Origin of the sequence: Streptomyces sp. 71268 (assembly GCF_029392895.1) — a bacterium.
Taxonomy (GTDB): domain Bacteria; phylum Actinomycetota; class Actinomycetes; order Streptomycetales; family Streptomycetaceae; genus Streptomyces.
Genome location: NZ_CP114200.1, coordinates 4,083,782 through 4,139,834, shown reverse-complemented (window position 1 = coordinate 4,139,834; position 56,053 = coordinate 4,083,782). Strand labels below are relative to the sequence as shown.

Genomic DNA, 56,053 nt, shown 5'->3' with positions numbered 1-56,053 from the left:
TGCGCCGGGCGACCTCGTCGCCGGAGGGCCCCGGGATGTCGCGGTCGAGGACGGCGATGTCGTAGCTGTTGATACCGAGCAGTTCCAGCGCGGTGTCGCCGTCGCCCGCGATGTCCGCGGCGATGGCTTCCAGGCGCAGGCCATCGCGGATGGCCTCTGCCATGTAGGGCTCGTCCTCGACGACCAGAACACGCATGTTCCTCAGGTTAGGAGCCGGCGCCTATCGTCGGCGTATCGAAAACCCGATACGCGCCGACAACGCGACGCTGCCTTGACTGGGCGCATGGCGTACAGCGAACCAGCACGAACAGCAGCGGCCGGGCCCCCGGCCGGCCCCTCGGCCGAGTCCCCGGCGCGGGCCTCGGCCTGGTCCCCGGCGCGGGCCTCGGTCCACCTGGCAGTCCAGTCCCCGGTCCAGCCCTCGATCCGGTCCGCGATCCGGTCCTCGGCGTCCTCGTCCTCCGTGGCCGGTGGGAGGCGGGCGTGCGGCTGACCGTCGGGCGGATCCTCGCCACCGAGCACTTCGCGTTCGTGCGGACCCAGCGATCGGTCAGCTTCCTGCAGACCCCGGCCTGGGGGCGCGTGAAGACCGAGTGGCGCAGCGAGTCCCTCGGCTGGTTCGACGGCGGGCGGCTGGTCGGCACGGCGCTCGTGCTGCACCGCCCGGTGCCGCGACTCGACCGCTACACGCTGGCCTACCTGCCCGAGGGCCCGGTCATCGACTGGAGCGGCGACCTCGCCCCGTGGCTCGACCCGCTGGCGCGGTACCTGAGGGCCCGCGGCGCGTTCGCGATCCGGCTCGGCCCGCCGGTGCGCACGGACACCTGGGGTGCCACCCAGGTGAAGGAGGGCATCGCCGACCCGGGCACCCGGCACCTCACCGACCTGCCCAGCCAGTACGTCGACCCGGTCGGCACCGGCGTGACCAGCGGGCTCCGGGAGGCCGGCTGGCGGCCGCAGGACCCGCGGGACGGGTTCGGGGTCGGGCATCCGCAGTTCCGGTACGAGATCCCGCTGGCCGGCAAGAGCGCGGACGAGGTGCTCCGGGGCATGAACCAGCAGTGGCGCCGCAACATCAAGAAGGCGGCCAAGGAGGGGGTCGAGGTCACGGTCGGCGCGGACCTGAGGGCTTTCCACGACCTCTACGTCCACACCGCGGAGCGCGACCGCTTCACGCCCCGGCCGTTGCGATACTTCGAGACCATGTTCGCGGCGCTGAACGCCGAGGACCCCGAGCGGATCAGGCTCTACCTGGCCCACCACCAGGGCGACCTGGTCGCCGCCAGCATCCTGGTCCGCGTGGGCGGCCACGCGTGGTACTCCTACGGCGCCTCCTCCACCGCCAAGCGCGAGGTGCGCGGTTCCAACGCCTGTCAGTGGGCGATGATCCGCGACTCGCTGGCGGCCGGCTGCGACGTCTACGACCTGCGCGGCATCACCCCCACCCTGGACGCCGACGACCCGCACGTGGGCCTGATCCAGTTCAAGGTCGGCACCGGCGGTCAGGCGGTGCGGTACGTCGGCGAGTGGGACCTGCCACTGCGGCCCGCGGTCTACCGGGCCTTCGACTTCTACATGCGGCGGCGCGGACGCTGAGCCCGTACCGTTTCCCGTTTCTCGCTTCCCGTTTCTCGCCTGCCGCATTTCGCCTTCCGCTTCTCGCTACGGCGCGCCGCGTCGGCCCGACCGGTACGGGGGTGTCGGTGCGGAGGCCCGGGCCGACGCGGCCCGGCCCCGGCCCGGGCCCGGCCGCCGGTGTCCGCGCCGGCCGGTCGCGTGGTCAGGCGAGCGCGGCGGCGACCAGGTCGAGGCGGGCGCCGCGCGACGCCTTGACGAGGACGACGTCGCCGGCGGCGAGCTGGCCGCGCAGCCAGCGGACGGTCGCGTCGTTGTCGGCCAGTGGCACCGCCCGTTCGCCCGCGCCGTCGGCGACCGGCCGGGCGGCTTCGCCGACGGCGACCACGATGTCGGCCCGGGTGGCGGCGTACGCGCCGATGGCGTGGTGCTCGGCCTCGCTGGCGTCGCCGAGTTCGAGCATCTCGCCGAGTACGGCGATGCGGCGCTTGCCCTCGATCGCCGCCAGCGCGTCCAGGCCGGCGCGGGTCGAGTCGGGGTTGGCGTTGTAGGAGTCGTTGAGCAGTCTCGCGCCGCCGGCGAGGTCGCGCAGTTCCATCCGCCACCGCGACAGCGAGGCGGTGGCGAGCGCCGTCGCGGCCATGGTGAGCGGGACACCGGCGGCCAGCGCCGCCGCCGTGGCGGCCGCCGCGTTGAGCGCCTGGTGGGCGCCGGGGACCGACAGCGTGACGGGGGCGGAGGTGGCGGAGGTCCGCAGCGTGAACGTGGGCCGGCCGAGGTGGTCGAGGGTCGGGTCGAGGGCCCGTACGGTGGCGTGGGCGGTCCGCCCGAAGGTCAGCACCGGCCCTTCGGTGAGCGAGCGCATGGCGAGCACCCGGGGGTCGTCGGCGTTGAGTACGGCTATGCCACCGGGCGCCAGCCCCCGCACCAGTTCGCCCTTGGTCCGCGCGATGGCCGCGCGCGACCCGAACTCGCCGATGTGGGCCTGGCCGACGTTGAGGACGACGGCGATGTCGGGCGCGACCAGGGCGGTGAGTTCGGCGATGTCGCCGACGTTGCGGGCGCCCATCTCCAGGACCAGGAACCGGGTGGTCTCGTCGGCGCGCAGCATGGTCAGCGGCACCCCGAGCCCGTTGTTGAGCGTGCCGATCGTGGCGGTCGTCGGGCCGGCGCCGGCGAGGACGGCGGCCAACAGGTCCTTGGTGCCGGTCTTGCCCTGGGACCCGGTCAGCGCGAGCACGGTCAGGCCGTCGCGCAGCCGGCCCACGACGTGGACGGCGAGCGCCTGGAGCGCGGCCCGCGCGTCCTCCACGACGACGGTGGGCAGCGACGTGGCTCGGGAGCCGAGCACCGCCACCGCGCCGGCCCGGGCGGCCTGTTCCGCGTAGTCGTGGCCGTCGACGTGGTCGCCGGCGAACGCGACGAAGAGGCCGCCCGGCTGGGCCTGTCGGCCGTCGAGCACGGCCGGCGCGGTCACGGTCACGGAGCGCTCGCCCGCGACCGTCCCGCCGACGATCTCGGCGATCGCGCCGAGGCTGAGCGGGATCATGACCGCACGGCGCGCGGGCCGCGGCGCGGGGTCAGTCCGGTGGGGCACCCGCCGGAGCGGATGGTGGCTGTTTCGTTGAACGGCATGCCGCCAGTCAAGGCGGTCGGGCGTATCGCCGGCATATCGAAAAGCCCATACGTTCCGGCAACGCCACCCCGCGTTGACTGGGCGCATGACCAACAGCGAACCGGTCCACATCGCGATTTTCGGATGCGGCCCAGACGAGGCCGCTCTGTTCCGAGAACTGGCCCCTCGTTTCGGTGTGGCGACGACCATAACCGAAGCGCCGGTGACCGAGGCCAACAGCGAACTGGCGAAAGGCGGCCGCTGCGTCAGCGTCGGCCACAAGGCACCCGTGTCCCGGGCCACGTTGCGGGCGCTCGGCCAGGCCGGCGTGGCGTACATCTCCACGCGGAGTATCGGCTACAACCACATCGACGTGGAATACGCGGCCGGCCTCGGCATCTCGGTCGGAAACGTCAGCTATTCGCCGGACAGCGTGGCCGACTACACGCTGATGCTGATGTTGATGGCGGTACGGGACGCGAAATCCGTTATCCGTCGGACGGACGCGCACGATTACCGGGCGAGCGAAACGCGCGGGCGCGAGCTGCGCGACCTCACCGTCGGAGTGATCGGAACGGGCCGCATCGGCGCGGCGGTCGTGGACCGGTTGCGGGGTTTCGGCTGCCGAGTCCTGGCCCACGACAACCACCCGCGGACCGACGCCCGTTACGTACCGCTCGACGAACTGCTGGAGCGGAGCGACGTGGTCTCGCTGCACACACCGCTCACCGCGCAGACGCACCATCTGCTGAACCCGCGGCGCATGGCGCGGATGAAACGCGGCGCGCTGATCGTCAACACGGGACGCGGTTCCCTCATCGATACCGAAGCCCTACTGGAAGCTCTGGAGAACGGCGAGTTGGGCGGCGCGGCGCTGGACGTCCTCGAAGGGGAGGAGGGCGTTTTCTACGCCGACTGCCGAGACAAGCCCATCGCGAGCAAGGCACTGGTGCGCCTGCAGGAGCTGCCGAACGCGCTCATCAGCCCGCACATCGCGTACTACACCGACCACGCGTTGCGCGACACCGTCGAGAACTCCCTCACCAACTGTCTGCAATTCGAAAGCGAGAACCGGCATGGCTAGGTTGAAGGTCGGAATTCTGTTCGGGGGGCGTTCCGAGGAGCACCCGATCTCCGTCAAGTCCGCGCGCGAGGTCGCCCGAAGCCTCGATGTCGAGAAGTACGAACCGTTCTACGTCGGGATCACGGAGAGCGGCGCGTGGCGGCTCTGTGACGGGCCCGGCGCGGACTGGGAGCGCGACACCTGCCGCCCGGTCGTCCTGGCATCGGACAGCGGTGTGCACGGACTGCTCGTCCTTGAGCAGGGGCGGTACGAAACGATCAGGCTGGACGTCGTGTTGCCCGTACTGCACGGCACGCTCGGCGAGGACGGCGCGATACAGGGCCTGCTGGAACTGTCCGGCATCCCCTACGTCGGCTGCGACGTCCCGAGTTCCGCGCTGTGCATGGACAAGTCCCTCACCTATCTCGTCGCCGCGAGCGCCGGAATCGCCACGCCGAGGTTCTGGACGGTCGCCGCGCACGAGGAATTCGACGCCACCCGGCTCAGTTACCCGGTCTTCGTGAAGCCCGCCCGCTCGGGGTCGTCTTTCGGCGTCACCAAGGTGACCGAGGAGGCGGAACTGCGGAGTGCGGTGGAGATCGCGCGGCGGTATGACGCGAAGGTGCTGATCGAGGAGGCCGTCGTCGGCAGCGAGATCGGATGCGCCCTTCTGGGGAACGGGCCGGACGTGGTCACGGGTGAGGTGGACCGCATCGCCCTCTCGCACGGCTTTTTCCGCATCCACCAGGAGGACGCGCCGGAGACCGGTTCCGACAACTCGAAGGCGATCGTGCCCGCCGACATTCCGGAAGAGGCACGAGAACTCGCCCAGGAGACGGCCAAGGCCGTATACCGCGCCCTTGGCTGCGGCGGACTGGCGCGAGTGGACATGTTCCTCAAGGAGGACGGTCAGGTGGTCCTCAACGAGGTCAACACCTTTCCCGGGCTGACCTCGTACAGTCGCTATCCGCGCATGATGGCGGCGGCCGGCCTCTCGATGTCCGAGGTGATCGACCGGACGGTGTCGCTGGCCTTGGCGGGAGAAAGCCGATGATGGACGGCTTCGTCTTCGTGGACGAACTCATACCCGGAATACGCTGGGACGCCAAGTACGCCACCTGGGACAACTTCACCGGAAAACCGGTGGACGGATACCTGACCAACCGCATCGTCGGTACGAGGGCCCTGTGCGCGGCCCTGGAACGTGCTCAGGAGAAGGCCAACTCCCTCGGCTTCGGTCTGGTGCTCTGGGACGGTTACCGACCGCAGCGCGCCGTCGACTGCTTTCTGCGCTGGTCGCGGCAGCCGGAGGACGGCCGGACGAAATCGCGGCACTACCCGAACATCGAACGGGCCGAGATGTTCGAGAAGGGGTACGTGGCCACCAAGTCGGGTCACAGCCGAGGCAGCACCGTCGATCTCACGCTGTACGACCTGACCTCCGGCGAGCTTGCCTCCATGGGGGGCGGCCACGACCTGATGGATTCCCGCTCCCACCACGGCGCGGCGGGAATCACGCGAACCGAAGCGCGAAACCGGGAGCACCTGCGTTCCGTCATGGAGGCTTGCGGATTCGCCGCGTACGCGTGCGAGTGGTGGCATTACACGCTGCGGGAAGAGCCCTATCCCGACACGTATTTCGACTTCCCCGTCGAGTAGACGGTTCGGGGCGTGGAACCGGCACCCGTGGCCGGGCCCGCCCGGGTACTCCGTAGCACCCGTAAATGAGCAGGACGGTCGGCGGGGGGCCGGGACATCATGCCTGGCGTGGACCTGACGAAGAAGGCGACGAGCCGGACCCGTACGCGCTGGGGCGTGCTCGCCCAGCGGGACTTCCGGCTGCTGTGGGTGGGCGAGACCGCGAGCGGGTTGGGCAACGGCATCACCGTGGTGGCCCTGCCGCTGATCGCGGTCGAGGTGTTGGACGCCAGCTCCACCGCCGTCGGCCTACTCGCCGCCGCGGTGTGGCTGCCCTGGCTGGTGGTGGGGCTGCCGGTGGGCGCGTGGGTGGACAGGACGCGCAAGCGTCCGCTGATGCTCGCGTGCGACCTGGTCTCCGCCGCGGCGCTGCTGAGCATTCCCGTGGCGGCGTGGTGCGGCGGGCTCACGTACGGGCACCTGGTCGGCGTCGCGCTGGTGTGTGGCACGGCGGCGGTGTGCTTCAACCCGGCCTACCACGCGTACATACGCACCGTGCTCGACGGGCGGGACCTGCTCGAAGGAAACGCCAAGCTCCAGGGCAGCGAGGCGGCGACCCGGGTGGTCGGTCCCGGCGCGGCGGGACTGCTCGCGCAGGCGTGTGGCGCGGTGGCCGCGCTCGTGGCCGACGCGGTGACGTTCCTGGTCTCCGCGTTCTGTCTGCGGCGGATCCGGGTGGTCGAGCCGGACCACGCCCCCACGGGGGACCGTATACTCCTGCGGCGGCAGATCGGCGAGGGGCTCCGGTTCGTGGGGCGGGACCGCTACCTGCGGTCGATGGTCGCGTGGGGCGCCGTGATCAACATGGCGCTGATGGGCTACCAGGCGGTGCAGGTCGTGTTCCTGGTCCGCACCGTCGGGCTGAACCCGGCCATGGTCGGCCTGTTGCTGACCGGCGGCAGCGCCGGCGGCATCGTGGGGGCGCTGGTGGCGACGCGGGCCACCCGGCGGTTCGGCACCGCGCGCGGCCTGCTGCTCCTCCAGGCCGTCACCGCGCCGTTCGTGTTGCTGCTGCCGATGACGACGGCCGGGCCAGGGCTGGCGCTCTTCGCGGCGGGGTCGTTCACCGTCGGGGTCGGCATCTCCGTGGCCAACGTCGTGGTCGGCAGCTTCCGGCAGAGCTACTGCCCGCCCCACCTGCTCGGCCGGGTCGTGGCGACGGCCATGGTGATCAACCACAGCACGATCCCGCTCGGGTCGCTCCTCGGCGGTGTGCTGGGGGACGTCGTCGGCTACCGCGCCACCATGTGGATCATGACGGGCATCGTGGCCCCGTCCTGGCTCATCCTTGCCATGAGCCCGATCCGCCGCCAGCGCGACCTGCCCCGCGAGCAGGCGGGGCCGGGCGCGCGACCGCCGGTGGAGTCGGGCGCGCGGGTGGAGTCGGGTGCGCCGGCGGAGGCGGAGACCTCGCGATCGTGACGCGGACGCGCGCCGGCGGGCGCCCGGGGTGGGCGCCCGCCGGCGCGTCGGTGGTTCGCGCGGGTTCGCGCGTCAGGACTTGTCGCGCTTCGCGGCGTCCGCCGCCGCCTGCTTGGCCTCGACCTCCGGGTCGAGCCCGTCCCGCTCGGCGCGCTCGGCCGGCGTCAGAGGCTCGCGGTCGCCGACCTCCGTCGCGGCCGGCGGCTCCACCAGCCAGTCCGGGTTGGCCTGCTTGTCCCACCACTTCCACGCGGCGTACGCCCCACCGGTCAGCAGCCCCAGCACGACGAACCGCTTGGCGAACCTGCCCCGGCGCGCGCGCCGGCGCTGCTTCTTCTGCAACCGCTCCACGTCGGCCGCGGTGATCTGGCCACGGAGCGCGGCCAGTGCCGCGCCGCCGCGCGCCGCGGCCTCCTCGCGTACCGGGTCCGCGGCGGCACGGGCACTGGCCAGCGCGCTCTCCACGCGGGGGCTGGTGTACTCCGCGGCCTGTCGCGCGGCCTTGCGGGTGCGCGCCGCGGCGCGGTGCGCGGCGCGGTCCACCGTGGGCGGTACGGCGCCGCGCGCGTGCTCGATGCGCGGGGCGAGGCGGCTGTGGTACTGGTCGCTGGCCGTCGCCCGGGCCTGGTGCGCGGCCTGCGACACCTTCGGGGCGAGCTTGGCGCGGGCCTCGTACGCGTAGTGCACGGCCGCTTCCTTGGCCTGGCTGGCGTGTGGCCCCACCACCTCCACCGCGTGGCGGACGCTCTCCTTGGCCGGGCCGGTCGCGTCTCGCACGCTGTCCTTGCGGGTCACGGAATTTCCTCCTCCTCGGTGGCGTATCCGGGGTCCGTCAGACGCCCCTCGACGCTTAGGTCGCCTTTCCACCCATTTGCAGATCATGCCTGTTCGTTGATCGCCGGGCACCTGCGGTCGGGCATCCGGGTCATAGGGGCCTCGCGCGTACAAGGCTACGGAAAGGGGCGCCGCGCGCTGTTTCCGGCGGCTACTCGTCTCCCCGGCGTCCATGCGAGGATCGGGAGACGTCCAGTGAGAACTATGGAAGGTAGATCGTGGCTGAGCAGCTCTACGCCACCCTGAAGACCAACAATGGGGACATCGAGGTCCGGTTGCTGCCGAACCACGCGCCCAAGACGGTCAAGAACTTCGTCGAGCTCGCCGAGGGAACGCGCGAGTGGATCGACCCGACGACCGGCCAGGCGTCCACGAAGAAGCTGTACGACGGCACGGTCTTTCACCGGGTGATCAGCGGCTTCATGCTCCAGGGCGGCGACCCCCTGGGTAACGGCACCGGCGGTCCGGGGTACAAGTTCGGGGACGAGTTCCACCCCGACCTGTCCTTCAACAAGCCGTACCTGCTGGCCATGGCGAACGCCGGCCCGGGCACCAACGGCTCGCAGTTCTTCATCACGGTCGCGCCCACCACGTGGCTCACCGGCAAGCACACCATCTTCGGTGAGGTGAGCAGCGACGCCAGCAAGAAGGTCGTGGACGCCATCGCGAACACGGAGACCAACCCGCGCACCGACCGCCCGGTCAACGACGTGGTCATCGAGTCCGTGGTGATCGAGACCCGCGAGGGCTGAGCACCGCGTCACTTCGCCGCACCATCCGCCGCGCCGCCCCGGCCCCGCCGGGGCGGCGCGGCGTGGGCGGTACCACCGCGCGCCCGTCCGGCCGGGCGCCGACCGACACCGGGCGCGGGGGCGAGGAACCATCCCGCCCCGCCCATCCGTACACCACACAGGTGAGTGGGGCGGCGGTCGTACACTGCCCGGCGCACGGGCACCGGGGGAGAGGTAAGGGGAGACCATGGAGGACCAGGCGGTCTGCTGCTACCGGCACCCGGAGCGGGAGACGGGGGTCAGTTGCACCCGCTGTGACCGGCCGATCTGCCCCGAGTGCATGGTCAGTGCCTCGGTCGGCTTCCACTGCCCGGAGTGCGCGGGCGGGGCCCACGCCAGCGGCGGTGGCGGGGCGTCCGGCAGCGGCCTGCGGCGGCCGGCGAGCACCTCGCCCCGGACGATCGCGGGCGGCTCGCTCACGAGCGACCCCCGGTTGATCACCAAGATCCTGCTGGCGATCAACGTGCTGGTCTGGGTCGTCGTGCTGTCCAACGGCAACCAGATGATCAACGACTGGGCGATGGTCGGCGAGTGGCCGCCGTCCGACTCCGGCTTCGCGCCGGTCCAGGGCGTCGCCGAGGGCGAGTGGTACCGCCTGCTGACCGCGACGTTCCTGCACGAGGAGGCGCTCCACATCGCCTTCAACATGCTCTCGCTCTGGTGGCTCGGCGCCCCGCTGGAGGCGGCGCTGGGCCGGGTCCGCTTCCTGGCGCTCTACCTGCTGTCCGCGCTCGGCGGCAGCGCGCTCAGCTACCTGCTGGCCGACGCCTCGCAGGCGTCGCTCGGCGCCTCCGGCGCGATCTTCGGCCTGCTCGGCGCCACGGCCGTGCTGATGCGCCGGCTCAACTACGACATGCGCCCGGTCGTCATCCTGCTGGCGCTCAACCTGGTCTTCACCTTCGCCTGGAGCGACATCGCCTGGCAGGCGCACATCGGCGGCCTGATCGTGGGTACCGCGGTGGCCTACGGCATGGTGCACGCCCCGCGCGAGCGCCGCGACCTGGTGCAGGCCGGGACCTGTGTGGCGGTGTTCCTGGTCATCCTGGGCACGGTGCTGCTGCGCACAGCGCAGCTCACGGGCTGAGCCCTACGCGGGCGGGTACGCGCGGGCGCGCGGAAACCCCTTAGTGGCTGGTCCACGGCGGTTGTCCACAGCGCGCCGCGTCTCCTGTGGGAACGTCTGTCCAGACGCGTACGGAGGGGCGTTTCCGCAGGCAGGAGGGGTGTGTGGGGGAAGTGAGCGGGGTTGTGGGCGGTCACACCGGCGTCAACATCGCGCAGGTTATCCACAGATCGTCGTAAGTTTTCCCCACTGTGGATCGCTCTGTGGATAACTCAGGTCAGAGCTCGTCTCAGCGCGTGTCCGGCCCGAGCCCGAGCACGGCGCCCGTACCGTGCCCGTACCGCGTCCACGGCGAGCGCCGGGGGCGACCGACCCTGCCACACGGGCCCCGGGGTCCGCCACCCCGCGCGCCGTAAGCGCCGCTGGCGACGACGGGAAACGGCCGGCGCCTCCCCCACGGGCGAGCGACGCCCGCCGCGCTCACCCCGGCGCGCCCTGCCACGAGGCGCGGTGGCGCTCTCGCGTGACCAGCGGTTCCGCGCCCCGGGGCGGCGTCACGCGGCGTGCGGCGCCGGCGCCCCGGCGGCGGACGGCGTCAGGCGGCGCTCCGGCTACGGGCGTGCGGGGGCGTCAGGCAGCGAGTGGCGTCACGCGGCGTGCGGCGCACGCGACGAACCGGGCCACGGCGTCACGCGGCGTGCGGCTACTTCCACTGCGTCGAGACGACGAACCCCGCCGCGATGAAGCCGAATCCGACGACGATGTTCCAGTTGCCGATCGGGTCGATGGGCAGGGTGCCGTCGGTCACGTAGAAGACCACGATCCAGGCCAGACCGATCAGGAACATGGCCAGCATGAGCGGCGCGACCCAGCTCCGCCCGCTGTTCAGGTTTATGGTCGTCGCCTGCTTCGCCGAAGGCGGCGTGAAGTCGTCCTTCTTGCGGATACGTGACTTCGGCACGAGGAACTCTCCTGTCGATGCGCTGCGTGACCGCGCGGAAACCTAGTGGGACGGGGCGCCGGGAGCAGTGAGCGGGGAGCACTTCCTTTCTCCCGGGCGTCCGTTAGCGTAGTGCTTCCGCGGCGTCGAGAGAGATAAGGGTACGTTGAGTAATTCAGCCGACTCCCCTGGACCGGCCCCTCGGCGCTTCGCTTTTCGCCCGATCCGGTTGTTGACGATCGCCATCTTCGCCCTCGCCGGGCTTATTTTCTGGATCAGCTTCAACACCGCCCAGGGCACCAACATCCGCAGTGACGAGTCCATGCTGCGGCTGTCGGACCTCATCCAGGCCCGTAGCGACAAGAACGCCGCGCTGGACGAGAAGACCGCGAAGATGCGTTCCGACGTGGACGCGCTGCTGCACCGGGACGACGACCGCAGCGCCGCCGACGAGGAGCGGCTGCGCGCGCTGGAGAAGTCGGCCGGCACCCAGAAGCTGCGCGGCAGCGCGGTCACGGTCACCCTCACCGACGCCCCGCCGAACGCCACCCCCAGGGTCTCCGGCGTGCCCGACCCGCAACCCAACGACCTGGTCATCCACCAGCAGGACCTGCAGGCCGTCGTCAACGCGCTGTGGCAGGGCGGCGCCGAGGGCATCAGGGTCATGGACCAGCGGCTGATCTCCACCAGCGCCGTGCGCTGCGTCGGCAACACGCTGATCCTCCAGGGCCGCGTCTACTCCCCGCCGTACAAGATCACCGCCGTGGGCGAGGTCTCCGCGCTGCGCGACGCGCTCCGGGACTCCCCGGCGATCCAGAACTACCAGGAGTACGTGAAGGCGTACGGCCTCGGCTGGCAGGTCGACGAGCACGACTCGGTGACGCTGCCCGGCTACTCCGGCACGGTCGACCTCCACCACGCCCGCCCCGCCGACTAGCGGCGCCCGCCCGCGCCCACCGGGCGGCCCGCCCCCCGCGTGCCCCAGGCCGCCGGCGCGTCCGGTCCCGCGCGCGGCGCCCGGTCCCCGAAGACCGCCGGCGCCCCCGACAGCGGCCTGCCCCGGAACGACCCCGGCCGTGCCCCGACCCGCCCCGGCGGGCCCCCGCGCGCCGTCCGGAGCGTTTCCCACCTCTTGTCCGGCTGACCCACGGCCCCACCACCGCGCCCCTTACCCTGGTTCCGCAAGCGACTCATCCATCGGCTCGACGGCAAGTAGGGGCAGCATGTACGGCTGGATCTGGCGGCACCTGCCGGGCAACGCGTGGGTGCGGGCACTGATTTCGCTGCTGCTCGTGCTCGCCGTCGTCTACGTGCTCTTCCAGTACGTCTTTCCGTGGGCGGAGCCGCTGCTGCCGTTCAACGACGTGACGGTTGATGAGTGACCGCGGCGACGGCAGGAACCGATACGGCAGGAACGGCAGGCACCCGATGACCGCGCGCATTCTCGTCGTGGACAACTACGACAGCTTCGTCTTCAACCTCGTCCAGTACCTCTACCAACTCGGCGCCACCTGCGAGGTGCTGCGCAACGACGAGGTGGAGCCCGCGCACGCCGACGACGGCTTCGACGGGGTGCTGCTCTCCCCCGGCCCCGGCACGCCCGAGCAGGCGGGCGTCTGCGTGGACATGGTGCGACACTGCGCGCGGACCGGCGTGCCCGTGTTCGGCGTGTGCCTGGGCATGCAGTCGATGGCCGTCGCGTACGGCGGTGTCGTCGGGCGCGCCCCCGAACTGCTGCACGGCAAGACCTCCGCGGTCACTCACGACGGCGCCGGCGTCTTCAGCGGGCTGCCGTCCCCCTTCACCGCGACCCGTTACCACTCGCTCTCCGTCGAGAACGGCACCTTCCCCGCCGAGCTTGAGGCCACCGCCTGGACCGACGGCCCGGACCACGCCTCGGGCGAACCGGGCGGCGGCGCGGGCGCGGGCCGCATCGTGATGGGCCTGCGCCACCGGGAACTGCCCATCGAGGGCGTGCAGTTCCACCCGGAGTCGGTGCTCACCGAGTGGGGGCACCTCATGTTGGCGAACTGGCTGACCAGGTGCGGCGACGCGGGCGCGGTGGAGCGGGCGGTGGGGCTGGCGCCGGTGGTCGGCAAGGCCGGGGTGTGACCGCACTGCGCCCCGAACGCGCAGCCCCCGCCCCCCCGCACGGGCCCGCCCGCCAGCACGGCCGCTGCCGGGGCGACCGCGCCCACCGGCGCCGGAGCGACCGACACCCGAACGACCGACACCGCCGCCCCGGGCGCCCCGCCTTCGGGCCCCCCGGCTTCGGACAGCCTGGCCCGGGACACCGGCGCCCTGGACACCCCGGCCCGCCGGGACACCGCGGCCCCGGTCGGCGGGCGGCACGCCGCCGATCGGCCGTCCAACGAGGAGACGGTGGGCCTGCGCGTCCCGGGGATGGTGCGCCGAGGCGCACCGGGGCCCGGCCCCATGCCCCCGCTGGTGGACGCCGAGACGATGGCCCTGCGCCAGGTGGCGCCGCAGCCGCCCCGCGAGGAGCTGCCGCTCCCGCCCGAGCGGCCGCGACCGTCGACCGGCGACGCGCCCGGCGGCCGGGCCGCGCGGCGCAAGGCCGCCCGCAAGGCGGCTGGCCGCGCCGGCCGTCGCGCCCCCGCCCGCCGCGCACCCGGAGCCGCCCGCGCCGGGCCGCCGGCCGCCGCGAGCGCCGGCGCCGCGACCGGGACCGCGGCGCCCATGACCCGGCTGGCGGCCCGCCAGGCCGAGCGGGCGCGCAGACCCGGCGTGGCCACCAGGGTCAGCCGGGGGTTGGGCGAGCTGTTCATCACCATCGGGGTGCTGATGCTGCTGTTCGTGGCGTACCAGCTCTGGTGGACGAACATCATCGCGCAGCAGCAGGCGCGGGAAGAGCGCGAGAAGTTACAGAAGCAGTGGGCGCAGGACGACAAGCGGGCGCCCGGGGAGTTCGAGCCCGGCGAGGGGTTCGCGATCATGTACATCCCCAAGCTCGACGTGGTGGTCCCGGTGGCCGAGGGGATCGACAAGCGGGACGTGCTCGACCGAGGCATGGTCGGCCACTACGGCACCGGAAAACTCAGGACCGCCATGCCGTCGGACAAGCGGGGCAACTTCGCGGTCGCCGGCCACCGCAACACGCACGGCGAACCCTTCCGCTACATCAACCGGCTCCAGCCCGGCGACCCGATCGTCGTGGAGACCCAGGACGCGTACTACACGTACGAGATGGCCGCCATCCTCCCGGAGACCTCGCCGTCCAACATCGGGGTCATCGGCCCCGTACCGCCCGGTTCCGGCTTCACCGGACCGGGGCGCTATCTCACGATGACGACGTGCACGCCGGAATTCACCAGTAAGTATCGAATGATCGTATGGGGCAAGATGGTTGAGGAGCGCCCCCGCTCCCAGGGCAAACCGGACCCGCTGGTGAAGTGAGCGGACCCGGCGGACCGGGGCGGCGGCAACTCGACCGTGGTGCGAGGGCACCCGGTGGCGAACCAGGAACGAGGTACGACGCGGTGGTACGGACCGACGAGGACGGCCGGGGCGAACAGCCGGGCGGGCCGGGCGCCACGGCCGCCGCACCCCCGCGCGGCGGTCGCGCCCGGAGCCGGATCGCGACCGCCGTCGGCGTCTTCGGCGAACTGCTGATCACGGTGGGCGTGCTGCTCGCCCTGTTCGTCGTCTACTCCCTGTGGTGGACGAACGTGATCGCCGACCGGGAGGCGAAGAAGCAGTCCGACAAGGTGCGCGAGAACTGGGCCAAGGGCCCGGGCGCCCTCGACACCGGGGACGGCATCGGCTTCCTGCACGCCCCCGGTCTCAAGGAGGGCGAGATACTCGTCAAGAAGGGCACCGCCACCAAGACCCTCAACAACGGCGTCGCCGGCTACTACACCAAGCCGGTCAAGTCCGCGATGCCGTGGGACAAGAAGGGCAACTTCACGCTGGCGGCGCACCGCGACGGCCACGGCGCCAAGTTCCACAACATCGACAAGCTGGACGAGGGCGACGCCGTGGTCTTCGAGACCCGCGACGTCTGGTACGTCTACCGCGTCTACGCGAAGCTCCCGGAGACCTCCAAGTACAACGTGGACGTCCTCGCGCCGATCCCCAAGGAGTCCGGCAAGAAGAAGCCCGGGCGCTACCTCACCCTCTCGACCTGCACCCCCGTCTACACCTCCCGGCACCGCTACATCGTGTGGGCGGAACTGGAGCGCACCGAGAAGGTGGACGCGAACCGCACCGAGCCGGCGGAACTGCGCTGAGCCCACGGGCCCCGCCCCCGCGACCTCCGCCCTCCCGCTGGACCCCACCCCGCCGTAGGCCGCGCTCCCTCACGCGACCTCCCGTTCCCCACGCGCCGCCCGGAGCGCCCACGCGCCGCCCCAGGCCGCCCGCTCAGCGCCTCGCGGCCCCACCGGCGGCCCCGGGCGCGCCTCACCCCGCCCCGCGCCGGCCACGGCGCGCCTGCGCCCGCGAGCGCTCCCAACCGCCGGCCGTCCGCACCCGGCCTCCAGCCGTCCGCGTTCGCCGACCGGCCGTACGCGCCGCACCCGGGCCGGACGCGCGCGACTACCGGCCGTACGCGCCCGACGCCCGCCACACCGGGGGGCATACGGCGGACGGCCCGCCGTCCGCGCTCCTGAGCGCGGACGACGGGCCGTCCGTCAATGGCCGTGGCGGCCGGTGCCCGGGTGGTCCCGCCGGTTGCGGGGTCCGGGTCCGGCGCGGTGGCCGGGGGTCAGCCGAACCAGCCGCCGTTGCCCCCGTCGCCGCCGTTGCCTCCGTTGCCGTGCTCGCCGCCGTTGTTCCCGCCGCCCGGCGTGCCGCCGCTGATCGTGGTGAGGTTCACCGCGGTGTCCTTCGGGACCTGGCTGCCGGCGCCGGGCTGCGAGAGCAGCACGATGGCGTTGTCGTCCTGCGGGCCCCTGATCTCGCCGACCCGCAGGCCGAGGCCCTCCAGGGTGGCGCGGGCGTCGCCGAGCTTCTGCTGGGTGAGCACCGGCACCTGGACCGGGGCCTCGCTCTCGTCGCCGCCGTCGCCGCCTTCGTCACCGCCCTCGTCGCCCTCCTCGGGCGCCTTGGCGATGGTGAGGGTGACCACGGACTCGGGCACCACCGGGGTGCCGCCGGTCGGGGTCTGGCTGATGACCGTGCCGGCCGGCTTGTCCGGGCTCTCCTGCTCCTGGGTCTCGACCTTGAGGCCCTGGCCCGTCAGGAGCTGCTTGGCCTCGTCGGCGGACTTGCCCAGCACGTCCAGGACGGTGACCTGCTCCTTCTTCTTGGCCACCGTCAGCGTGACCTCGGTGCCCTTGCGGACCTTGGTGCCGCCGTCCGGGGTCTGGCTCAGGACCTTGCCGGCCTCCTGGTCGGACTCGGTCTGCTCGACGACGACCGTGAACTCCTTCTCCTCCAGGAGCTTCTTGGCGTTGTCGACCTGCTTCTCGGTGACGTCGGGCACCTCGACCTTGGTGACCGCGAGCCCCTTCGACATCACCAACTCGACGGTGCCGTTCCGCTTGACCTCGGCGTCCGGGCTGAAGGCGGGCGTCTGCTCACAGACCGTTCCCTTGGGCTGCTTGCAGAACTTCGCCTCGCCCTCCTCGATCTTGAAGTCGCCGTTCTCGGCCGTCTTCTGGGCCTCCGCGAGCGTCTTGCCGACCAGGTTGGGCACGTCGACCATGTCGTCGTTCTTGTCGCCCCCGAACAGCGCCTTGCCGATGAAGATCGCACCCACCAGCACCAGGATCGCCGCGATGACCAGCAGGATCGTCGAGGTGTGGCTCTTCTTCTCGCCGCGGTGCCGGTCCCCGCGCTCGTCGTAGCCGAAGCCGCCGTCGTCGTCGCGCGCGGGCGGCAGCATGGTCGTCTGCGCCGCGGCGTCCTGCGGCCGGAGCATGGCCGTGGGTTGGTCGTCCCCGTAGCCGACGGCGCCGAGCGCGGCCGTGGCCGCCACCGGCTGCCCGTCGAGGGCCGCCTCGATGTCGGCGCGCATCTCGTCGGCCGACTGGTAGCGGTAGTCCGGGTCCTTCACCAGCGCCCGCAGCACGATCGCGTCCATCTCGGGCGTGATCTCGGGGTCGTACGCGCTGGGCGGCTGCGGCTCCTCGCGCACGTGCTGGTAGGCGACGGCCACCGGCGAGTCGCCGACGAACGGGGGCCGCACCGTCAGCAGTTCGTACAGCAGGCAGCCGGTCGAGTAGAGGTCGCTGCGCGCGTCCACCTGCTCGCCCTTGGCCTGCTCGGGCGAGAGGTACTGGGCGGTACCGATGACGGCGGCGGTCTGCGTCATCGTCATGCCGGACTCGCCCATCGCGCGGGCGATGCCGAAGTCCATCACCTTGACCTGGCCGGTGCGCGTCAACATGACGTTGGCCGGCTTGATGTCGCGGTGGACGATCTGGTTGCGGTGCGAGTACTCCAGGGCCTGCAGGATGCCGACGGTCATCTCCATCGACCGCTCGGGCAGCAACTTCCGCCCGGAGTGGAGCAGTTCGCGAAGGGTCGAGCCGTCGACGTACTCCATCACGATGTAGGGGATCGAGACGCCGTCGACGTAGTCCTCGCCGGTGTCGTACACCGCGACGATCGCGGGATGGTTGAGCGAGGCGGCCGACTGGGCCTCACGGCGGAACCGGGCCTGGAACGACGGGTCGCGCGCGAGGTCGACCCGTAGCGTCTTCACAGCGACGGTGCGGCCCAGGCGCGTGTCATGGGCGAGGTAGACCTCCGCCATGCCACCGCGGCCGAGCACCGAGCCCAGCTCGTACCGGCCGCCGAGGCGACGCGGCTCTTCCATAGCTTCTCCAGCCCTCTCCGTCATTCCCGACCGCACCGGTGTGGGGGCCCGGCGGTGTGCTGCTCGGCATACCGTACCCGCCGTGTATCACGGGTCCTGGCCGCCACCGTGACCTGATATCCGACCGGTATCGCGCCGTGCGGAGATCTGGATCATCAGGGTGGCCTGGGTCACTTCTCGCTGTCGAGCACGGCCTTCATGACGGACCTGGCGATCGGCGCCGCCAGCCCACCACCGGAGATGTCACCGCGGGACGCCTGCGAGTCCTCGACCACCACCGCGACCGCCACCGGAGACCCGTCCTCGCCCGTGGCGTAGGAGATGAACCAGGCGTACGGCTTCTCGCTGTTGGCCACACCACGCTGGGCGGTGCCGGTCTTGCCACCGACGGTGACGCCGGGGATGCGGGCGCTGGTTCCCGTGCCCTTCTCGACGACGTTCTCCATCATGTCCTGGAGCTTGTTCGCGGTCTCCGACGACATGGGCCGCGACATCTCGTCGGGCTCGGTCTGCTCGACCACGTTGAGGTTGGGCGCCCGCAGCTTGTCGACCATGTACGGCTTCATCATCTTGCCGTCGTTGGCGATCGCCGCGGTGACCATGGCCATCTGGAGCGGCGTCGCCCGGTTGCTCGCCTGGCCGATGCCGGCCATCGCGTTCTGCGGCCGGTTGTCCTCGGGGTAGACGCTCGCGGCGGTACGCACCGGGGTGTCGACGGTCTCGTTGAACCCGAACTTCTCGGCCTGCTCGATCATCTTCTCGTTGCCGAGGTCATCGCTGATCTTGCCGAAGACCGTGTTGCACGAGACCTGGAGGGCCAGCTTGAGGCTGGCGTTCTCGCAGGGGATGTTCCCCTCGTTCGGCAGCGGCCGGCCGGTGGTCAGCGGCAGCTTCCACGGCAGCGGCGAGTTGGTCTTCTCGTCGACGCTGTCGTACAGGCCGTTCTCCAGCGCGGCGGCGGCCGTGACGACCTTGAACGTGGAGCCGGGCGGGTACGTCTGGCGCAGCGCCCGGTTGAGCATCGGGACGTCCTTGTTGTTCTTCTCGTCCAGCCGCTTCCACTCCTCCTCGTCCTTCTTCGAGCCGCCCGCGATGTTGGACGGGTCGTAGCTCGGCGTGGAGGCCAGGGCGAGGATCTTGCCGGTGCGCGGGTCGAGCGCGGCCACGGCGCCCTTCTTGGAGCCGAGCCCCTGGAAGGCGGCCTTCTGGGCCTTGGCGTTCAGGGTGGTGATGACGTCGCCACCCTTCTTGCTCTTGCCCGTGATCATGTCGAGGGTGCGGTTGAAGAACAGCCGGTCGTCGTCGCCGGTGAGGATGCCGTCGTGCAGGTTCTCCAACTGCGTGGCGCCGTAGACCTGCGAGGCGTAACCGGTGACCGGCGCCCACATCGCGCCGTCGGTGTACGTGCGCTTGTACTTGAAGTCGGTCCCGTTGGTCTCCTTGGAACCGGTGATGGCCTTGCCGTCCACGATGATGTTGCCGCGCGGCTGGCTGTAGCGGGCGATCTCCACACGGCGGTTGTGCTTGTGGTCGGCCAGCTCGTCGGCCTGCACGAACTGGATCCAGTTGTCGCGCACCAGCAGGGCCAGCACCAGGAGCCCGCAGAAGATCGCGATCCGGCGCAGGGGCTTGTTCACGGTCGGACCACCTGGGTCATCTCGGCGTCGGGTGAGGGAGCGGGGGCGGGGGCCGGACGGCGCGCGGTGTCACTGATCTTGATCAGGATGGCGACCAGCGCCCAGTTGGCCATCACGGACGAACCACCCGCCGCCAGGAACGGCATGGTCATACCGGTCAGCGGGATCAGCCCCATCACGCCGCCGGCGACGACGAAGACCTGGATGCCGAAGGCCGCGGAAAGGCCGATGGCCAGCAGCTTTCCGAACGGGTCACGGGCGGCCAGCGCCGTGCGCACGCCGCGCTCCACGATCAACCCGTACAGCAGCAGGATCGCCATCGTGCCGGCCAGCCCCAGCTCCTCGCCGACGGTGGCGAGGATGAAGTCGGAGTTGGCGGCGAAGCCGATCAGGTCGGAGTTGCCCTGCCCGAGCCCGGTGCCCATCACGCCGCCGGAGCCGAACGCCATGAGCGCCTGCGCGATCTGCTCGGTGCCCTGACCGGTGTCGTAGACCGCGAACGGGTCGAGCCAGGCGTCCACGCGCTGCTGCACGTGCGGCTCGAAGGTCGCCACGCCCACCGCGCCGATCGCCGACATCAGCAGGCCGAACACGATCCAGCTCGTGCGCTCGGTCGCCACGTACAGCATGACGACGAACATGCCGAAGAACAGCAGCGAGGTGCCGAGGTCGGTCTCGAAGACCAGGATCAGGATGCTCATCGCCCACACGACGAGGATCGGCCCCAGGTCACGCCCGCGCGGTAGGTAAAGGCCCATGAAGCGGCGGCTGGCCAGCGCCAGCGCGTCCCGCTTGACCATCAGGTAGCCGGCGAAGAACACCGCGATCACGATCTTCGCGAACTCGGCCGGCTGGATGGAGAAACCGGCCACGGTCACCCAGATCCGGGCACCGAACTTGGCCGGAAAGAACACCGGCATGACCAGTAGGACCAGCGCCCCGGCCATCGAGATGTACGTGTAGCGCTGCAGGATGCGGTGGTCCTTGAGCAGCATCAGCACGGCGATGAAGAACGCCACGCCCATCGCCGAGTACATGAGCTGGTTCGGCGCCGACGCCTGGTAGGCAAAGCCCTGCGCCTCGGCCGTCCTGGCCAGCCGCTCCGACTGGTCCAGGCGCCAGATCAACACCAGGCCGAGCCCGTTGAGCAACGTCGCCAGCGGCAACAGCAACGGGTCGGCGTACGGCGCGAACTTGCGCACCACGATGTGGCCCACGCTGGCCAGCAGCCCGAGGCCCAGGCCGTAGCTGAGCATGCCCGACGGCATCTCGTCGCTGAGCGCGAGGCCCACGTTGGCGTACGCGAACACCGGGATGATCACCGCGAAGGCGAGCATCGCGAGCTCGGTGTTGCGACGGCTCGGCGGACCGGCCGTACTGATCGTGGTCGTGCTGGTGGTACTGCTGCTCATCGCTGGCGGCCCCCTACCGCTTCACTGCTGGGTGCCGCCGCACTCGTCGGCCAGTTCGCGCTCCGTCGGGGACAGCGAGGGCGTTGGCGTCGGGGTGGGGGACGGAGTGGTCTTGTCGGTACGGGGCTGCGCGCCTGGCTTGCCGGCCTGGCCGTCGGTCTGGCCCTCTCCCTTGCCGAGGTCCCGCTGCTGGTCCTCGGCCTTCTTGCGCTCTTCCTCAGCGCGCTTCTGCTGGTCGAGCTTCTGGCAGGTGCCGGCGAGCAGGCCCAGCTGCTTCGCCTTCTTGCGGGCCTGCCCGAGGTCGCTCATCGCGATGGTGTCCTCGACCCGACCGCGCTGGTCCACCGGCAGGTACCTGAGTTGGATGTCCGCGAAGTCCTGGTGGACCTTGTTCAGGCTGATCCAGGCCAGGTCCTGGCTGATGCCCTGGTAGATCGCCACGTGGTCGCCGTTGGCGCCCACGTAGTACTGGTTCTGGGTCCACCGGTAGCCGCCGTACAGCCCGCCGCCGACCACCGCGAGCGCCAGCGCGATGTACGCCGAGCGCTTGATCCACTTGCCGCGGCCGCCCTTGGTGAGCGCCTCGCCGTCCGGGTAGCCGCCGAAGGCGCCGTCGTTGGGCCGGCCGATGGACGGCTCGCCGCTGCCGGGCGGGCCGAAGCCACCCGCGTCCTCGCCGCTCGCCTGCGGCGGCACGGGCTTCCTGCCCAGCTCGGCGGCGCGCCCCGCGGGGGTCTGCGCGGCGTTGCCGTCACCGAGCTGGACCTGGTTCTCGGCCACCGCGCCGACGATCACCGGGGTGTCGTTGAGCTGCGCGGTCATCGCGTCGCCGCCGTCCACGTCCAGGACGTCCGCGACGATGCACGTGATGTTGTCCGGGCCACCGCCGCGCAGCGCGAGCTGGATCAGCTCCTGCACGGTCTCGTGCGGCCCCTGGTAACTGGCCAGCGTCTCCTCGAGGGTCTGGTGACTGACCACGCCGGACAGCCCGTCCGAGCAGATCAGGTACCGGTCCCCGGCCCGCACCTCGCGGATCGACAGGTCGGGCTCGACGTGGTCACCACTGCCCAGGGCCCGCATCAGCAGCGACCGCTGCGGATGCGTGGTGGCCTCCTCCTCGGTGATCCGGCCCTCGTCCACCAGCCGCTGCACCCAGGTGTGGTCCTGGGTGATCTGGGTCAGGGCGCCGTCGCGCAACAGGTACGCGCGCGAGTCCCCGACGTGCACGAGGCCGAGCCGCTGACCGGTCCACAGCAGTGCGGTGAGCGTGGTGCCCATGCCCTCCAGCTGCGGGTCCTCCTCGACCATGACGCGCAGTTGGTCGTTGGCGCGCTGCAGGGCACTGCCCAGCGAGGTGAGGATGTCGGAGCCGGGCACGTCGTCGTCGAGCTGGACGAGGGTGGAGATCACTTCCGAACTGGCGACCTCACCGGCCGCCTGCCCGCCCATGCCGTCGGCGATGGCCAGCAGCCTGGGGCCGGCGTAGCCGGAGTCCTCGTTGCCCTCCCGGATCATGCCCTTGTGCGATCCGGCGGCGAAACGCAGCGACAGACTCATGCGCACCTCGCCCGTCGGCTCCGGGTACATCCGCACGGTGCCCACCCTCCGGTCGTCATGTTCCTACTACTTCCGCAGCTCGATGACGGTCTTGCCGATGCGGATCGGCGCACCGAGCGGAATCGGCGTCGGCGTGGTGAGCCGGGTCCGGTCGAGATACGTACCGTTCGTGGACCCGAGATCCTCGACGATCCACTGCCCGTCACGGTCTGGATAGATCCTGGCATGCCTGCTGGAGGCGTAGTCGTCGTCCAGGACAATCGTCGAGTCGTGGGCCCGACCGAGCGAGATCGTCTGGCCCTGGAGGGCGACGGTGGTACCGGTGAGGGTGCCCTCGGACACCACCAGCTTGGTGGGGGCGCCGCGCCGCTGCCGCCCGCCCCCCCGGCCGCCGGACTGCTGTTGCTGCCGCTGCTGTGGTGGGCCCGCCTGCTGCCGCTGCGCCCGGTCGCTGCCGCGCCGCGACCCGCGCTGGGTCACCCGCGTACCGAACAGATCGCTGCGGATGACCTGTACGGCCACGATGACGAACAGCCACAGTACGGCGAGGAAACCCAACCGCATGACCGTGAGGGTCAGCTCTGACATTGCCCCCGCTTCACCCTTCGGCTTGCCGATAAACGATGGTGGTGCTGCCCACGACGACGCGGGAGCCGTCGCGGAGCGTAGCGCGCGTGGTGTGCTGTCCGTCTACCACGATGCCGTTGGTCGATCCCAGATCCTGGACCGTCGAGGGCGTGCCGACCCGGATCTCGCAATGCCGGCGCGAGACGCCCGGATCGTCGATCCGCACGTCAGCGTCCGTGCTCCGACCCAGCACCAGAGTGGGCCGGGAAATCTGATGGCGGGTGCCGTTGATCTCGATCCACCGCCGCGTCTGCGCTCCCTGGTGCGGACCGGCGCCCGGCTGGCCCGCCCGCGGCGCGGGACGCGCGCCGGGCGGCGGGGCACTGGGCATCGGCGGCGGACCACCGGGCGCGTGCCCCCCGCGGGGCGGCACCGCCCGCAATCCCGGTCCCTGCCCGCCCTGCCCGGGCGGCGGTCCCTGCGGGGCGCCGTGCGGCGGCCCCGCGGCCGGTCCCGGCTGCGGGCTCTGACTCTGACTCGCGGCGAGTGTGCGGCTGCGCACCCGGTACAGACCGGTGTCGAGGTCGTCGGCCTTCTCCAGGTGCACCTTGATGGCGCCCATGAAGGTGTAGCGCTGCTGCTGGGCGTAGTCGCGGACCATGCCGGACAACTCGTCACCGAGCTGCCCCGAGTACGGGCTGAGCCGCTCGAAGTCCGGCGCGCTCAGCTCGACGATGAAGTCATTGGGGACGACGGTGCGGTCACGGTTCCAGATGGTGGCGTTGTTGTCGCACTCACGCTGGAGCGCCCCCGCGATCTCGACCGGCTGGACCTCGGACTTGAACACCTTGGCGAAGGTGCCGTTCACGAGACCTTCGAGACGCTGCTCGAAGCGCTTCAGTACTCCCACGGGGCACCTCCTTCCTTAGTCTTCCTCGGTCGTGTCGTCTTGATACTGCTTACTGATCGTATCCACGCGTCGGGAAATCGGCTGGTTCCCCTTCCTGGCCCGGTGCGAGGAGTGTCACCCCTCACAGCGGAGTGTCCCCCTTCACCGGGATCGTAGATGTGCCCCAGAGCTAGTGTCCCGCAACCGAGCGGGTCCCCGGGTCGCCTGGGGGTCTCTCGGCCGATGGGGTGCCGATAACGGATGTGAGGGCACCCCGGCCAGCGTGCTAATCTTCTCGATGTCGGAAGGCGCCCCCACCGAAAGCGGATGGCTCCTCACCGGTCGATTTCGATCGGAGAGGCACATCACTTAAGGTGAGCAAGTCCCACGACGACACCCATGCGCGGGTGGCGGAATAGGCAGACGCGCTGGATTCAGGTTCCAGTGCCCGAAAGGGCGTGGGGGTTCAACTCCCCCCTCGCGCACAGAGAAGAACCCCCGCTCCGGAGAAATCCGGGGCGGGGGTTCTTTCGTGGTGTCGTCGTTTCGGCGTGCGGGTGCGGTGTCCGCGTTCGGTGTGCGGGTGCGGGTGCGTGCGTGCGTGTGTGGGGCGGCGGCCGGGTGTGTGCGTGTGCGGGGCGAGGGCCGGGCGCGTGGTGCGGGGCGGCGGCGTGTGGGCGAACGCCCGTCGCCGCCGCCCCGCGCGTGCTCCAGTCCGCGTCGGGGCAGGTCCCGCGGTGGGTCAGGCTCCGAAGCGCGCGGCCAGGGCCTTGGCCTTGGCGGTGGCGTCCTCGTGGGCCTTGGCGCGCGAGGCGTCGGACAGTTCGACGAGGTCCGCCATGGCCGGCGTGGTGCGGGCGAGAGTCAGCTCGGGGACGATGAAGTCGACGTCGAGGCCGAGCATGCCGTTCAGGGCCTTCTCCAGGTAGTTCTGGACGAACTCGAAGGATTCCCTCGGAGTACCGGGCGCGTACGAGCCGCCGCGGCTGGCCACCACGGTGACCGGGGTGCCCTTCGCCGACGGGGCCTCGCCCGCCGTACGGCCCACGATGATCACCTGGTCCAGCCACGTCTTGAGGGTGGAGGGGATCGTGAAGTTGTACATGGGGGCGCCGATGAGCACCGCGTCCGCCCGCTCCAGCTCCTCGGCGAGCTCGACGCGCAGGGCGAAGGCGGCCTGCTGCTCGGGGGTGTGCCCGGAGGGGTCGGAGAAGCCGGCGGTCGCGGATATCTCGTCGATGTGGGGCAGCGGGTCGGCGGCCAGGTCCCGGTAGAGGACCGTGCCGTTCGGGTGCTGCTCCTCCCATGTCTTGCGGAAGGACGCCGTCACGGCGCGCGAGGTGGAGGCGTCCAGCGAGTAGAGCGACGAGTCGAGGTGCAGCAGGGTGGGCATGGCGTGCCTCCGTGATCCGTACGTCTTGGGGCGTGACAAGGGCGTGACTAGGGGTGTGGCCGGCGCTGCCGGCGTCACACGGCGCGGCCTGCGGCCGAACTTCCGTGCGTACCTATTGATAACACAGTAGCTTACTTTTTTATAGCTCCGAAGGGTTGAGCGGTACCCTGAGGTCATGACGGACGCGACCGAACACAGCTGCAGGCAGGCCGATGCCGGCGTGACGCGCGTCTTCGGGCTGTTCGGTAAGCGCTGGACCGGCCTGATCGTGGCCACGCTGATGAACGGCGGCGGCAACTTCGCCGAGCTGCGCCGGGCCATCCCCGGGATCAGCGAGCGCATGCTGTCCGACCGGCTCTCGGAGCTGGCCGCCGTCGGACTGGTCTCCCGCGAGGTTGACCCCGGCCCGCCGCTGCGGGTCTTCTACCGCCTCACCGAGGGCGGCGAGGCCATGGAGCCCGCGCTCAAGGCGCTCGGCGCCTGGGCTGAGACGTACCTGCCGGACGGCGGCCAGTGCCCCGACCGCTTCCGCACGTGAGCGTGGCGCGGATGTGAGCGTTCGCGCGGACGTGTGCGCGCTGCGCGTGTGTGCGTGATGGGGACGTGTGCGTGGTGCGCGTGTGTGCGGGGTGCGCATGTGTAGGTGGTGCGGACATGAGCGTGGTGCACGCGTGTGCGCGGTGCGGGCGTGGGCGTGGCGCGGGCGTGGGTAGGCGGATCGCGGTGCGGGCGTGGGCGGGGCGCGTACGCGTGTGGGCGGGTTGTCAGTCGAGGGGGTCGCTCGTCGCGTTGTAGCGGCGCAGGTACGTCGCGAACTGTTCGAGGTCGGCGACGTCCCAGTCCGCGAGACGGCGCCGCATGAGGGCGCGGCGGCTGGCGGTCACGCCGCGGAGGACCTCGGTGCCCGACGCGGTGAGGTGCAGGACCTGCACCCGGTGGTCGGCGGGGTCCGTCCGGCGCTCGACGTATCCGAGCCGTTCCAGGGCGGCGATCTGGCGGCTGACGGTGGACTTGTCCAGGAGGTAGTGCGCCGCGAGGTCGGTGGCGCGGCAGCCGTCCGAGTCCTCCAGGTGCGCGAGCAGGGTGAAGGAGACCAACGACAGCTCGGGGTGAATGCGGGCGGCCACGGCGCGGGCCCGCCGGGCGAAGGTGGTCATTTCGCGCCGGATGGTCTCCACGGAGGCGTCTCGGTCCACCACGCTGCTCCTCGTCCTCCCGGTTGCGGCTTCCTTGCGACACGGCCCTACCCACAGTAGGGCGTACTGCCCGGCGTGACGTTCCCGCTGGTCAGGCCGTCCCTCTTGGGCTGGCGACCACCCGTACGTGGCACTGCCGAGTGCCACATCACGAGGTTATCCACAGGCCGTCACCGACCCCTCGTCCTGTCGGTACCGTTCCCTCACACGCACCGATTCGGGTGCGCGACGGGGTTGGGGAGGTCGAAACGGTGACTGCCGAGAGCGGTTCCGACGCGGTCGTGACGGACGTGGACGTGACGGACGCGGTCGTGTCCGATGCGGTCGTGTCTGGGGCGGATGGGTCTGACGTGGTGGTGGCCGGCGCGGATGTGGCCGGCGTGGTGGTGGCCGGCGCGGCCGTGGTGGAGCGTGTGGCGTGCGGGGAGCGGGTGCCGCACCTGCCGGGCTTCGCTCGGCGCGACGGGGCTGGCCTCGGCAAGCGCGAGGGGAAGGCGCTGCGGGAGCGGATGCCGCGCCACGCGCACGCCCGCTTCGAGCCGGACGGCCAGCGCCCCGACGCCGTCACCGCCGTGCGCGAGTCCAACGCCGGGCGGCTGGCGGAGCTGGTCCCCATCCGCGTCGGCCGCATGGTGGCCTCCCCGTTCGCCTTCCTGCGCGGTACGGCCGGCCTGATGGCCCACGACCTGGCCTGCGGGCCCACGACCGGCATCGGGGCGCAGTTGTGCGGCGACGCGCACGCGGCCAACTTCGGCCTGTACGGGGACGCCCGCGGGCGGCTGGTCATGGACCTCAACGACTTCGACGAGACCGCGTACGGGCCCTGGGAGTGGGACCTCAAGCGGCTCGCGGCCTCGCTGGTGCTCGCGGGGCGCGAGGCCGGCGCGGACGAGGAGGTGTGCCGCGCGGCAGCCCGGGACGCGGCGGGCGCCTACCGGCGCACCATGCGGTTGCTCGCCAAACTGCCGACCGCCGAGGCCTGGAACGCCATAGCCGACGAGGAACTCGTCTCCCACACGGACGCGAGGGACCTGCTCGGCACGTTGGAACGGGTCTCGGAGAAGGCCCGGCGCAACACCAGCGCGCGCTTCGCGGCCCGCTCGACCGAGGCCACCGCCGACGGCGGACGACGCTTCGTGGACGCCCCACCGGTCCTGCGCCGGGTGCCCGACGAGGAGGCCGCGGCGGTGACCCTGGCACTCGGGGACTACCTGCGCAGCCTGCCGGAGGACCGACTGCCGCTGCTGGCCCGGTACGCGGTGCACGACGTGGCCTTCCGCGTGGTCGGCACCGGCAGCGTCGGCACTCGCTCGTACGTGGTGCTGCTGCTCGACCACCGGGGCGAGCCGCTGGTGCTCCAGGTGAAGGAGGCCAGGCCCTCCGCGCTGCTCCCGCATGTGAGCAAGATCTCTTTGGACCAACGCTGGAGCGTGGCACCCGCGTCCGTGGCCGAGCGGCACGAGGGCAGGCGCGTGGTGCTCGGGCAGAAGCGGATACAGGTGGTCAGCGACCAGTTGCTGGGCTGGACGACGGTGGCCGGGCGGCCGTACCAGGTGCGGCAGTTCCGCAACCGCAAGGGAAGCGTGGACCCGGCGGCCCTGGCCGCGGACCAGTTCGACGACTACGGCCGGATGACGGGCGCGCTGCTGGCCCGGGCCCACTCGCACAGCGCGGACCCGCGCGTCATCGGCGGCTACTGCGGCAAGGGGGAGGAGCTGGACGAGGCGATGGCGCAGTTCGCGATCGCCTACGCGGACCGCACCGAGGCCGACCACGCGCACCTGGTCACCGCCGTGCGGGCCGGGCGAATAGCGGCCGAACTCGGCGTGTGAACCGGACGCGGCGGGGCTGGCGAGGTGGCCCGTAGGCTGGCTGCGTGACGAACCCCGAAGCGCAGACGAACGAGGAAGCGCGCCAGCAGCAGGCAGACTCCGCGCCGGGGGCCCCGCCACGCCCCGAGGAGCGGCTAGAGCGCGCGGTGCGGGCCGCCGAGCAGGCGTTGATCGAGTTCGAGATCGCGCTGGAGACCTTCCGGGTCGAGGTCGAGAACTTCTCCCGGCTGCACCACCAGCGTCTCGGCCCCATGTACACACGGCTGGACGAACTCGACGCCCTGATCGCGGAAGCGATCGCGGCGCGGTCGGGCGACGAGGAGGACCTGCGCCGGGCGCGGGAGGCACGTTCGTTGGTGCTGCCCATGCCGCAGGTGGAGGAGCTGTTCCAGGGGTGGATGGACTCCGACGGGATCTCACCGGAGGCCCAGTCGATGCTCACCGAACGCTCGGTCAAGCCGCCGCCCCGGGTCCGGCCCAGTGACGAGGCCCGCCGTATCTTCCGCGACCTGGTCCGCAAGGCCCACCCCGACCTGGCACGCGAGAACGCCGAGCGGGAGCGCCGGGAGGCGTTCCTCGTCCGGGTCAACGCCGCCTACGCGGACGGAAACGCCGAGGAACTACTCGCACTGGCCGAGGAGTGGGAGTCCGGCCCACCCCCCGAGCCGCAGTGGCCCAGCCGCAGCGAGGAGCTTTACGCCCGGCTCGAATGGCTCGCAGCACGGAAGGAACTTCTGGCGACCATGGCGGAGGAACTGGAGTCCAGCGCCATCGGCGCCATGATCAAGATGGCTCAGGACGACCCGGACGGCCTGCTCGAAGAGATCGCCGAGCAACTGCTCGCCCAGGTCGCGGAGCGCGAGGCCCAACTCGCGGCACTGCTCAACTGACGCGCGGCGTTCGGCCAGGTTGGCCGCTGGGTGGGTGTGGGCGGGCGGTTGGGGGCTGGGCGCTTGGTTGGCGAGCGGTGGTCGGGTGTGCGGGGCTGGGTGGGGTGTGTTGCGGGTGGGTGTGTGGGGGCGGGGTGGAGGAGGGGGAGGGGAGGGAGGGGGGTGGGGGAGCCCCCCGAAATCCGTAACCAAAGACGGCTGAGCCGACGACGCCAGCCACGTCACTCCAGGTCCGTCGGCTACTCAAGGCGTTTCCGCCCCCTCACGAACCTCAATCCCCCGCTCCACTACCAGCTCGCCCCATCACCACCCCCACCAACCCCCCCAAGCCTCGCCCGCAAAGCCCCGAGCCTCCCAAGTCCCCCGAGCCCGCCAAGCCCGCCAAGCCCCCCAGACCGCCCACCAAGGCCACCGGCCCAACGCCGCTCCCACGCACGAGCCCATGGGTCTTATGCCCGGCGGCGTCGGGCTTGGCCGCTGGCCGCAGCCCGGAGAGGCGATGGTTGTGCGAGGGGTGTGCCAGGGGCGAGAGGCAGATGGGTTCCTGGTCGGTTTGGGGTGGCGCGGGCCTGCAAGATTGAGTGGGGGAGACCGGATGAGCTCTGAGAAGACCGAGAGAAGAAGAGGTGCCCTGATGGCGTTTGCCCAGATGCCCGAGGTGGAGGCCGCCGCGGTACCGGCTGACGGTTTCCTGCTGGACGTCCGTGAGAACGACGAGTGGGCGGCGGGGCACGCCGAAGGCGCGCTGCACGTGCCCATGAGCGAGATCGTGGCCCGGTTCGGCGAACTGACCGAGGTGGTTGCCGATGGTCGCAGGGTGCACGTCGTGTGCCGCGTGGGCGGGCGGTCCGCGCAGGTGGCGCAGTACCTGATGGCGCAGGGCCTGGACGCGGTCAACGTCGGCGGCGGCATGCTGGCCTGGCAAGCGGCGGGGCGCCCGATGGTGAGCGAGGGTGGGCAGCCCGCGTCGGTGCTGTAACGCGTGAACCAGCCCACGACGGACGGCCGGGCGCTGTCGCCCGGCCGTCGTGGTGGCCGCCGCTGCTACGGACTCGGTGTTGCGAAAGCCATGGTGCTGCGAAAGCCATGGTGCTGGAACCGCTGCGGGTGGCCGGAAGCCAGCCGTAGCCGCAGGCCGACGGCCTCACCGACTGCCTCATCGGCGGGCCCCCGCCAACGGAGCCGTCGGCGGCGTGCTCAGCGGTCGAAGTCGAGTTCCACCTGTTCGCTGACCGGGTGCGACTGGCAGGCCAGCACGTACCCCGCGTCCAGTTCCTCCGCTTCGAGCGCGAAGTTACGGTCCATGTGGACCTCGCCGGAGACCAGGAAGGCCCGGCAGGTTCCGCAGACGCCGCCCTTGCACGCGTACGGCGCGTCGGCGCGATTGCGCAGCACCGTCTCCAGCAGGGACTCCGTCCCGCCCACGGGCCAGGTGCCCGACCGGCCGTCCAGGGTGGCGGTCACCGTGCTGTGAGCGGGGGCGACGCTGCTGGTGGTGGGCAGCGAGTCGTCTGCCACGTGGAAGATTTCCTGGTGCACCAGAGCACGCGGAACGCCCAGCTCGCTGAGGGCGGCGTCGGCGGCGCGTACGAGCCCGTAGGGCCCGCACAGGAACCAACCGTCCACGTCGGCCACCGATACCAGCGCGGGGAGTAGGCCCGTCAGCCGCTCGCGGTCGAGGCGGCCCGACGGCAGGCCGACCTGTTGCTCCTCGCGCGAAAGAGCGTGCACGAGCTGGAGGCGGTCCGGATAGCGGTCTTTGAGGTCGGCGACCTCTTCCAGGAACATCGTGGAGGCGGCTGAGCGGTCGCTGCGTATCAGGCAGAAGCGGGCGCTGGGGCGGCGGGCCAGCAGGGTCGCGACGATCGACAGCACGGGAGTGATGCCGCTGCCCCCGACGATGGCCGCGTAGTGTCCGCCGTCGATGACGTGGTCCGACTTCCGTCGCGGACCGCCCCTGTCGTCCGCGTCATGCGAGTCTTCCGCGCCGTCAGCATCGTCCGTGACTTCCGCGCGGTCCCTCCGGGGCGCGGGGCCGACGTCGAGGACGAATCGGCCGGCTGGCGCCATCACGTCCACCTCGTCACCGACGACGAGTTCCTTGAGCGCGTACGTGGAGAACTCACCGCCCTCGACGAGTCGCACGCCTACGCGCAGGCTCGTGGGGCCGCCCGCGTCGAGTGCCGGCGAGCAGATCGAGTAGGTGCGGCGTATCTCGGTGTTGCCGGTGAAGCGGCGCAGGGTGATGTGCTGCCCGGGCGTGTAGCGGTAGAGGCTTCGCAGGTCGGAAGGGACGGCGAAGGTGATCGCTACGGCGTCGTCGGTGAGCTGTTCGGTTGCCGTCACACGCAGCCGGTGGAAGGCGTTGTGGCGAGCCGCGCTCATGACAGCTCCTTGAAGTGGTCGAAGGGTTCGAGGCAGGACTCACAGCGGCGCAGTGCCTTGCAGGCGGTGGAGGAGAACCGGCTGAGCAGGCTGGTGCTCGTCGAGCCGCAGTGTGGGCAGCGGATGGCCAGGTCCACCGCCACCGGCCCGCTGGTGGCCGGCCCGGTGGCGCGCGGCGGGGCTATGCCGAACTCCCTGAGCTTGCGTCGACCGTCGGCGCTGATGGCGTCGGTGGTCCAGGGCGGCGAGAGGACCGTGCGGACCGTCACCTCTGGCACGCCGTGTTGGTGCAGCGCCTGCTCGATGTCGGCGGACATGGTCTCGATCGCCGGGCAGCCGGTGTACGTGGGCGTCAGCTCCACCTCGACCCGCCCGGGTCCGGTCACCCGCAGCCCGCGCAGTACGCCGAGTTCGGCGAGGCTGAGCACGGGCAGCTCGGGGTCGGGGACGGAACCGGCGACTTCGCGCAGTTCCCGCTCCAGCGGCGTCTCCCCTACGGGGCTGGCGGTCACCATGTCGCCCCCGGGTGGCTACGGTGCAGGTGCTGCATCTCGGCCAGCATGCGGCCGAAGGGCTCGGTGTGGACGCCCTGTCGCCCACCGCCGGCGGCCCACGCGCCGCTCTGCGGTCCGCTTGGCACCGTGAGCGTGGCCTGTCGGAGCACGGTGGTGATGCGGTCCGTCCAACGGGCCCGCAGCGTGGCCCAGTTCACCGTCAGACCCTCGATCGGCTCGAACGCCTCGCCGGTGTACCGCCACAGGGCGTTCAGGGCCTGCTGCATCCGCTGGTGGCTTTCGGCTGTTCCGTCGCCGAGGCGCAGCGTCCAGTGCTCCGCGTGGTCGCGGTGGTAGTCGACCTCCTTGACCGCTTTGGACGCGAGTTCGGCGATGGCCGTGTCGTCCTGTGCCAGCTCCTCGTACAGCAGTCGCTGGTAGCTGGAGAAGTAGAGTTGGCGGGCGATGGTGTGGGCGAAGTCGCCGCGCGGCTGCTCGACCAACTGGAGATTGCGGAAGGCGCGTTCCTCGCGCAGGTAGGCGAGTTCGTCCTCGTCGCCGACCAGGGAGAGCAGGACACGGGCCTGCCCGAGGAGGTCGAGGGCGATGTTGGCGAGGGCCAGCTCCTCTTCGAGGACGGGGGCGTGCCCGGCCCACTCCCCCAGCCGGTGCGAGAGGACCAGGGCGTCGTCCCCCAGGGCCAGCGCCGCGCTCGCGGGTGCGGGGTTCATAGGTGCCGTACTCCCTCGGGGATCTCGTAGAACGTCGGGTGGCGGTACGGCTTGTCGGCCGCGGGCTCGAAGTACGAGTCCTTCTCGTCCGGTGACGAGGCGGTGATCTCGGCGGAGGGCACCACCCACACGGAGACGCCTTCCGAGCGGCGGGTGTAGAGGTCACGGGCGTTGCGCAGGGCCATGGCGGCGTCCGGCGCGTGCAGGCTGCCGGCGTGCGTGTGGCTCAGGCCGCGCCTGCTGCGCACGAATACCTCCCACAGGGGCCAGTCCGCCGTGCTCATGCGATGTCCTCTTCCTGTGCGTCGCCCTGCTGTGGGTCGTGTGGGGCGCGGTAGCCGTGCCTGTTTCGCTCGGCCTGCTTGGTCGCGTAGGCGGTGGCGGCCTCGCGCACCCAGGCACCTTCCTCGTGCGCCGTGCGGCGTTGGTTGATGCGTTGTTCGTTGCACGGACCGTTGCCGCGCAGCACTTCGCGGAACTCGTCCCAGTCGATGGGGCCGAAGGCGTAGTGTCCGCGCTCCTCGTCCCAGGTCAGGTCCGGGTCGGGCAGGGTGAGGCCCAGGGAGTCGGCCTGCGGGACGCAGATGTCGACGAAGCGCTGTCGTAGCTCGTCGTTGGAGTGCCGCTTGATCCGCCAGGCCATGGACTGGGCGGAGTGCGCCGACTCGTCGTCCGGTGGGCCGAACATCATGAGGGAGGGCCACCACCAGCGGTTGACGGCGTCCTGGGCCATGGCGTGCTGGGCCTCGGTGCCCTTGCTGAGGGCGAGGAGCAGTTCGTACCCCTGGCGCTGGTGGAACGACTCCTCCTTGCAGATGCGGACCATGGCGCGGGCGTAGGGGCCGTAGGAGCAGCGGCAGAGCGGGACCTGGTTGGTGATGGCGGCGCCGTCGACGAGCCAGCCGATGGCGCCGACGTCGGCCCAGGTCAGCGTGGGGTAGTTGAAGATCGAGGAGTACTTCTGGCGGCCGGCGTGGAGGCGGTCGAGTAGTTCGTCGCGGCTGGTGCCCAGGGTTTCGGCGGCGCTGTAGAGATAGAGGCCGTGGCCGGCCTCGTCCTGCACCTTGGCCATCAGGATGGCTTTGCGGCGCAGGGAGGGGGCGCGGGTGATCCAGTTCGCCTCGGGTTGCATGCCGATGATCTCTGAGTGCGCGTGTTGAGCTATCTGCCGCACCAGTGAGGCGCGGTAGGCGTCTGGCATCCAGTCGCGCGGCTCGATGCGCTCCTCGGCGGCTACCGCCGCGTTGAACTGTGCCTCGTAAGCCGCATCGTCCTGGGTGCCGGCGTCCGGCGCCATCGTCGTCATCTCACGCTCCTCGCCACCCGACCCGCAGGTCGTCGAGACCTCGTCGGTCGGTGCGTCCGTGGGCCGGGGATCGGGCCCGCGTCAACCGACCGATCGTTCGGTTCAATGTTCTCCGGTGCCTCAATCGGTGTCAAGGCTGTGGATAACCGGGCTGTGGATAACTCGGAGGTGCTGTGCTGGATGAGGCACCGTAGGTACCGTCTCCGGGCGTACGTGGGAGCGGCGCTGCGCGCTGCCAGGATGGGAAACGGGGTGGGTATGCAACCGGACGAGCGAGCCGAACGGCCTGAGCAGGCCGGCGCGGGCGGCGAAGGGCCGGGTGCGTGCGGGGGAAGGGAGGCGCCGGCACCACGCGGTGCCGGCGATGCCGAGGCGGATGCGGCGGATGCGGCCGCGGCGGGTGCTTCTGATGCCCACCCGGAGACGGACGCGGACGGTGCGGCCTCGGCCTCTAACGCGGACGAGGCGCCGCAGCCCGCTCTCGGAGTCGACACCGATTCCGACGCTGCTCCCGACGCCGGCCTTCGCGATGAACCCCGTCTCGTACCGCGTCCGCGCCCGTTGCCCGAGACGCACGCCGGCTTCCGTGCGTCCGATGTGCGGACCGCCGTGGAAAGCGCGGCGCGGGGGCGTGTTTCGCTGCCGGGGCAGATCGTCCTGGGGGTGGCGATCGCGGTCGCCGTGGTGGCCGTCGCCGTGCACCTGGCGATGTCGTTCCTGCACGTAGCGCCGTCAAACACGGTCAGCAGAGAACACAGCGAGGCGATCGGCGATTACATCTACCCGGAGTTGGAGCAGAACTGGAAGCTTTTCGCACCCAATCCCCTCCAGCAGAACGTGGCCGTCTCCGCGCGCGCCGAGGTGCGCACGCCGGACGGTGGCACCGCCGTCACCTCGTGGACCAACCTGACGGCCGAGGACGGCGCGGCCATCCGGCACAATCCGTTGCCGAGCCACTCGCAGCAGAACCAACTACGCCGAGCCTGGGAGTTCTACGCCGGCTCGCACGACGCCAAGGAACAACCGATAGGCGTGCGCGGGCAGCTCTCCGAGCAGTACGTGCGCCGTATGGTGGCGCACCGGTTCGGCAGCGAACACGAGGGCGGGACCGTGGAGCGCGTACAGGTGCGGGCAGCCACCACGCCCGTCGCCCCGCCCTCCTGGAGCGAGGAGAAGATCGATCTGAAGACGGTCTACCGCGTGCTCCCCTGGTGGACCATCACCAGCGACGACCTGCCCGGACGTAAGGCCGCGGGCGACAAGGCGCTCAGCGAACGGCAGCCCCGGAGCGGCCAGACCAAGGAGGGCGACCGGTGAACCTCCGCATGCTGGGAGGTCGGCTGGAGCGGGCCGCGGCTCGCGGTCAAACCAAGATCACGGGGACGGTGCTGGGGCCGTACCAGAGCGCCGTCGTCAGGATCGGTTTCGCCTTCACCTGGCTGCTGTTCCTGCTGCGCGAATGGCCCCACCGACAGGTGATGTACGGGCCGGACAGCCCGTGGGCGCCCGAGATGGCCCGCCAACTCATCGACGGAACCGGCGCGTTCACCGTGCTGATGTGGTCGGACGGCCGAGTGTGGTTCGAGGCCGTGTACGCGATGGCCGTACTCTCCAGCGCGCTGTTGCTGCTGGGGTGGCGTACGCGCACCATGTCCGTGCTCTTCATGGTCGGCGTGCTCTCGCTGCAGAACCGCAACGTCTTCGTGGGTGACGGTGGCGACAACATCATCCACCTGATGGCGATCTATCTGGTGTTCACCCGATGCGGTCACGTGTGGTCGCTGGACGCGCGACGCGCGGCACGGGAGGCCCGGTACGCGGGTGTCCAGCCGTCCCCCGCGCGCAGCGCCGGCAGTGACACCGTGGCGGTGTCAGACGTGGCTGGCGTCGCGGTGACGGGCCGTGTGCCCGGTCCACGGGCGGCGGTTGAGGTGACGAGGGCGCCGGGGCGACTCGACCCGTCTCCCGGCACCGGCCTTCTGGGGAGCGACGGCACCGGTGTCGTGCTGTGGACGCTGCTCGGCACCGTGCTCGCCGTCGTCACCGCCCTGGGCGAGCTGAGCAGCGGCTGGGTGTGGATCTTCTGGGGGCTGTGGGCGATACACGCGGTGTGGTGGGCCGTCTGTCGGTACGCGCCGGGCGAGCCGCGCACGGTGATGGCCGCGCTGGGCAATCTCGTGCACAACGCCGCGCTCGTCGTGATCATGGGCCAGGTCTGCCTGATCTACGCGACCGCTGGCTGGTACAAGATCCAGGGCACTCGCTGGCAGGACGGCACCGCCGTGCACTACCCGCTCCACCTCGACTACTTCTCGCCCTGGCCCGGCCTGACCGACACGCTGGGCAGCAGCGGGACGCTGGTCATGCTGCTCAGCTACGGGACGGTCTTCGTTCAGGTCGCCTTCCCCTTCGCCCTCCTCAACCGTCGGGCCAAGAACGTCCTGCTCGCGGTGATGATGATGGAGCACATCGGCATAGCCATCGTGCTCGGGCTGCCGTTCCTCTCGCTGGCGATGATCGCGGCGGACGCGGTGTTCCTGCCGACGAACTTCCTGCGCTGGGTCGGCTCCACCCTGCGTCGTGCGCGGGGGCGACTGCCGCGGCGGGCGCCCGCCCCGCCCGGGCCAGACGTACGAGCGCCCGCGGACCGTACCCTCGTGGAGTGACCAGCCAGACCGCACCAAACGCCCCGGACCAGCCCGTTCCCCCGACAGGCGGGGACGAGCCGCTCCAGTACGACGAGGGCTTCCAGCCTCAGGTCGGGGTCGGACCGCACCCCGAGCCGTGGCCCGTCGGCGAGCAGTACGACCCGCGACTGCTCGCCGAGGGAGACCGCCGCAACGTCGTGGACGGCTACCGCTACTGGACGCACGACGCGATCGTCGCCGACCTGGACACCCGGCGGCACGACTTCCACGTCGCCGTGGAGAACTGGAGCCACGACTTCAACATCGGCTCCGTGGTGCGCACGGCCAACGCCTTCCTCGCCAAGGAGATCCACATCGTCGGCAACCGCCGCTGGAACCGGCGCGGAGCGATGGTCACCGACCGCTACCAGCACATACGGCACCATCCAGACACCGCCGACCTGACCGCGTGGGCCGAGCGGGCGGAACTCCCGATCATCGGGATCGACAACCTGCCCGGCGCGGTCGCACTGGAACGCGTCGAGCTGCCACGCCGCTGCGTGCTGCTGTTCGGACAGGAGGGCCCCGGGCTCACCCGGGAGGCGCGGGAGCAGGCGAGCATGGTGTGCTCGATCGCGCAGTTCGGCTCCACGCGGTCCATCAACGCGGGCGCGGCAGCGGCCATCGCCATGCACTCCTGGGTACGGGTGCACGCCACCATCACGGACTGACCGTACGAGCCGGCCCCTGGCAGTACGCGAGCGCCCACCGCGCGCCTGCCCCGCGCCGTGCGTCGGCCCCAGGCTCCCCGCAGGGCCTCACCCGTCTGCCTGCGGGGCCGCTGACCTGCGTACCAGCCCGGCGTACGGTGGTGAGGCCGTATCCCGGCGCGGCCCGTCGGGTGTTTCCCGTACGAGGTCAGACGCCGGCGGTGAGCTTGAGGCCGACGACGCCACCGATGATCGCCACCAAGGAGATCGCCTTCGGTGTGGTGATGCGCTCCTTGTACAGGATCGCGCCCAGGGTGACGGTGCCCAACGAGCCCAGGCCGGTCCAGATGGTGTAGCCGACGCCCACGTCCAGCGTCCTGAGGGACAGACTGAGGAAGTACACGCTGATGATGGTGGTGGTCACGGCGACGACGGAGGGCCACAGCCGGGTGAAGCCCTTGGAGGCGTTGGTGCTCAGCGCGAAGGCCACTTCGAAGACGGCGGCGATCAACAGATAGATCCAGGCCATGGTGGTCGGCTCCTTGCCGTTCAGTGGGCGGCCGACGCGCCGGCGGGGCCCACGCCCTCGGCCGCGCTCGCCGGGGTCGGGGTCCGTGGTTCGGCGTCGGGTGAGGCGGAGCCCCCGGTGAGTTTGAGGCCGATCACGCCGCCGACGATGGCCAGGAAGGAGATCACCTTGCCCAGGCCGAGCCCCTCGTCGTAGATCACCGCGCCCAGGCTGAGAGCGCCGAGCGAGCCGAGGCCGGTCCAGATGGTGTAGCCGACGCCGACGTCCAGCGTCTTCAGGGCCAGGCTCAGGAAGAACACGCCGCCCGTCGCGGCGGCGACGGTGAGCAGCGAGGGCCAGAGCCTGGTGAAGCCCTCGGTGGCGTTGGTGCTGAGAGCGAAGATCACTTCGAGGGCGGCGGCGATGAGCAGGTAGATCCAGGCCACGGTGGTGCTCCCTGGGCATGGGCGGGGTGGTTCGGGCAGTTCGTTACGGAGCGAGCGCTGAGCGCTCGGGCCGGCGGAGCGAGGAGAGTGAGGGCTCGGCGAGGCAGCGGCTGAGGTAAGTTGCATGTGCGTGCAAGTTCTTTCGGAAGTTCGTCCGTACGGGTAACCTCATGTCAAGCGGCTTGGCGCGCGGGAGGGTGCGATGGATGACGAGTTGCTGTGGGGTGGCGTCATCGCCCTGCACGCGCGCGTGGAGCAGAGACTTTCCGTGGCCCTGCAGCGGCAACACGGCCTTGGCCTCTCGGAGTACCGGGCCCTCGGACATCTGACGTTGGCCACCGCGAGTGGTCTGCGCATGCAGGATCTCGCGGCCAAGGTCGGGCTCAACCAGAGCTCGACGACCCGGCTCGCGGGACGCCTGATCACGGCCGGCTTCGCCTTCCGGGACCTGTGCCCGGACGACAAGCGAGGGGTCTACACCGTCATCACGGACGCCGGCCGTGCGCGGCACGCGGAGGCTCGCGGCACGTACGAGGAGACGCTGGCCGCCGCCCTCTCCGATGCCGCGTCCGATCCCGAACTCGGCTCGCTCGTCCGCACCTTGCGCACCGCGACGCCGCGACTGGCGCGGTCGGCCGGTGCGGAAGGCCTGGAAGCGGTGCCGCACGTCGCGGCGTCCTGAGCGCCCCCTCGTCCTCGACGTCTGACGCCTACGACCCGCCAGCGGCGAGTGCGGAGTGGTGCGAGCCGGGCACGCGGGCAGCTCACGATGCCGTGGCTCTTCCGCGCCCCTGCCCCGGCGGGCGCCTGCGCCGACGGGCGTCGTCGGCGCAGGCGTTGGATGCGGTCACGCCTGGCGGCGTACCTCGATCGTCCGGAAGCGGTTGGCCACGAACGCGCCGTCGCACAGGGCCGCGTTGGCGGCCGGGTTTCCGCCCGAGCCGTGGAAGTCGGAGAACGCGGCGGTCTGGTTCACATAGACGCCGCCGGTGAGGTTCAGCGAGAGCTGGGCGCACTCTTCCAGACACGCCTCCTCGGCCAGCCGCTCCATCTCGGCCGACGTCGTGTACGCGCCGACCGTCATGGCGCCCTTCTGGCGAATCGTGTGCCGCAGCAATTCGACCGCCTCCGGCGTGGAGTCCACGGCCACGGCGAAGGAGACCGGGCCGAAGCACTCGGAGAGGTAGGCCGCGTCGGCATCCGGGCTGTCCCAGAACTTGCGGGCCCCGTCGGCCTTGACGATCGCCGGCGTGCGCACGGTGGCCCCCGGGAAGTCCGGGTGGGTGACCGCACGCGAGGCCAACGCCACCTCGCCCAGGGCCGCCGCTCCCTCCAGCCGCTCCTTCACCTGCGGATTGACGATGGCACCGAGCAGCGCGTTGGCACGGGCCTCGTCACCGAGCAGGCCGTCGACGGCCCCCGCCAGATCGCTGACAACCTCGTCATACGACTTGGGGCCCGCGTCCGTCTGGATGCCGTCGCGGGGGATCAGGATGTTCTGCGGAGTGGTGCACATCTGGCCGCTGTACAGGGACAGTGAGAACGCGAGGTTGCTCAGCATGCCCTTGTAGTCGTCCGTCGAGTCCACGACGACGGAGTTGACCCCAGCCTTCTCCGTGAACACCACGGCCTGTCGGGCGTTGGCCTCAAGCCAGTCGCCGAACGCCGTCGACCCGGTGTAGTCGATCAAGCGGATCTCCGGGCGCACGGCCAGCGTCTTGGCCAGCCCCTCGTCGGCACGCTCGGCGGCGAGCGCGACGAGGTTGGGGTCGAAGCCCGCCTCGGACAGCACCTCGCGCGCGACCCGCACGGTCAGCGCGAGCGGCAGCACCGCACGCGGATGCGGCTTGACCAGCACCGGATTGCCGGTAGCCAGCGAGGCGAACAGGCCCGGGTAGCCGTTCCACGTGGGGAAGGTGTTGCAGCCGATCACCAGGGCGATGCCTCGCGGGACGGCTGTGAACTCCTTGTTCAGCTGGAGCGGGTCCCGCTTGCCCTGCGGCTTCGACCAACTCGCCGCCGCCGGGACGCGCTCCTGCTCCCGATAGGCGTACGCCACCGCCTCAAGGCCGCGGTCCTGTGCGTGGGGCCCGCCGGCCTGCAGCGCCATCATGAACGCCTGGCCCGACGTGTGCATGACGGCGTGCGCGAACTCGTGGGTCCGGGCGTTGATCCTGGCCAGGATCTCCATGCACACCACGGCCCGGGTCTCCGCGCCGGCCTCGCGCCAGGCGGGCATCGCGGCCCGCATGGCCGGCAGCAGCACGTCGATGTCGGGATGCGGATACAGCACGCCCAGCTCGATGCCGTACGGAGACACCTCGTCGCCGACCCAGTCGTCCGTGCCGGGCTGGCTGAGCTCGAAGCGGGTGCCCCGCAGTTCGTCGAAGGCCGCCTGGCCCTCGCCGGCGCTCAGGCTGCTGCGCCCGGACTCGTCCGTGCCCCCGTACGCCTTGGGGTGCTCGGGGTGGGGCGACCAGTACCCACGTGTCTGTATGGCCTCCAGCGCCCTGTCGAGCGTGGGGCGGTGCTTCTCGATCAACTGGGCTGCGGAGAGCTCGGTGGCCATGGAGGACCAACTCCTCGTCGAGCTGGGCGGGACGGGGGCAACAGAGCTAGATTAACCGAACGATCGGTCGGGGCAAGGGGGTCCGAGGAACCTGTGGATAAACATCGAAAGACGCCCGGATTGGCCCTGTGGATAACCGACGCGAGGACCCATCTTCGGGGAGGATCAGCGACATGACCACCGCAGCCGGAGCCGCCGCTCACACCATCGAAGCCAGCCCCGGGCCCCATGCCGCGACAGGGCTCGGAGGCTTCGGGACCGCCCCTGAGCAGCGCGTTAGCCGCCCCGAGGCCAGCGGGCCCACCTCGGCCGGCAAGGCCGGCGCCGGGCCCGGTGCGGAGTCGACGCCCCGCGTCGACGGTGCCCCGGAGCGGGGGACCGAGGCCGGCTCCGAGCCCGTGGGCGGCTCGGGCGCTGAGCCACTGCGAGCCCCACTGCGTACGTCGGCCATGGCGCGCGACCGGGTCGTGGCTGTCGTCGGAGCCGGCACCATGGGCCAGGGCATCGCACAGGTCGCCCTGGTCGCCGGGCACCCGGTGCGGCTCTACGACGCGCTGCCGGGACGCGCGGCGCAGGCCGCCGACGCCATCGGGGCCCGCCTCGACCGGCTCGTCGCCAAGGGCAAGCTGTCCGCCGAGCGGCGCGAGGCCGCCCGGTCCAGGCTGCTGCCGGCCGGCGGGCTGGCCGAGCTGTCCGACGCGGCCCTGGTCATCGAGGCGGTGGTGGAGCAACCCTCCGTCAAGCAGGAGTTGTTCACCGAGCTGGAGCGAGTCGTCGCCGCCGACTGCCTGCTCGCCACCAACACCTCCTCGCTGTCCGTCACCGCCGTCGCCGGCCCCCTCCAGCGCCCAGGTCGCCTCCTCGGCCTGCACTTCTTCAACCCGGCGCCGCTGCTCCCGCTGGTCGAGGTGGTGCGCGGACACGCCACCGACGAGGCCGCCGCCGACCTCGCGTACGAGACCGTCGCCGAGTGGGGCAAGACCCCGGTGCGCTGCGCCGACACCCCCGGCTTCATCGTCAACCGGATCGCCCGCCCGTTCTACGCCGAGGCGTTGCGCTGCTACGAGGAACGGGCGGCCGACCCCGCCACCATCGACGCCGTGTTGCGCGAGTCGGGCGGCTTCCGCATGGGTCCCTTCGAGCTGACGGACCTGATCGGCCAGGACGTGAACGAGGCCGTCACCCGATCCGTGTGGGACGCCTTCTTCCAGGACCCCAAGTTCACGCCGTCACTCGCCCAGCGGCGGCTGGTTGAGTCCGGGCTGCACGGTCGCAAGACGGGGCGCGGTTGGTTCTCGTACGGCGACGGCTCGGCAGACAAGGCACCGAGCCGGCCCGCCCCGCACACGGCCGAGCCGCGGACGCCGCCCGAGGCGGTGGTCATCCACGGCGACCTGGGACCGGCGGCGGTGCTCCCCGAGCTCATATCCGACGCCGGCATCAAGGTCACCTACCAGGGCTGGGACGACGGGGGAGCGGGCTTCATCGAGCTACCGGGCGGCGCTCGGCTCGGTCTCACCGACGGTGCCGCCGCCTCGACCGCTCCGACCGCCGACACCCTCTGCTTCGACCTGGCCCTGGACTACCGCACCGCGACCCGGATCGCGCTGGCCGCGTCCGAGACCGCCCGGCCCGGCTCGGTCAAGGCCGCCGTGGGTCTGTTCCAGGCCCTGGGCAAGGACGTCAGCGTCATCGACGACATACCGGGCCTGATCGTGGCCCGCACGGTGGCGATGCTCGTGGACTTCGCGGCCGACGCGCTGGGCCGGCGCGTCGCCGAGGCGCACGACATCGACACGGCCATGCGAAAGGGGGTGAACTACCCGCGAGGCCCGCTGGAGTGGGGCGGCGAACTGGGCCCCGAGTGGGTGCGGCGCGTGCTGGAGAACCTGCACGCCGCCTACCCCACCGGGCGCTACGCTCCCTCGCCGCTCCTGGTCCGCCGTGCGGCGGCGCGCCGGGACCTGCTCTAATCGTGACCATGGCCAAGCGCGACACCTACACGCCCGAATCGCTGCTCGCGGTCGCCGTCGAGGTGTTCAACGAGCGCGGCTACGACGGCACCTCGATGGAGCACCTCTCGCAAGCGGCGGGCATTTCCAAGTCCTCGATCTACCACCACGTCAAGGGCAAGGAGGAGTTGCTGCGGCGGGCCATAAGCCGGGCGCTCGACGGGCTGTTCGGGATTCTCCGGGAGCCGGGCGCACTGGAGGGCGCGGCCATCGACCGGTTGCAGTACGTGGTCCGGCGCACGGCCGAGGTGCTGATGGCGGAGCTGCCGTACGTGACGCTGCTGTTGCGGGTGCGGGGCAACACGGACACCGAGCGGTGGGCCATGGAGCGGCGGCGCGAGTTCGACCACGAGGTGGCCGAGCTGCTCAAGACGGCGGCGGCCGATGGCGACCTGCGCCCGGACGTGGACGTGCGACTGGCCACCCGGCTGCTGTTCGGGATGATCAACTCCATCGTCGAGTGGTACCGGCCGGGCCGGGGCGGGGCGGCGACCAGTGACGAGGTGGCGGACGCGGTGGTGCGGACCGCGTTCGCCGGGCTGCGGGTGTGAGCCTCCGAGCGTAGGCCCGCGGGGCGGGGCGTGTCGCCGGCTCGGGGCCCAGGCGTGCCGCTGGCTCCGGCCGGGCGCGGCCGGGGTCGGGGTCGGGGTCGGGCCGGAGCGTGCCGCTGGGGCGGGTGGTGTGGGGCCTGCCGGTCGGGGTGTGGTTCGCGTCGTGAGGTCAGAGTTCCGTGTCCAGGCCGAGGTCGGTCTCCTCGAAGACCAGCAGGGTGCGGGTGCCCAGGACCTCCGGTATGGCCTGGATGCGGGTGAGGACCAGTTCGCGCAGGGCGCGGTTGTCGGGCGTGTGGACCAGCAGCAGGACGTCGAAGTCGCCGCTGACCAGGGCGATGTGCGCGGTTCCGGGTAGCTCTTGGAGCTTCTCGCGGACGGTGCGCCACGAGTTCTGCACGATCTTGAGGGTGATGTACGCGGAGGCGCCCTGGCCCGCTCGCTCCTGGTTGATGCGGGCGCTGAAGCCGCGTATGACGCCGTCGTCGATGAGCCGGTTGATGCGCGCGTAGGCGTTGGCTCGCGAGATGTGTACGCGTTCGGCCACGGAACGTACGGAGGCGCGACCGTCCGTTCGCAGCATCCGCAGAATGTCGCGGTCGATCGGGTCGAGTGGCCGTGCCGGTGGCAGCTCGCTCGGATTGGCCATCTGTTCGTCTGACATGCGGTCTCGCCTCCCCTCCATGGACGCCCTGCGTTTATCTCAGGCTGTGGATAACCGTTTGTCCACAGGCTAGGCCCGCATGTAGCCAAAATGCCGAGGCGACCGAACAATCGGTAGGGGAGGCGCGCCAACGCCGCGCACTCGGACGCAGCCCCATGAGGAGGTGCTCGACATGACGGTCCTTGAGCAGCCCGGCTCCTACCGGCCCACGCCGCCACCGGCCTGGCGGCCTCGTACCGACCCCGCGCCCTTGCTCCCCGACGCGGAGCCGTATCGGCTCCTGGGCACGGACGCCGTGGCCGATGCCGATCCGGGGTTGCTGTTGCGGCTCTACGCCGAGTTGGTGCGTGGCCGTCGGTACAACGCGCAGGCCACGGCGTTGACCCGGCAGGGCAGGCTGGCCGTCTACCCCTCCTCCACCGGGCAGGAGGCGTGCGAGATCGCCGCAGGCCTCGCCCTCGCCGACCAGGACTGGCTCTTCCCCAGCTACCGGGACACCCTCGCGGTCATCGCGCGCGGGGTCGACCCGGTGGAGGCGCTGACGCTGCTGCGCGGCGACTGGCACACCGGTTACGACCCGGGCGAACACCGGGTGGCGCCGCTGTGTACGCCGCTGGCCACTCAACTGCCGCACGCCGTGGGCCTGGCGCACGCGGCGCGCCTCAAGGGCGACGACGTGGTCGCCCTGGCCATGGTCGGCGACGGCGGCACCAGCGAGGGCGACTTCCACGAGGCGCTGAACTTCGCGGCCGTCTGGCAGGCGCCCGTCGTCTTCCTCGTGCAGAACAACGGCTTCGCGATCTCCGTGCCGCTGGCCAAGCAGACCGCGGCGCCGTCCCTCGCCCACAAGAGCGTGGGGTACGGCATTCCCGGCCGCCTCGTCGACGGCAACGACGCCGTCGCCATGCACGAGGTGCTGACCGGGGCCGTCGAGCGGGCGCGCGCCGGCGGCGGGCCCACCCTGATCGAGGCCGTGACCTACCGCGTGGAGGCGCACACCAACGCCGACGACGCCACCCGCTACCGCACGGACGCCGAGGTGGAGGCGTGGCGCGCGCACGATCCGATCGATCTCCTTGAGCGAGAACTGCGGTCGCGCGGCCTGCTGACCGACGACGTGACGACCGAAGCGCGCGACGCCGCCGAACGGATGGCCGCCAGGCTCCGCGAGCGCATGAACGCCGACGCCGCGCTCGACCCGATGGACATGTTCGCGCACGTGTACGCCGAGAAGACGAGCCAACTGCAGGAGCAGGCGGCCCAACTGCGTGCGGAGCTCGACGCCGAGCTCGACGCGGAGGAGGAACGATGACCACCGCGGCCATCCCCACCACCCGCAAGGCGGGGCGCAAGCCCGCGAGCATGGCGCAGGCGTTGACCAGTGCGCTGCGCGACGCCATGACCGACGACCCCACGGTGCACGTGATGGGCGAGGATGTCGGCAGCCTCGGCGGTGTCTTCCGGATCACCGACGGGCTGGCGAAGGAGTTCGGCGAGGAGCGTTGCACCGACACCCCGCTGGCCGAGGCCGGCATCCTGGGCACGGCGATCGGCATGGCGATGTACGGGCTGCGGCCGGTGGTGGAGATGCAGTTCGACGCCTTCGCCTACCCCGCGTTCGAGCAGTTGATCAGCCACGTGTCGCGGATGCGCAACCGCACCCGGGGTGCCATGCCGATGCCGCTGACCATCCGCATCCCGTACGGCGGCGGCATCGGTGGCGTGGAGCACCACAGCGACTCGTCCGAGGCGTACTACATGGCCACGCCAGGCCTGCACGTGGTGACACCGGCGACCGTCGCCGACGCGTACGGCCTGCTGCGCGCGTCCATCGCGTCCGATGACCCGGTGGTCTTCCTGGAGCCGAAGCGGCTGTACTGGTCGAAGGCCGACTGGTCGCCGGAGCAGCCGGAGCAGGTCGCTCCGATCGGCCGCGCGGTCGTGCGGCGCACGGGCCGCAGTGCCAGCCTGATCACCTACGGACCCTCGGTCCCGGTCTGCCTGGAGGCGGCCGAGGCGGCGCGCTCCGAAGGCTGGGACCTGGAGGTCGTTGACCTGCGCTCGCTGGTGCCGTTCGACGACGAGACGGTGTGCGCGTCGGTGCGCCGCACCGGGCGCGCGGTGGTGGTCCACGAGTCCACCGGGTTCGGCGGCCCCGGCGGGGAGATCGCCGCCCGGATCACCGAGCGGTGCTTCCACTACCTGGAGGCGCCGGTGCTGCGGGTAGCGGGGTTCGACCTCCCGTACCCGCCGCCGATGCTGGAGCGGCACCACCTGCCGGGCGTGGACCGGGTGTTGGACGCGGTGGCCCGCCTCCAGTGGGAGGCCGACTGGACGTCCGAGCCCGGTCGGGGCGGGGCCGAGCGGCTCGCGGGGGGTGCTCACTGATGGCGGTGGTGCGCGAGTTCGCCCTACCCGACCTGGGAGAAGGGCTGACCGAGGCGGAGATCGTGCGATGGCTGGTGGCCGTCGGCGACGTGGTGGCGGTCGACCAGCCGGTGGTGGAGGTCGAGACCGCGAAGGCCATGGTGGAGGTGCCCTGCCCGTACGGGGGCGTGGTCACCGCGCGGTTCGGCGAGGAGGGCTCGGAACTGCCGGTCGGAGCGGCCCTCCTGACGGTGGCGGTGGGTGACCCGTCCGAGGAGCCCGACCCGGGCACCGACGGCACGGGCCCGGGGGCGGCGGCCCCGGCCGGTTCCGGTCCCGCCGGCACCCGCACAGGCGACGGCGACGGTGGTGCGGACGCCCCGGCGCGAGGGGGCGCGGGCGACTCGGAGGGTTCGGGAAACGTACTGGTCGGGTACGGGACCGGAGCCCCGGCGGCACGCCGACGACGGCTGCGCGCCGCGCCGCTGGGCACCTCGGCGCGGCGCGAGCCCGAGGCGGTGGGAGCCGGCGCGGGCACGGTCGGCGCGCAGCGCGAGGGCGGGGCGGATACGGCGGTTGCCGCGACCGCGACGGCCGGGGCGGGCAGGGCCACCACGGTGAGTACGCGGGGATCGTCGGCGGTCGGCGGCGGTGCGGCCGACGGTACCGATGCCGGCACGCAGGCGTCCGGGCGACCGACGCCGGTGATCTCCCCGCTGGTGCGACGGCTGGCTCGGGAACACCGGCTGGACCTGGATGACGTGGTGGGCTCCGGGCGCGACGGGCTGATCCTGCGCTCGGACGTCGAGCGGGCGATAGCGCGGATGACCGAGGCGTCGAGCGACGCGGAGCGCTCGGAGCGACAGCGGGCGGACGCCGGCACGGCCCCGGCGGAGGCGGCGCGTGGAACCGTCGCGGGCCCGGAGCGGCAGGCATCGGCCCAGGTGGCCGGCGCGTCCGGGGCGCTGGCGCGCGGCGACGGGCTCGCCGGCGCTCGGGAGGTGGAGCGCATACCGCTGCGCGGGGTGCGCGGGGCCGTGGCCGAGAAGCTCTCCCGCAGCCGGCGGGAGATCCCCGAGGCGACCTGCTGGGTCGATGCCGACGCGACCGAACTCCTCGCGGCCCGCTCCGCGATGAACGCGGCCGGCGACCCCAAGGTCTCGCTGCTCGCCGTGTTGGCGCGGATCTGCACGGCCGCGCTCGCCCGGTACCCCGAGCTGAACTCAACGGTGGACACCGAGGCCCGCGAGATCGTCCGGCTCCCCGAGGTGCACCTGGGCTTCGCCGCCCAGACCGACCGTGGCCTCATGGTCCCTGTCGTACGCGACGCGCACCTGCGCGACGCGGTGGGCCTGACGGCGGAGTTCGCGCGGCTCACGGAGAGCGCGCGGGCGGGGCGGCTCACCCCGGCCGAGCTGACCGGCGGCACCTTCACGCTCAACAACTACGGGGTGTTCGGAGTGGACGGTTCCACTCCGATCATCAACCATCCCGAGGCGGCGATGCTCGGAGTGGGGCGCATAGCGGACCGGCCCTGGGTCCACCGAGGTGAGCTGGCGGTACGCCGCGTCGTCCAGCTCTCGCTGACCTTCGACCACCGGGTCTGCGACGGGGGCACCGCGGGCGGCTTCCTGCGCTACGTGGCCGACTGCGTCGAGCAACCGGCGGTGTTGCTGCGCACCGTGTAGCGGGTGAGTGGCGTGTGTGGGTGAGCGGGCGCGGGCCCCGGGCCGTGGGTTGGTGGTGTGGCGGGGTGGGTGGGCCCGTGGGTGAGTGGGGTGGGTTCGTGGTGGGGCTCGGGCGCGGCGGTGGGGCGCTCGGGTCCGGGTGGATGTGGGGGAGGGCGAGGTTGGCGGATGGGGGCTGAGTGGGGGTGGAGGCGGCCATACTCGGGGCATGACGGGTGAACGGGTGGACGGGTGACGTACGACGCCGTGGTGTTGGCCGGCGGCGCGGCGCGGCGGCTCGGGGGAGCGGACAAGCCGTCCCTCCAGGTCGGTGGGCGTTCGCTGCTCGACAGGGTGCTCGGCGCGTGCCGGGACGCGCGGCGCACGGTCGTGGTGGGGCCGCGCCGGCCGACGGTGCGACCGGTGCACTGGGTGCGCGAGGAGCCGCCGGGCGGTGGGCCGGTGGCGGGGCTCGCGGCCGGGGTGCGGGAGACGACGGCTGGGACGGTGCTCGTACTCTCGGCGGACCTGCCGTTCATGACGGCCGGGACGGTGCGGGATCTGGTGACCATCCCGGCCGACCACGAGGGAGCGCAGCTCGTCGACGGGCAGGGTCGGGGGCAGCCGCTCGCCGCCGCCTATCGGGCCGAGGCGTTGCGGCGCGAGCTGGGCCTGCTGTACGCCGAACACGGCCGCCTGTCCGGGCTGCCGCTTCGGCTGTTGACCGGTGAGCTGCGGCTGCGCGGGTTGCGCCAGCACGCGGCCGCCGCCTTCGACTGCGACACCTGGGACGCGGTGGGCGTCGCCCGGGCGCGGATCAGGGAGCATGGCCGTGTGCTGGATGAATGGATCGACACAGTCAAAGCGGAACTCGGTATCGACCTCGACGTCGACACGGCGGCCCTGCTCGACCTGGCCAGGGACGCGGCACACGGCGTGGCTCGTCCCGCCGCGCCACTGACCACCTTCCTCGTGGGCTACGCGGCCGGGCGCGCCGCCGACGCGGGCCCGGAGGCGGTGGCGGAGGCAACCCGTAAGGCGGTCGCGCTCGCGGCGCGCTGGGCGCGGGAGAGCGCCGAGACCCCGCCGGGCGTACCGGATGGGGCGAGCGACGAGGTGCCGGGGCCGGTGGTCCCGGGTGGGGATGGTCCCGAGGGCCCCGGCATCACCGGGGACGCGGAGCGGTCAGCGGAATGAGCGGTCGACAACGGGCGGGTTCGGCGGGCGACGAGAGCGCCGAAGCGGCGCTGAACCGCGCGACGGACGAGGCCCTCGCCGTGGCGGCCTCGGGCCGCGCCGTACGGCCGGCGGAGCGGCGGAGTGCTGAGTCCTACACCGACCGGGGCCGGCCGCAGCCGCCCGGTGTGACCGACCCCGGCCCGGACCCCGACCCCGGCCTCCGTCCCGACCTCGGCCCGGGCACTGCCCCTGACCACGCCTCCGGCCCCGACACCGATACCGATACCGATACCGACCCTGCCCCCGGTTCCGGCCCCGGCCCCGGGCAGGTGGCCGAACCGTGCCTGGCGTCGGACCGTGGCGACCGTACGGGCCAGCCGGCCGCCAGCTCGTCCAGCTCGCTGCGGGCACCCGCCCCCCGAACCGAGCCGACCAGCGAGGCCGCCCCCGCCTCGGCCGACGACAACCACAGCCCGGCCGCCAGCCCCAGCTCACTCGTCGACCCCGCCCCGACCACGGCTCCCGACCCGACTTCGGCCGACAGCCGGAGCCTGGCCGACGAGCCGACCTCGGCCGACAACCCGAGCCTGGCCGATGACCCGACCTCGGCCGACAACCTGAGCCTGCGCGACGGCCAATCCCAGACCGGTAGCCCTCCCCCGGCCGGCAACCCGAGCCCGGCCGCCAGCCCCCTCCGCCCGACCAGCTCCCGGCCGGTGACCCGACACAGGACACTGGCTCAGCCGACCCTGTCGGTCCCGCGCGGGGTGGCGACTCCGCGATGGGCGGCGGAGGTACGCGGGGGGCCGGCACCTCCGCGGGTGCCGGGACCGGCGACGGCGGCGCGGGCCGTTTCGCGGACGCGGGGCACGCCGTGGGGGAGGGCGTTCGCGTGCGGGCTGGGCACGACAAGGGACGTAAGAAGAGCGTGAGTTGGGCGGAGGCCCGTACGGTCGCGGTGCGTGCGGTGGGTGTGCCGTTGCCCGCGGCGCCGACACCGTTGGGTGAGGCGCTGGGACGGGTGTTGGCGGAGCCGTTGACCGCGCTGACCGACCTACCGCCCTTCGACACCTCGGCCATGGACGGCTGGGCGCTCGCGGGCCCCGGGCCCTGGCGGTTGCCGGCGCGCGGGCGCGGAGTGTTGGCGGGGCACGCGCGGCCGGAACCGTTGGAGGACGGCCAGGCGGTACGGATCGCCACCGGTGCCAGGACCCCGCCCGGCGCCACCGCCGTACTGCGCAGCGAGCACGGCACGGAGCGGGACGGGCGTACGGGCGACGGCCGCCGTCCCGACCCCGCGACGCGTCAACCGTCCGCACCATCCCGAGGCCCCGACGCCCCGGCACCGGACCACGACGATGCCCACGATCACGGCGACGCCCACAACCAGGCCCACGCCCACGTCCACAGCCAGGCCCAGGCCCAGGCCCAGGCCGCGCGTCAGTCCCAGGCCGCCGGCTGGGTGTACGCCCTGCCCGGGCACCCCGTCCAGCCTGGGCAGGACATCCGGCCGAGGGGGCAGGAGTGTGGGAGGGGCGACCAGTTGTTGCCGGCCGGGACGCTGGTGACGCCGGCCGTGTTGGGCCTCGCGGCGGCGGCCGGGTACGACGAGTTGGTGACGGTACGCAGGCCACGGGCCGAGGTGTTGGTGCTGGGCGACGAGTTGTTGCGCTCGGGGCTGCCGCATGACGGGCTCATCCGCGATGCGCTGGGCCCGATGCTCGGGCCGTGGCTCCAGGCGCTCGGCGCGGACGTGTTGGCCACCCGTTGGCTGGGGGACGACGCGGCCGCGTTGCACGCCGCCATCGAGCGGTCCCCCGCCGATCTGGTGATCACCACGGGCGGTACGGCGGGCGGCCCGGTGGACCACGTCCATCCGGTGTTGCGACAACTCGGGGCCCGACTGCTGGTGGACGGGGTCGCCGTACGGCCCGGCCATCCCATGCTGCTCGCCCGGTTGGACGGGCGCCGGCACCTGGTGGGGCTGCCGGGCAATCCGCTGGCCGCGGTGTCCGGGCTGCTGACGTTCGCCGAGCCGTTGCTCCGTACGCTCGCCGCCCGGCCGCGACCCGATGCCGTACCGGCCGCCGGGCGGGGGCGGGCGGTCGGGGCGTACGACGACCAGCGCTCCCAGCCCTCCTCGCCCCGCGATCGCGGCGAGGCCGGCGGGTCGGGCGGCCCGTCGACGCGGCTGCCGCTGGCCGACGAGGTGCCCTGGCATCCACGGGACACTCGCCTGGTGCCGGTGCGGCGCCGGTCCGGGGCCGTGGTGCCGCTGCACTTCAGTGGGCCGGCGATGCTGCGTGGCATCTCCGTGGCGGACGGGTTGGCGGTCATCCCGCCCGGCGGTGTGGCGCGGGGCGCCGAGGTCGAGGTGTTGGACCTGCCGTGGGCGGGAGGCGGTGGCGTCGGCTACTGGCCCGGCACCCACCACCACCTGTCCGAACGCGCCCCGGAACCCGATGCCGGCCCCGGCTCCGGACCACACCCCGGCTCGGGCTCGGCCCCCGGAGCCACCGCGTATCCCGCTTCCGACACCCCCACCCCGGACGCGCGCACGTCCGAACCCGTCCCCGAGCAACCTCACGCCCCGCCCGCCCCGTCTATGCAGGGGGCAGTCCGCGCACAGTCGGAAGGTTCCACACCAAGGGCACGTATCGACAACGCCAGTACCGAAAGTGCCCGTACCGACAACGCCCGTACCGACAACACCCGCGCCAGCACCGCCCGTACCGAGAACACCGCCCCCCACACCACACGCCCCCACCCCACACACCCCCGCGCCGCCCGTACCGACGGCGTCACCCCAGAACGCGAACGCGACAACCCCGAAGCCAGGCCGCCCGGAGGAACCGAGTGAAGCTGCCCTCGCAGGACACGGCAGCGCGTAACCAAGAACCCGTCTCCCACCACGTGCAGTTGCCCCGGTTTCCCGCCGGGCCGCTGCGGCAGGTGGGGCGGCGGTTGCTGATCGCGCTCCTCGTGATGGTCACCACGGTGTTGCTGGTCTACCTGGACCGCGAGGGGTACCACGACAACGCCGACGGCACTGTCGACTTCCTCGACTCCGTCTACTACTCGACCGTCACGTTGTCGACCACGGGGTACGGCGACATCGTTCCGCACAGCGACGGCGCCAGGCTCACCAACGTGCTGCTGATCACGCCGCTGCGCGTGCTGTTCCTGATCATCCTGGTCGGTACCACGCTGGAGGTGCTCACCGAGCGCACCCGCGAGCAGTTCCGTCTCAACCGTTGGAGGAGCGCCTTGCGCGACCACACCATCGTCGTCGGTTTCGGCACCAAGGGGCGATCTGCCGTGCAGACGCTGTGTGCGACGGGGCTGCGGAAGGAACAGGTCGTGGTGGTGGACCCGAACCACAAGGTGATCGAGACGGCCAACGCCGAGGGGTTCGCCGGCGTCGTCGGCGACGCGACGCGCAGCGACGTGTTGCTGCGGGCGGAGGGGCAGCGGGCCAGCCAGTTCGTGATCGCCACCCAGCGCGACGACACGGCGGTGCTGGTCACGCTCACGGCGCGGCAGTTGAACAAGAACGCCACCATCGTCGCCGCCGTCCGCGAGGAGGAGAACGCGCCGCTGCTGAAGCAGTCCGGCGCCGACGCGGTGATCACCAGCGCCAGCGCGGCCGGCCGGTTGCTCGGCCTGTCCGTGCACAGCCCGAGCGCGGGCGCCGTGATGGAGGACCTCATCCAGCAGGGCAGCGGCCTCGACCTGATCGAACGCCCGGTGGTCAAGTCGGAGGTCGGCAAGCAGGTGCGGGAGACGGACGACCTGGTGGTGACGGTGCTGCGCGGCCACCGACTGCTCGGGTACGACGACCCGGAGGCGAGCCCGTTGCAGGCCACCGACCGGCTGATCGTGGTCGTACGCGCCCGGCCCGCGGCCGAGTGACCGACCGGCCCGCCCGGCCCCACTCGGCCTGACCGGCAACCCGCCCGCGCCGCCGGCGCGCCCGGGCCCAGCCCGCACGGCCTTCGTCAGCCCGCGCGAGCTGAGTCGGCCCGTCGGCCCACGCCCCGTACGCCGGCCCACCGGCCCGTGCCTCGCCCACCCGCTAGGCGGTGTCTTCAAATGATCTTGTCTGGTGGATCATGGTGTCGTGATACGTCGCCATGAACTGTCCGATGCCGAGTGGGAGTTCGTCCGGCCGCTGCTGCCCGAGTCGTTGCGGGGACGCAAGCGGCTGGACGACCGCAGGGTCCTGAACGGGATCGTGTGGAAGTTCCGGACCGGGACGGCCTGGCGGGATGTGCCCGAGCGCTATGGTCCGTGGGCAACGCTGCATACGCGTTTTCGCAGGTGGGCGGCGGACGGGACGTTCGACCGGATGCTGCGGGCCGCCCAGGCCAAGGCGGACGCGGCGGGTGACATCGAGTGGCTGGTGTCGGTCGACTCCACCATCGTCCGGGCACACCAGCACGCGGCCGGGGCCCGAAAAGGGGGCTCCAAGACCCGGCACTCGGCCGCTCCCGAGGCGGTTTGACCAGCAAGATTCACCTGGCCTGCGACGGTCGGGGCCGTCCTCTCGCCTTCCTCGTGACGGGCGGGAACACCAACGACTGTGCCCAGTTCACCGCCGTGATGGAAGCGATCCGGGTGCCCCGGATCCGACCCGGTCGACCCCGCACCCGACCCGATCATGTCATGGGCGACAAGGGCTACAGCTCGAAAGCGATCCGTACCTGGCTCCGTCGCCGCGGCATCCCGCACACGATTCCCGAGCGGGCCGACCAGGTCCGCAACCGGTCCCGGCGCGGCAGCCGCGGAGGCCGCCCGCCGGCCTTCGACCGCGAGGTCTACAAGCACCGCAACGTCGTGGAACGGTGCTTCAACCGCCTGAAACAGTGGCGCGGCATCGCCACCCGATACGACAAGACCGCCCAGTCCTACGAAGCAGCCGTCACCCTCGCATCACTCCTGATGTGGGCGTGACATTTGACGACAGAACCTAGGGGCCCACGCCTCCGCCCGCCGGGCGGAGAGCCCAGGTCCGTCCACATCCGCCCGTGGCGTGGCCCGAGTGGGAGTGGCCGGCGCGGGTAGCCTCGCGAGCATGCGTGCGATCACCGTCCCAGAGCCAGGCGGACCCGAGGCCCTCGTCTGGGCCGAGGTTCCCGATCCCGAGCCCGCCGAGGGAGAGGTACTCGTCGAGGTGGCGGCCAGTGCCGTCAACCGCGCCGACGTGCTGCAACGGCAGGGCTTCTACGACCCGCCACCCGGCGCGTCGCCGTACCCGGGGCTGGAGTGCTCCGGCCGCGTCGTCGCCGTCGGTCCCGGTGGAGGCGGCGGCTGGGCGGTCGGCGACGAGGTGTGCGCGCTGCTGAGCGGCGGCGGGTACGCGGAGAAGGTCGCGGTGCCGAGCGGACAGGTGCTGCCCGTGCCGGCCGGGATGGACGTCGTCACGGCGGCGGCCCTGCCGGAGGTGGTATCCACCGTTTGGTCCAACGTGTTCATGATTTCCCACCTCCGCCCCGGCGAGACGCTGCTGGTGCACGGCGGCTCCAGTGGCATCGGCACGATGGCCATCCAGCTCGGGAAGGCGGTGGGCGCCACGGTCGCCGTCACGGCCGGCAGCGAGCAGAAGCTGGCCGCCTGCGCGGAGCTGGGCGCCGACGTGCTGATCAACTACCGGGAACAGGACTTCGTCACCGAGCTGCGCGCCGCGACGGGCGGCGCGGGCGCGGACGTCATCCTCGACATCGTCGGCGCGAAGTACCTGGACGCGAACGTACGGGCGCTCGCCATCAACGGCCGGCTCGCGATCATCGGCCTCCAGGGCGGCGTGAAGGGCGAGCTGAACCTCAGCACGCTGCTCGGCAAGCGCGGCGCGGTGACCGCGACGTCACTGCGCGGGCGCCCGCTGGCCGAGAAGGCGTCGATCGTCGCGGCGGTACGGGAACACGTGTGGCCGCTGATCGAGAGCGGCCGGGTGCGGGCCGTGGTGGACCGGACGCTGCCCATGCACCAGGCGGCCGAGGCCCACCGGGTGATCGAAGGCAGCGGCCACGTCGGCAAGGTCCTGCTGACGCCCTGACCCCTGAGCCCCCGATTCCCCCGTGCTCCCGCGGGTCCTGGGCCTCTCCCGACCGTCCCGCCGTACGGCGACGCGACACCCCACCGCACCACGCCCCACCACACCACGCCACACCAGCCACGTCGCCGTAACCCGAGATGCCGGACATGTCGCCCCGTGTGACGCTGGGACCGTCAGTCGATGGATGACGGGACCGAAGGGACGCGGACGTGGTCTCAGCGCACCGGCACCGTTCACGACGCGAAGACGTTCCCCGGCCCGTCAGCTCCACGCCCGCGACCACCAGCGCCCGCCCCCCGGCCGGCGCTCCCGGCCCCGCCAACGGCGGACGCCCCTCCACGAAGGCGTCCCGTCCCTCAACCACACCCCGCCCCGCCGGTGTTGTCCGGCGGGGCGGGTGGCTGTTGGGCGGGGTGTTCGCGCTGGTCATCACGGTGTCGGGGCTCGCGGCGCCCGGGTACGCGCTGCCCGCCGGACCGCCCGAACCGTCCGGCGCCCGGCTCGCGGGTAACGGCCCGGGCGAGGGGCGCACCCACCCGGGCCGCGTGGTCCCGCTCAACGGGTGGGGGAACGGCTCGGCCCCCTCCGTACGACCGGGCGACCGCACCGGCCCGAACCGCCCGC

The 56,053-nt window shown here is 71.8% G+C and carries 52 protein-coding genes, 1 tRNA gene and 1 pseudogene (2 of these 54 cut by a window edge); 33 read left to right on the top strand and 21 right to left on the bottom strand.

Going from position 1 to position 56,053, the window contains the following annotated elements; all coding sequences use genetic code 11:
- Nucleotides 1-196, bottom strand: partial view of a response regulator transcription factor gene (locus OYE22_RS15920; RefSeq protein WP_277321034.1) — the 5' end (the start) only. Its footprint begins 500 nt before the window's first position; only the first 196 of its 696 coding nucleotides appear in the window; the start codon lies at nt 194-196; its stop codon lies off the left edge, out of view.
- A 287-nt stretch (nt 197-483) separates the two neighbouring features.
- On the opposite strand from OYE22_RS15920, the gene OYE22_RS15915 reads away from it, so the two are divergent.
- Complete coding sequence (locus OYE22_RS15915; protein WP_277321033.1) at nt 484-1,596, top strand: peptidoglycan bridge formation glycyltransferase FemA/FemB family protein; 1,113 nt, start codon at nt 484-486, stop codon at nt 1,594-1,596.
- A gap of 184 nt (nt 1,597-1,780) precedes the next feature.
- Here the strand turns inward: OYE22_RS15915 and murF are convergent, their stop codons facing one another.
- Nucleotides 1,781-3,124, bottom strand: a complete 1,344-nt coding sequence (gene murF, locus OYE22_RS15910) for a UDP-N-acetylmuramoyl-tripeptide--D-alanyl-D-alanine ligase (protein ID WP_277321032.1) — start codon at nt 3,122-3,124, stop codon at nt 1,781-1,783.
- A 172-nt stretch (nt 3,125-3,296) separates the two neighbouring features.
- Here murF and OYE22_RS15905 point away from each other — a divergent pair, with 172 nt between their 5' ends.
- From OYE22_RS15905 to OYE22_RS15890, 4 genes are all read left to right on the top strand, one after another.
- Nucleotides 3,297-4,274, top strand: coding sequence for a D-isomer specific 2-hydroxyacid dehydrogenase family protein (locus OYE22_RS15905; RefSeq protein ID WP_277321031.1), 978 nt, complete (start codon nt 3,297-3,299; stop codon nt 4,272-4,274).
- Nucleotides 4,267-5,307: a D-alanine--(R)-lactate ligase gene (gene vanA / locus OYE22_RS15900; protein WP_277321030.1), complete on the top strand. Its 1,041-nt coding sequence runs from the start codon at nt 4,267-4,269 to the stop codon at nt 5,305-5,307. Before OYE22_RS15905 ends, vanA begins: the two co-directional genes overlap by 8 nt.
- On the top strand, nt 5,304-5,912 hold the full coding sequence (gene vanX / locus OYE22_RS15895) for a D-Ala-D-Ala dipeptidase VanX (protein ID WP_277321029.1): 609 nt from the start codon (nt 5,304-5,306) through the stop codon (nt 5,910-5,912). Before vanA ends, vanX begins: the two co-directional genes overlap by 4 nt.
- A 108-nt stretch (nt 5,913-6,020) precedes the next feature.
- On the top strand, nt 6,021-7,373 hold the full coding sequence (locus tag OYE22_RS15890) for an MFS transporter (RefSeq protein ID WP_277321028.1): 1,353 nt from the start codon (nt 6,021-6,023) through the stop codon (nt 7,371-7,373).
- Nucleotides 7,374-7,445: 72 nt separating this feature from the next.
- Here the strand turns inward: OYE22_RS15890 and OYE22_RS15885 are convergent, their stop codons facing one another.
- Nucleotides 7,446-8,168 (bottom strand): DUF5324 family protein, encoded by a 723-nt coding sequence (locus OYE22_RS15885; RefSeq protein ID WP_277321027.1) that lies wholly within the window; start codon nt 8,166-8,168, stop codon nt 7,446-7,448.
- Nucleotides 8,169-8,425: 257 nt separating this feature from the next.
- On the opposite strand from OYE22_RS15885, the gene OYE22_RS15880 reads away from it, so the two are divergent.
- Nucleotides 8,426-8,959, top strand: a complete 534-nt coding sequence (locus tag OYE22_RS15880; protein WP_277321026.1) for a peptidylprolyl isomerase — start codon at nt 8,426-8,428, stop codon at nt 8,957-8,959.
- A 226-nt stretch (nt 8,960-9,185) separates the two neighbouring features.
- Nucleotides 9,186-10,082: a rhomboid family intramembrane serine protease gene (locus OYE22_RS15875; protein ID WP_277321025.1), complete on the top strand. Its 897-nt coding sequence runs from the start codon at nt 9,186-9,188 to the stop codon at nt 10,080-10,082.
- A 682-nt stretch (nt 10,083-10,764) separates the two neighbouring features.
- Here OYE22_RS15875 and crgA read toward each other — a convergent pair.
- Nucleotides 10,765-11,022, bottom strand: coding sequence for a cell division protein CrgA (gene crgA, locus OYE22_RS15870; protein WP_277321024.1), 258 nt, complete (start codon nt 11,020-11,022; stop codon nt 10,765-10,767).
- Nucleotides 11,023-11,167: 145 nt separating this feature from the next.
- Here crgA and OYE22_RS15865 point away from each other — a divergent pair, with 145 nt between their 5' ends.
- From OYE22_RS15865 to OYE22_RS15845, 5 genes are all read left to right on the top strand, one after another.
- On the top strand, nt 11,168-11,938 hold the full coding sequence (locus OYE22_RS15865; protein ID WP_277321023.1) for a DUF881 domain-containing protein: 771 nt from the start codon (nt 11,168-11,170) through the stop codon (nt 11,936-11,938).
- A 286-nt stretch (nt 11,939-12,224) separates the two neighbouring features.
- Nucleotides 12,225-12,383, top strand: coding sequence for a hypothetical protein (locus OYE22_RS15860; RefSeq protein WP_176162941.1), 159 nt, complete (start codon nt 12,225-12,227; stop codon nt 12,381-12,383).
- 46 nt (nt 12,384-12,429) lie between these two features.
- Nucleotides 12,430-13,113 carry an aminodeoxychorismate/anthranilate synthase component II gene (locus tag OYE22_RS15855; protein WP_277321022.1) on the top strand — a complete coding sequence of 228 codons (684 nt, stop codon included), beginning with the start codon at nt 12,430-12,432 and terminating at the stop codon, nt 13,111-13,113.
- A 324-nt stretch (nt 13,114-13,437) separates the two neighbouring features.
- Entirely contained in the window at nt 13,438-14,418 is a 981-nt protein-coding gene (locus OYE22_RS15850) for a class E sortase (RefSeq protein WP_277321021.1), read from the top strand.
- An 83-nt stretch (nt 14,419-14,501) separates the two neighbouring features.
- Nucleotides 14,502-15,251 (top strand): class E sortase, encoded by a 750-nt coding sequence (locus tag OYE22_RS15845; protein WP_277321020.1) that lies wholly within the window; start codon nt 14,502-14,504, stop codon nt 15,249-15,251.
- Between the two features lie 476 nt (nt 15,252-15,727).
- On the opposite strand, the gene pknB is transcribed toward OYE22_RS15845, so the two are convergent.
- From pknB to OYE22_RS15815, 6 genes are all read right to left on the bottom strand, one after another.
- Nucleotides 15,728-17,785 carry a Stk1 family PASTA domain-containing Ser/Thr kinase gene (gene pknB, locus OYE22_RS15840; protein WP_277321019.1) on the bottom strand — a complete coding sequence of 686 codons (2,058 nt, stop codon included), beginning with the start codon at nt 17,783-17,785 and terminating at the stop codon, nt 15,728-15,730.
- A gap of 170 nt (nt 17,786-17,955) precedes the next feature.
- Nucleotides 17,956-19,422: a penicillin-binding protein 2 gene (locus tag OYE22_RS15835; protein WP_277321018.1), complete on the bottom strand. Its 1,467-nt coding sequence runs from the start codon at nt 19,420-19,422 to the stop codon at nt 17,956-17,958.
- On the bottom strand, nt 19,419-20,834 hold the full coding sequence (locus OYE22_RS15830; RefSeq protein WP_277321017.1) for an FtsW/RodA/SpoVE family cell cycle protein: 1,416 nt from the start codon (nt 20,832-20,834) through the stop codon (nt 19,419-19,421). The genes OYE22_RS15835 and OYE22_RS15830 overlap by 4 nt, the downstream gene beginning before the upstream one ends.
- A gap of 21 nt (nt 20,835-20,855) precedes the next feature.
- A complete protein-coding gene (locus OYE22_RS15825) occupies nt 20,856-22,436 on the bottom strand; it encodes a Stp1/IreP family PP2C-type Ser/Thr phosphatase (RefSeq protein WP_277321016.1) in 1,581 nt (526 codons plus the stop codon).
- A gap of 21 nt (nt 22,437-22,457) precedes the next feature.
- Nucleotides 22,458-22,979, bottom strand: coding sequence for an FHA domain-containing protein (locus tag OYE22_RS15820; protein ID WP_277321015.1), 522 nt, complete (start codon nt 22,977-22,979; stop codon nt 22,458-22,460).
- Between the two features lie 10 nt (nt 22,980-22,989).
- Nucleotides 22,990-23,868, bottom strand: a complete 879-nt coding sequence (locus tag OYE22_RS15815) for a DUF3662 and FHA domain-containing protein (protein WP_277321014.1) — start codon at nt 23,866-23,868, stop codon at nt 22,990-22,992.
- Nucleotides 23,869-24,248: 380 nt separating this feature from the next.
- Here OYE22_RS15815 and OYE22_RS15810 point away from each other — a divergent pair.
- A tRNA-Leu gene (locus OYE22_RS15810) sits at nt 24,249-24,332 on the top strand.
- 257 nt (nt 24,333-24,589) lie between these two features.
- On the opposite strand, the gene OYE22_RS15805 is transcribed toward OYE22_RS15810, so the two are convergent.
- The gene (locus tag OYE22_RS15805; protein ID WP_277321013.1) at nt 24,590-25,240 is read right to left on the bottom strand and encodes an NAD(P)H-dependent oxidoreductase; all 651 of its coding nucleotides are present in this window, start codon (nt 25,238-25,240) and stop codon (nt 24,590-24,592) included.
- 175 nt (nt 25,241-25,415) lie between these two features.
- Between OYE22_RS15805 and OYE22_RS15800 the strand changes: the two genes are divergently transcribed.
- Nucleotides 25,416-25,778 carry a helix-turn-helix domain-containing protein gene (locus tag OYE22_RS15800; RefSeq protein ID WP_187089280.1) on the top strand — a complete coding sequence of 121 codons (363 nt, stop codon included), beginning with the start codon at nt 25,416-25,418 and terminating at the stop codon, nt 25,776-25,778.
- 226 nt (nt 25,779-26,004) lie between these two features.
- On the opposite strand, the gene OYE22_RS15795 is transcribed toward OYE22_RS15800, so the two are convergent.
- The gene (locus tag OYE22_RS15795) at nt 26,005-26,439 is read right to left on the bottom strand and encodes a MarR family winged helix-turn-helix transcriptional regulator (RefSeq protein WP_277321012.1); all 435 of its coding nucleotides are present in this window, start codon (nt 26,437-26,439) and stop codon (nt 26,005-26,007) included.
- Nucleotides 26,440-26,807: 368 nt separating this feature from the next.
- Here OYE22_RS15795 and OYE22_RS15790 point away from each other — a divergent pair, with 368 nt between their 5' ends.
- The 3 genes from OYE22_RS15790 (at nt 26,808) to OYE22_RS15780 (ending at nt 30,137) form a co-directional block, all read left to right on the top strand.
- Nucleotides 26,808-28,268, top strand: coding sequence for a DUF2252 domain-containing protein (locus OYE22_RS15790; RefSeq protein WP_277324155.1), 1,461 nt, complete (start codon nt 26,808-26,810; stop codon nt 28,266-28,268).
- Between the two features lie 44 nt (nt 28,269-28,312).
- A complete protein-coding gene (locus tag OYE22_RS15785; RefSeq protein WP_277321011.1) occupies nt 28,313-29,158 on the top strand; it encodes a hypothetical protein in 846 nt (281 codons plus the stop codon).
- 634 nt (nt 29,159-29,792) lie between these two features.
- The gene (locus OYE22_RS15780) at nt 29,793-30,137 is read left to right on the top strand and encodes a rhodanese-like domain-containing protein (protein WP_277324154.1); all 345 of its coding nucleotides are present in this window, start codon (nt 29,793-29,795) and stop codon (nt 30,135-30,137) included.
- A gap of 218 nt (nt 30,138-30,355) precedes the next feature.
- Here OYE22_RS15780 and OYE22_RS15775 read toward each other — a convergent pair whose 3' ends face one another.
- The 5 genes from OYE22_RS15775 to paaA are packed head-to-tail and all read right to left on the bottom strand — an operon-like array spanning nt 30,356 to nt 34,074.
- Complete coding sequence (locus OYE22_RS15775) at nt 30,356-31,543, bottom strand: 2Fe-2S iron-sulfur cluster-binding protein (RefSeq protein ID WP_277321010.1); 1,188 nt, start codon at nt 31,541-31,543, stop codon at nt 30,356-30,358.
- The gene (gene paaD, locus OYE22_RS15770; protein ID WP_277321009.1) at nt 31,540-32,058 is read right to left on the bottom strand and encodes a 1,2-phenylacetyl-CoA epoxidase subunit PaaD; all 519 of its coding nucleotides are present in this window, start codon (nt 32,056-32,058) and stop codon (nt 31,540-31,542) included. The genes OYE22_RS15775 and paaD overlap by 4 nt, the downstream gene beginning before the upstream one ends.
- Nucleotides 32,052-32,768, bottom strand: a complete 717-nt coding sequence (paaC, locus tag OYE22_RS15765; protein WP_277321008.1) for a 1,2-phenylacetyl-CoA epoxidase subunit PaaC — start codon at nt 32,766-32,768, stop codon at nt 32,052-32,054. The genes paaD and paaC overlap by 7 nt, the downstream gene beginning before the upstream one ends.
- Nucleotides 32,765-33,052: a 1,2-phenylacetyl-CoA epoxidase subunit PaaB gene (gene paaB / locus OYE22_RS15760; protein WP_176162955.1), complete on the bottom strand. Its 288-nt coding sequence runs from the start codon at nt 33,050-33,052 to the stop codon at nt 32,765-32,767. The genes paaC and paaB overlap by 4 nt, the downstream gene beginning before the upstream one ends.
- A complete protein-coding gene (paaA, locus tag OYE22_RS15755; RefSeq protein WP_277321007.1) occupies nt 33,049-34,074 on the bottom strand; it encodes a 1,2-phenylacetyl-CoA epoxidase subunit PaaA in 1,026 nt (341 codons plus the stop codon). The genes paaB and paaA overlap by 4 nt, the downstream gene beginning before the upstream one ends.
- 663 nt (nt 34,075-34,737) lie before the next feature.
- Here paaA and OYE22_RS15750 point away from each other — a divergent pair.
- Genes OYE22_RS15750 through OYE22_RS15740 form a run of 3 tightly spaced genes read left to right on the top strand, consistent with a single transcriptional unit; the run spans nt 34,738 to nt 37,432 of the window.
- Nucleotides 34,738-35,391, top strand: a complete 654-nt coding sequence (locus OYE22_RS15750; protein WP_348652216.1) for a DUF5819 family protein — start codon at nt 34,738-34,740, stop codon at nt 35,389-35,391.
- Between the two features lie 8 nt (nt 35,392-35,399).
- Nucleotides 35,400-36,740 (top strand): HTTM domain-containing protein, encoded by a 1,341-nt coding sequence (locus OYE22_RS15745; RefSeq protein ID WP_277324152.1) that lies wholly within the window; start codon nt 35,400-35,402, stop codon nt 36,738-36,740.
- Entirely contained in the window at nt 36,737-37,432 is a 696-nt protein-coding gene (locus OYE22_RS15740; protein WP_277321006.1) for a TrmH family RNA methyltransferase, read from the top strand. Before OYE22_RS15745 ends, OYE22_RS15740 begins: the two co-directional genes overlap by 4 nt.
- 187 nt (nt 37,433-37,619) lie before the next feature.
- Here OYE22_RS15740 and OYE22_RS15735 read toward each other — a convergent pair whose 3' ends face one another.
- The gene (locus tag OYE22_RS15735) at nt 37,620-37,940 is read right to left on the bottom strand and encodes a multidrug efflux SMR transporter (protein ID WP_277321005.1); all 321 of its coding nucleotides are present in this window, start codon (nt 37,938-37,940) and stop codon (nt 37,620-37,622) included.
- 20 nt (nt 37,941-37,960) lie between these two features.
- A complete protein-coding gene (locus OYE22_RS15730) occupies nt 37,961-38,365 on the bottom strand; it encodes a multidrug efflux SMR transporter (protein WP_277321004.1) in 405 nt (134 codons plus the stop codon).
- Between the two features lie 202 nt (nt 38,366-38,567).
- On the opposite strand from OYE22_RS15730, the gene OYE22_RS15725 reads away from it, so the two are divergent.
- Nucleotides 38,568-39,047: a MarR family transcriptional regulator gene (locus tag OYE22_RS15725; RefSeq protein WP_277321003.1), complete on the top strand. Its 480-nt coding sequence runs from the start codon at nt 38,568-38,570 to the stop codon at nt 39,045-39,047.
- Nucleotides 39,048-39,212: 165 nt separating this feature from the next.
- Here the strand turns inward: OYE22_RS15725 and paaN are convergent, their stop codons facing one another.
- A complete protein-coding gene (gene paaN, locus OYE22_RS15720) occupies nt 39,213-40,934 on the bottom strand; it encodes a phenylacetic acid degradation protein PaaN (protein WP_277321002.1) in 1,722 nt (573 codons plus the stop codon).
- Nucleotides 40,935-41,383: 449 nt separating this feature from the next.
- Here paaN and OYE22_RS15715 point away from each other — a divergent pair, with 449 nt between their 5' ends.
- Together OYE22_RS15715 and OYE22_RS15710 are read left to right on the top strand one after the other, a co-directional pair.
- On the top strand, nt 41,384-42,907 hold the full coding sequence (locus OYE22_RS15715) for a 3-hydroxyacyl-CoA dehydrogenase (RefSeq protein WP_277324151.1): 1,524 nt from the start codon (nt 41,384-41,386) through the stop codon (nt 42,905-42,907).
- A gap of 2 nt (nt 42,908-42,909) precedes the next feature.
- Nucleotides 42,910-43,497, top strand: coding sequence for a TetR/AcrR family transcriptional regulator (locus tag OYE22_RS15710; protein ID WP_277321001.1), 588 nt, complete (start codon nt 42,910-42,912; stop codon nt 43,495-43,497).
- Nucleotides 43,498-43,666: 169 nt separating this feature from the next.
- On the opposite strand, the gene OYE22_RS15705 is transcribed toward OYE22_RS15710, so the two are convergent.
- The gene (locus tag OYE22_RS15705; RefSeq protein WP_187063017.1) at nt 43,667-44,161 is read right to left on the bottom strand and encodes an Lrp/AsnC family transcriptional regulator; all 495 of its coding nucleotides are present in this window, start codon (nt 44,159-44,161) and stop codon (nt 43,667-43,669) included.
- A gap of 172 nt (nt 44,162-44,333) precedes the next feature.
- Between OYE22_RS15705 and pdhA the strand changes: the two genes are divergently transcribed.
- The 10 genes and pseudogenes from pdhA to OYE22_RS15655 all read left to right on the top strand — a co-directional run.
- Nucleotides 44,334-45,473 (top strand): pyruvate dehydrogenase (acetyl-transferring) E1 component subunit alpha, encoded by a 1,140-nt coding sequence (gene pdhA, locus OYE22_RS15700; RefSeq protein ID WP_277321000.1) that lies wholly within the window; start codon nt 44,334-44,336, stop codon nt 45,471-45,473.
- Complete coding sequence (locus OYE22_RS15695) at nt 45,470-46,549, top strand: alpha-ketoacid dehydrogenase subunit beta (RefSeq protein WP_277320999.1); 1,080 nt, start codon at nt 45,470-45,472, stop codon at nt 46,547-46,549. The genes pdhA and OYE22_RS15695 overlap by 4 nt, the downstream gene beginning before the upstream one ends.
- Nucleotides 46,549-48,216, top strand: a complete 1,668-nt coding sequence (locus OYE22_RS15690; RefSeq protein WP_277320998.1) for a dihydrolipoamide acetyltransferase family protein — start codon at nt 46,549-46,551, stop codon at nt 48,214-48,216. Before OYE22_RS15695 ends, OYE22_RS15690 begins: the two co-directional genes overlap by 1 nt.
- A gap of 231 nt (nt 48,217-48,447) precedes the next feature.
- On the top strand, nt 48,448-49,392 hold the full coding sequence (locus OYE22_RS15685) for an NTP transferase domain-containing protein (protein WP_277320997.1): 945 nt from the start codon (nt 48,448-48,450) through the stop codon (nt 49,390-49,392).
- On the top strand, nt 49,389-50,306 hold the full coding sequence (locus OYE22_RS15680; protein ID WP_277320996.1) for a hypothetical protein: 918 nt from the start codon (nt 49,389-49,391) through the stop codon (nt 50,304-50,306). The genes OYE22_RS15685 and OYE22_RS15680 overlap by 4 nt, the downstream gene beginning before the upstream one ends.
- A complete protein-coding gene (locus OYE22_RS15675) occupies nt 50,303-52,234 on the top strand; it encodes a molybdopterin-binding protein (RefSeq protein ID WP_277320995.1) in 1,932 nt (643 codons plus the stop codon). Before OYE22_RS15680 ends, OYE22_RS15675 begins: the two co-directional genes overlap by 4 nt.
- Complete coding sequence (locus OYE22_RS15670; protein WP_277320994.1) at nt 52,231-53,286, top strand: potassium channel family protein; 1,056 nt, start codon at nt 52,231-52,233, stop codon at nt 53,284-53,286. The genes OYE22_RS15675 and OYE22_RS15670 overlap by 4 nt, the downstream gene beginning before the upstream one ends.
- A gap of 211 nt (nt 53,287-53,497) precedes the next feature.
- Nucleotides 53,498-54,327: pseudogene (locus OYE22_RS15665) on the top strand (IS5 family transposase).
- A 121-nt stretch (nt 54,328-54,448) separates the two neighbouring features.
- Complete coding sequence (locus OYE22_RS15660; RefSeq protein ID WP_277320993.1) at nt 54,449-55,429, top strand: NAD(P)H-quinone oxidoreductase; 981 nt, start codon at nt 54,449-54,451, stop codon at nt 55,427-55,429.
- Between the two features lie 413 nt (nt 55,430-55,842).
- Nucleotides 55,843-56,053, top strand: partial view of a hypothetical protein gene (locus OYE22_RS15655; protein WP_277320992.1) — the 5' portion only. It continues 704 nt past the right edge of the window; the window shows 211 of its 915 coding nt (coding positions 1-211); the start codon lies at nt 55,843-55,845; the stop codon falls past the right edge of the window.

Excerpts from the sequence above, each read along its gene's own strand:
- OYE22_RS15715 (WP_277324151.1), top strand. The coding sequence starts at position 41,384 with ATGGCGCGCGACCGGGTCGTGGCTGTCGTCGGAGCCGGCACCATGGGC.
- vanX (WP_277321029.1), top strand. The coding sequence starts at position 5,304 with ATGATGGACGGCTTCGTCTTCGTGGACGAACTCATACCCGGAATACGC.
- OYE22_RS15695 (WP_277320999.1), top strand. The coding sequence starts at position 45,470 with ATGACCACCGCGGCCATCCCCACCACCCGCAAGGCGGGGCGCAAGCCC.
- OYE22_RS15735 (WP_277321005.1), bottom strand. The coding sequence starts at position 37,940 with ATGGCCTGGATCTATCTGTTGATCGCCGCCGTCTTCGAAGTGGCCTTC.
- OYE22_RS15690 (WP_277320998.1), top strand. The coding sequence starts at position 46,549 with ATGGCGGTGGTGCGCGAGTTCGCCCTACCCGACCTGGGAGAAGGGCTG.
- OYE22_RS15850 (WP_277321021.1), top strand. The coding sequence starts at position 13,438 with ATGCCCCCGCTGGTGGACGCCGAGACGATGGCCCTGCGCCAGGTGGCG.
- OYE22_RS15905 (WP_277321031.1), top strand. The coding sequence starts at position 3,297 with ATGACCAACAGCGAACCGGTCCACATCGCGATTTTCGGATGCGGCCCA.
- OYE22_RS15705 (WP_187063017.1), bottom strand. The coding sequence starts at position 44,161 with ATGTCAGACGAACAGATGGCCAATCCGAGCGAGCTGCCACCGGCACGG.
- paaA (WP_277321007.1), bottom strand. The coding sequence starts at position 34,074 with ATGACGACGATGGCGCCGGACGCCGGCACCCAGGACGATGCGGCTTAC.
- OYE22_RS15660 (WP_277320993.1), top strand. The coding sequence starts at position 54,449 with ATGCGTGCGATCACCGTCCCAGAGCCAGGCGGACCCGAGGCCCTCGTC.
- OYE22_RS15805 (WP_277321013.1), bottom strand. The coding sequence starts at position 25,240 with ATGCCCACCCTGCTGCACCTCGACTCGTCGCTCTACTCGCTGGACGCC.
- paaB (WP_176162955.1), bottom strand. The coding sequence starts at position 33,052 with ATGAGCACGGCGGACTGGCCCCTGTGGGAGGTATTCGTGCGCAGCAGG.
- pknB (WP_277321019.1), bottom strand. The coding sequence starts at position 17,785 with ATGGAAGAGCCGCGTCGCCTCGGCGGCCGGTACGAGCTGGGCTCGGTG.
- paaD (WP_277321009.1), bottom strand. The coding sequence starts at position 32,058 with ATGGTGACCGCCAGCCCCGTAGGGGAGACGCCGCTGGAGCGGGAACTG.
- murF (WP_277321032.1), bottom strand. The coding sequence starts at position 3,124 with ATGATCCCGCTCAGCCTCGGCGCGATCGCCGAGATCGTCGGCGGGACG.
- OYE22_RS15775 (WP_277321010.1), bottom strand. The coding sequence starts at position 31,543 with ATGAGCGCGGCTCGCCACAACGCCTTCCACCGGCTGCGTGTGACGGCA.
- paaN (WP_277321002.1), bottom strand. The coding sequence starts at position 40,934 with ATGGCCACCGAGCTCTCCGCAGCCCAGTTGATCGAGAAGCACCGCCCC.
- OYE22_RS15875 (WP_277321025.1), top strand. The coding sequence starts at position 9,186 with ATGGAGGACCAGGCGGTCTGCTGCTACCGGCACCCGGAGCGGGAGACG.
- paaC (WP_277321008.1), bottom strand. The coding sequence starts at position 32,768 with ATGAACCCCGCACCCGCGAGCGCGGCGCTGGCCCTGGGGGACGACGCC.
- OYE22_RS15780 (WP_277324154.1), top strand. The coding sequence starts at position 29,793 with ATGGCGTTTGCCCAGATGCCCGAGGTGGAGGCCGCCGCGGTACCGGCT.
- OYE22_RS15680 (WP_277320996.1), top strand. The coding sequence starts at position 49,389 with ATGAGCGGTCGACAACGGGCGGGTTCGGCGGGCGACGAGAGCGCCGAA.
- OYE22_RS15855 (WP_277321022.1), top strand. The coding sequence starts at position 12,430 with ATGACCGCGCGCATTCTCGTCGTGGACAACTACGACAGCTTCGTCTTC.
- vanA (WP_277321030.1), top strand. The coding sequence starts at position 4,267 with ATGGCTAGGTTGAAGGTCGGAATTCTGTTCGGGGGGCGTTCCGAGGAG.
- OYE22_RS15820 (WP_277321015.1), bottom strand. The coding sequence starts at position 22,979 with ATGTCAGAGCTGACCCTCACGGTCATGCGGTTGGGTTTCCTCGCCGTA.
- pdhA (WP_277321000.1), top strand. The coding sequence starts at position 44,334 with ATGACGGTCCTTGAGCAGCCCGGCTCCTACCGGCCCACGCCGCCACCG.
- OYE22_RS15830 (WP_277321017.1), bottom strand. The coding sequence starts at position 20,834 with ATGAGCAGCAGTACCACCAGCACGACCACGATCAGTACGGCCGGTCCG.
- OYE22_RS15745 (WP_277324152.1), top strand. The coding sequence starts at position 35,400 with ATGCTGGGAGGTCGGCTGGAGCGGGCCGCGGCTCGCGGTCAAACCAAG.
- OYE22_RS15725 (WP_277321003.1), top strand. The coding sequence starts at position 38,568 with ATGGATGACGAGTTGCTGTGGGGTGGCGTCATCGCCCTGCACGCGCGC.
- OYE22_RS15860 (WP_176162941.1), top strand. The coding sequence starts at position 12,225 with ATGTACGGCTGGATCTGGCGGCACCTGCCGGGCAACGCGTGGGTGCGG.
- OYE22_RS15800 (WP_187089280.1), top strand. The coding sequence starts at position 25,416 with ATGACGGACGCGACCGAACACAGCTGCAGGCAGGCCGATGCCGGCGTG.